The 50,870-nt window shown below is 76.6% G+C and carries 46 protein-coding genes; 23 read left to right on the top strand and 23 right to left on the bottom strand.

Features of this window, described 5'->3' with window-relative positions:
• Positions 1–94 precede the first annotated feature (94 nt).
• Positions 95–562, bottom strand: coding sequence for a hypothetical protein (locus AB6N24_RS08105; RefSeq protein WP_412868898.1), 468 nt, complete (start codon positions 560–562; stop codon positions 95–97).
• A gap of 203 nt (positions 563–765) precedes the next feature.
• On the opposite strand from AB6N24_RS08105, the gene AB6N24_RS08110 reads away from it, so the two are divergent.
• The 3 genes from AB6N24_RS08110 (at position 766) to AB6N24_RS08120 (ending at position 3,460) form a co-directional block, all read left to right on the top strand.
• The gene (locus tag AB6N24_RS08110) at positions 766–1,476 is read left to right on the top strand and encodes a type 1 glutamine amidotransferase domain-containing protein (RefSeq protein ID WP_412868899.1); all 711 of its coding nucleotides are present in this window, start codon (positions 766–768) and stop codon (positions 1,474–1,476) included.
• A gap of 98 nt (positions 1,477–1,574) precedes the next feature.
• Positions 1,575–2,516, top strand: a complete 942-nt coding sequence (locus AB6N24_RS08115) for a MerR family transcriptional regulator (protein ID WP_412868900.1) — start codon at positions 1,575–1,577, stop codon at positions 2,514–2,516.
• Positions 2,513–3,460, top strand: coding sequence for a transglutaminase-like domain-containing protein (locus AB6N24_RS08120; protein WP_412868901.1), 948 nt, complete (start codon positions 2,513–2,515; stop codon positions 3,458–3,460). The genes AB6N24_RS08115 and AB6N24_RS08120 overlap by 4 nt, the downstream gene beginning before the upstream one ends.
• 1 nt (position 3,461) lies before the next feature.
• Here AB6N24_RS08120 and AB6N24_RS08125 read toward each other — a convergent pair whose 3' ends face one another.
• Together AB6N24_RS08125 and AB6N24_RS08130 are read right to left on the bottom strand one after the other, a co-directional pair.
• Positions 3,462–4,025 carry a GrpB family protein gene (locus tag AB6N24_RS08125; RefSeq protein ID WP_412868902.1) on the bottom strand — a complete coding sequence of 188 codons (564 nt, stop codon included), beginning with the start codon at positions 4,023–4,025 and terminating at the stop codon, positions 3,462–3,464.
• Positions 3,953–5,344, bottom strand: coding sequence for a glucose-6-phosphate dehydrogenase (locus tag AB6N24_RS08130; RefSeq protein WP_412868903.1), 1,392 nt, complete (start codon positions 5,342–5,344; stop codon positions 3,953–3,955). Before AB6N24_RS08130 ends, AB6N24_RS08125 begins: the two co-directional genes overlap by 73 nt.
• 172 nt (positions 5,345–5,516) lie before the next feature.
• Here AB6N24_RS08130 and purD point away from each other — a divergent pair, with 172 nt between their 5' ends.
• Together purD and AB6N24_RS08140 are read left to right on the top strand one after the other, a co-directional pair.
• A complete protein-coding gene (gene purD / locus AB6N24_RS08135) occupies positions 5,517–6,821 on the top strand; it encodes a phosphoribosylamine--glycine ligase (RefSeq protein ID WP_412868904.1) in 1,305 nt (434 codons plus the stop codon).
• A 62-nt stretch (positions 6,822–6,883) separates the two neighbouring features.
• Entirely contained in the window at positions 6,884–8,335 is a 1,452-nt protein-coding gene (locus tag AB6N24_RS08140; RefSeq protein ID WP_412868905.1) for an outer membrane protein assembly factor BamB family protein, read from the top strand.
• Positions 8,336–8,374: 39 nt separating this feature from the next.
• On the opposite strand, the gene AB6N24_RS08145 is transcribed toward AB6N24_RS08140, so the two are convergent.
• Together AB6N24_RS08145 and AB6N24_RS08150 are read right to left on the bottom strand one after the other, a co-directional pair.
• Positions 8,375–9,406, bottom strand: a complete 1,032-nt coding sequence (locus AB6N24_RS08145) for an alpha/beta hydrolase (protein ID WP_412868906.1) — start codon at positions 9,404–9,406, stop codon at positions 8,375–8,377.
• A 29-nt stretch (positions 9,407–9,435) separates the two neighbouring features.
• A complete protein-coding gene (locus tag AB6N24_RS08150) occupies positions 9,436–10,110 on the bottom strand; it encodes a hypothetical protein (protein ID WP_412868907.1) in 675 nt (224 codons plus the stop codon).
• A gap of 196 nt (positions 10,111–10,306) precedes the next feature.
• Between AB6N24_RS08150 and AB6N24_RS08155 the strand changes: the two genes are divergently transcribed.
• From AB6N24_RS08155 to AB6N24_RS08200, 10 genes are all read left to right on the top strand, one after another.
• Complete coding sequence (locus AB6N24_RS08155) at positions 10,307–11,509, top strand: serine hydrolase domain-containing protein (RefSeq protein ID WP_412868908.1); 1,203 nt, start codon at positions 10,307–10,309, stop codon at positions 11,507–11,509.
• A gap of 54 nt (positions 11,510–11,563) precedes the next feature.
• Positions 11,564–12,505 carry a phosphoribosylaminoimidazolesuccinocarboxamide synthase gene (locus tag AB6N24_RS08160; protein ID WP_412868941.1) on the top strand — a complete coding sequence of 314 codons (942 nt, stop codon included), beginning with the start codon at positions 11,564–11,566 and terminating at the stop codon, positions 12,503–12,505.
• A 101-nt stretch (positions 12,506–12,606) separates the two neighbouring features.
• Entirely contained in the window at positions 12,607–13,350 is a 744-nt protein-coding gene (locus tag AB6N24_RS08165; RefSeq protein ID WP_412868909.1) for a GAF and ANTAR domain-containing protein, read from the top strand.
• Between the two features lie 44 nt (positions 13,351–13,394).
• Positions 13,395–14,078 (top strand): ANTAR domain-containing protein, encoded by a 684-nt coding sequence (locus AB6N24_RS08170; protein ID WP_412868910.1) that lies wholly within the window; start codon positions 13,395–13,397, stop codon positions 14,076–14,078.
• An 89-nt stretch (positions 14,079–14,167) separates the two neighbouring features.
• On the top strand, positions 14,168–14,941 hold the full coding sequence (locus AB6N24_RS08175; protein WP_412868911.1) for an ANTAR domain-containing protein: 774 nt from the start codon (positions 14,168–14,170) through the stop codon (positions 14,939–14,941).
• A 169-nt stretch (positions 14,942–15,110) separates the two neighbouring features.
• Positions 15,111–15,905: an ANTAR domain-containing protein gene (locus tag AB6N24_RS08180; RefSeq protein WP_412868912.1), complete on the top strand. Its 795-nt coding sequence runs from the start codon at positions 15,111–15,113 to the stop codon at positions 15,903–15,905.
• A gap of 140 nt (positions 15,906–16,045) precedes the next feature.
• Entirely contained in the window at positions 16,046–17,086 is a 1,041-nt protein-coding gene (locus AB6N24_RS08185; RefSeq protein ID WP_412868913.1) for an iron-siderophore ABC transporter substrate-binding protein, read from the top strand.
• A 97-nt stretch (positions 17,087–17,183) separates the two neighbouring features.
• A complete protein-coding gene (locus AB6N24_RS08190) occupies positions 17,184–18,236 on the top strand; it encodes a FecCD family ABC transporter permease (protein WP_412868914.1) in 1,053 nt (350 codons plus the stop codon).
• Complete coding sequence (locus tag AB6N24_RS08195; protein WP_412868915.1) at positions 18,233–19,294, top strand: FecCD family ABC transporter permease; 1,062 nt, start codon at positions 18,233–18,235, stop codon at positions 19,292–19,294. The genes AB6N24_RS08190 and AB6N24_RS08195 overlap by 4 nt, the downstream gene beginning before the upstream one ends.
• Positions 19,291–20,133 carry an ABC transporter ATP-binding protein gene (locus AB6N24_RS08200; protein ID WP_412868916.1) on the top strand — a complete coding sequence of 281 codons (843 nt, stop codon included), beginning with the start codon at positions 19,291–19,293 and terminating at the stop codon, positions 20,131–20,133. The genes AB6N24_RS08195 and AB6N24_RS08200 overlap by 4 nt, the downstream gene beginning before the upstream one ends.
• 9 nt (positions 20,134–20,142) lie before the next feature.
• Here AB6N24_RS08200 and AB6N24_RS08205 read toward each other — a convergent pair whose 3' ends face one another.
• On the bottom strand, positions 20,143–21,591 hold the full coding sequence (locus AB6N24_RS08205) for an MFS transporter (RefSeq protein ID WP_412868917.1): 1,449 nt from the start codon (positions 21,589–21,591) through the stop codon (positions 20,143–20,145).
• Between the two features lie 56 nt (positions 21,592–21,647).
• On the opposite strand from AB6N24_RS08205, the gene AB6N24_RS08210 reads away from it, so the two are divergent.
• A complete protein-coding gene (locus tag AB6N24_RS08210) occupies positions 21,648–22,220 on the top strand; it encodes a TetR/AcrR family transcriptional regulator (RefSeq protein ID WP_412868918.1) in 573 nt (190 codons plus the stop codon).
• Positions 22,221–22,232: 12 nt separating this feature from the next.
• On the opposite strand, the gene AB6N24_RS08215 is transcribed toward AB6N24_RS08210, so the two are convergent.
• From AB6N24_RS08215 to AB6N24_RS08225, 3 genes are all read right to left on the bottom strand, one after another.
• Positions 22,233–22,661 carry a VOC family protein gene (locus tag AB6N24_RS08215; RefSeq protein ID WP_412868919.1) on the bottom strand — a complete coding sequence of 143 codons (429 nt, stop codon included), beginning with the start codon at positions 22,659–22,661 and terminating at the stop codon, positions 22,233–22,235.
• A gap of 124 nt (positions 22,662–22,785) precedes the next feature.
• Positions 22,786–23,379 (bottom strand): response regulator, encoded by a 594-nt coding sequence (locus AB6N24_RS08220; RefSeq protein WP_412868942.1) that lies wholly within the window; start codon positions 23,377–23,379, stop codon positions 22,786–22,788.
• Between the two features lie 68 nt (positions 23,380–23,447).
• Positions 23,448–24,815: a sensor histidine kinase gene (locus AB6N24_RS08225; protein ID WP_412868920.1), complete on the bottom strand. Its 1,368-nt coding sequence runs from the start codon at positions 24,813–24,815 to the stop codon at positions 23,448–23,450.
• Between the two features lie 117 nt (positions 24,816–24,932).
• Here AB6N24_RS08225 and AB6N24_RS08230 point away from each other — a divergent pair, with 117 nt between their 5' ends.
• Complete coding sequence (locus AB6N24_RS08230; RefSeq protein ID WP_412868921.1) at positions 24,933–25,823, top strand: GAP family protein; 891 nt, start codon at positions 24,933–24,935, stop codon at positions 25,821–25,823.
• Positions 25,824–25,854: 31 nt separating this feature from the next.
• Here AB6N24_RS08230 and AB6N24_RS08235 read toward each other — a convergent pair whose 3' ends face one another.
• Complete coding sequence (locus AB6N24_RS08235) at positions 25,855–26,895, bottom strand: GGDEF domain-containing protein (RefSeq protein WP_412868922.1); 1,041 nt, start codon at positions 26,893–26,895, stop codon at positions 25,855–25,857.
• A 177-nt stretch (positions 26,896–27,072) separates the two neighbouring features.
• Between AB6N24_RS08235 and AB6N24_RS08240 the strand changes: the two genes are divergently transcribed.
• Entirely contained in the window at positions 27,073–27,855 is a 783-nt protein-coding gene (locus AB6N24_RS08240; protein ID WP_412868923.1) for a DUF899 family protein, read from the top strand.
• Positions 27,856–27,951: 96 nt separating this feature from the next.
• Here AB6N24_RS08240 and AB6N24_RS08245 read toward each other — a convergent pair whose 3' ends face one another.
• From AB6N24_RS08245 to AB6N24_RS08265, 5 genes are all read right to left on the bottom strand, one after another.
• On the bottom strand, positions 27,952–29,850 hold the full coding sequence (locus AB6N24_RS08245; RefSeq protein WP_412868924.1) for an FtsX-like permease family protein: 1,899 nt from the start codon (positions 29,848–29,850) through the stop codon (positions 27,952–27,954).
• Positions 29,847–30,596, bottom strand: a complete 750-nt coding sequence (locus AB6N24_RS08250; protein WP_412868925.1) for an ABC transporter ATP-binding protein — start codon at positions 30,594–30,596, stop codon at positions 29,847–29,849. Before AB6N24_RS08250 ends, AB6N24_RS08245 begins: the two co-directional genes overlap by 4 nt.
• A gap of 166 nt (positions 30,597–30,762) precedes the next feature.
• The gene (locus tag AB6N24_RS08255) at positions 30,763–31,215 is read right to left on the bottom strand and encodes an arsenate reductase ArsC (protein WP_412868926.1); all 453 of its coding nucleotides are present in this window, start codon (positions 31,213–31,215) and stop codon (positions 30,763–30,765) included.
• Positions 31,216–31,254: 39 nt separating this feature from the next.
• Positions 31,255–32,016 (bottom strand): aquaporin, encoded by a 762-nt coding sequence (locus tag AB6N24_RS08260; RefSeq protein ID WP_412868927.1) that lies wholly within the window; start codon positions 32,014–32,016, stop codon positions 31,255–31,257.
• Complete coding sequence (locus AB6N24_RS08265) at positions 32,013–33,002, bottom strand: metalloregulator ArsR/SmtB family transcription factor (RefSeq protein ID WP_412868943.1); 990 nt, start codon at positions 33,000–33,002, stop codon at positions 32,013–32,015. The genes AB6N24_RS08260 and AB6N24_RS08265 overlap by 4 nt, the downstream gene beginning before the upstream one ends.
• 231 nt (positions 33,003–33,233) lie before the next feature.
• Here AB6N24_RS08265 and AB6N24_RS08270 point away from each other — a divergent pair, with 231 nt between their 5' ends.
• Both AB6N24_RS08270 and AB6N24_RS08275 read left to right on the top strand, forming a co-directional pair.
• The gene (locus tag AB6N24_RS08270) at positions 33,234–34,757 is read left to right on the top strand and encodes an amidohydrolase (protein ID WP_412868928.1); all 1,524 of its coding nucleotides are present in this window, start codon (positions 33,234–33,236) and stop codon (positions 34,755–34,757) included.
• A gap of 456 nt (positions 34,758–35,213) precedes the next feature.
• Entirely contained in the window at positions 35,214–35,987 is a 774-nt protein-coding gene (locus tag AB6N24_RS08275; RefSeq protein WP_412868929.1) for an SDR family oxidoreductase, read from the top strand.
• 158 nt (positions 35,988–36,145) lie between these two features.
• Here AB6N24_RS08275 and AB6N24_RS08280 read toward each other — a convergent pair whose 3' ends face one another.
• Positions 36,146–36,511: a cupin domain-containing protein gene (locus AB6N24_RS08280; protein WP_412868930.1), complete on the bottom strand. Its 366-nt coding sequence runs from the start codon at positions 36,509–36,511 to the stop codon at positions 36,146–36,148.
• A 135-nt stretch (positions 36,512–36,646) separates the two neighbouring features.
• The gene (locus AB6N24_RS08285; protein ID WP_412868931.1) at positions 36,647–37,228 is read right to left on the bottom strand and encodes a TetR/AcrR family transcriptional regulator; all 582 of its coding nucleotides are present in this window, start codon (positions 37,226–37,228) and stop codon (positions 36,647–36,649) included.
• Positions 37,229–37,366: 138 nt separating this feature from the next.
• On the opposite strand from AB6N24_RS08285, the gene AB6N24_RS08290 reads away from it, so the two are divergent.
• Entirely contained in the window at positions 37,367–38,881 is a 1,515-nt protein-coding gene (locus AB6N24_RS08290) for an MFS transporter (protein WP_412868932.1), read from the top strand.
• Positions 38,882–38,909: 28 nt separating this feature from the next.
• On the opposite strand, the gene AB6N24_RS08295 is transcribed toward AB6N24_RS08290, so the two are convergent.
• From AB6N24_RS08295 to AB6N24_RS08310, 4 genes are all read right to left on the bottom strand, one after another.
• A complete protein-coding gene (locus AB6N24_RS08295; RefSeq protein WP_412868933.1) occupies positions 38,910–39,296 on the bottom strand; it encodes a DUF2249 domain-containing protein in 387 nt (128 codons plus the stop codon).
• A gap of 64 nt (positions 39,297–39,360) precedes the next feature.
• Positions 39,361–42,039, bottom strand: a complete 2,679-nt coding sequence (locus AB6N24_RS08300; RefSeq protein ID WP_412868934.1) for a multicopper oxidase domain-containing protein — start codon at positions 42,037–42,039, stop codon at positions 39,361–39,363.
• Complete coding sequence (locus AB6N24_RS08305; protein ID WP_412868935.1) at positions 42,036–43,187, bottom strand: DUF8744 domain-containing protein; 1,152 nt, start codon at positions 43,185–43,187, stop codon at positions 42,036–42,038. The genes AB6N24_RS08300 and AB6N24_RS08305 overlap by 4 nt, the downstream gene beginning before the upstream one ends.
• Positions 43,188–43,358: 171 nt before the next feature.
• Complete coding sequence (locus tag AB6N24_RS08310; RefSeq protein WP_412868936.1) at positions 43,359–44,012, bottom strand: DUF6518 family protein; 654 nt, start codon at positions 44,010–44,012, stop codon at positions 43,359–43,361.
• Between the two features lie 169 nt (positions 44,013–44,181).
• Between AB6N24_RS08310 and AB6N24_RS08315 the strand changes: the two genes are divergently transcribed.
• Positions 44,182–46,659, top strand: a complete 2,478-nt coding sequence (locus AB6N24_RS08315; RefSeq protein WP_412868937.1) for a glycoside hydrolase family 43 protein — start codon at positions 44,182–44,184, stop codon at positions 46,657–46,659.
• Positions 46,660–46,678: 19 nt separating this feature from the next.
• Here AB6N24_RS08315 and AB6N24_RS08320 read toward each other — a convergent pair whose 3' ends face one another.
• Positions 46,679–47,677, bottom strand: a complete 999-nt coding sequence (locus AB6N24_RS08320) for a ketopantoate reductase family protein (protein WP_412868938.1) — start codon at positions 47,675–47,677, stop codon at positions 46,679–46,681.
• A 124-nt stretch (positions 47,678–47,801) separates the two neighbouring features.
• Between AB6N24_RS08320 and AB6N24_RS08325 the strand changes: the two genes are divergently transcribed.
• The gene (locus AB6N24_RS08325; protein ID WP_412868939.1) at positions 47,802–49,016 is read left to right on the top strand and encodes a M20 metallopeptidase family protein; all 1,215 of its coding nucleotides are present in this window, start codon (positions 47,802–47,804) and stop codon (positions 49,014–49,016) included.
• A gap of 120 nt (positions 49,017–49,136) precedes the next feature.
• Here AB6N24_RS08325 and AB6N24_RS08330 read toward each other — a convergent pair whose 3' ends face one another.
• Entirely contained in the window at positions 49,137–50,699 is a 1,563-nt protein-coding gene (locus AB6N24_RS08330; RefSeq protein ID WP_412868940.1) for a TolB-like translocation protein, read from the bottom strand.
• Positions 50,700–50,870 lie beyond the last annotated feature (171 nt).

The following is a 50,870-nucleotide window of genomic DNA, read 5'->3' on the forward strand; positions in this document are numbered from 1 at the left end:
CGCCCGGTTCGGCACGCACCTGCCCGAGCGGCTCACCGAGGAGCTCGCGACGCTGCGCGCGCGGCTCGGCACGGTCTGAGCGGACGCGCGTCGCTCACGCGTACGCGTAGCTCGACGACGAGTACTCGGAGTAGCCCTCGCGGGGGCGCAGCGTCGTCCCGCACCCGAGGCAGTCGACGGGCCGGCCGCCGTCGCGCCCGCGGATCGTCAGCCACGCACCCGCGCGGCCGGTGAGCACCCCGCGGAGCTGCACGAGCTCGTGCGCGCCGTGCTTCTCGGCGGTCGCCACGAAGTCGAGGAACGTCGTGTGCCGGTCGCACCCGGGGCAGCGCAGCTCGACGACGCGGAACGGTCCGTCGAGGTCGTCGGTGCGCACCCCGAGGTGCTCGGCGAGCTCGGCGACCTCGGCGTCGTCCATGGTGCGCATCTCGGGCGGGTCGTCCGACGGGAGCGCCCGGAGGGTCTCCCGGTCGACGCGGTAGGTGCGGGTCCTCGCGGGCCGCTCGTACAGCAGCTCGCGCACGTCGTCGGCCGTCCGGAGCGCCGCCATCTCGCTGGGCATCTCGGTCTCTCCTCGCGTCGTCGGGAGCCTCGCCCCACCCGGTGGGCAGGTCACACGGGCCTCTCGTCCGACGGTCGACGGCGACGCGTGCACCCGCAAGGCCCGTCCGGGCAGCCGGAGGGGCGAGGGCGGCGTCGGGAAGCGCAGCGCCCGCGGGTCGCGCAGACTCGTGCTGTCCCGCACCCGTCCGACAGGAGCCTCCCGTGTCCCGCGTCCTCATGGTGGTCTCGGCCGCCGACACCCTCGTGCTCACCGACGGCACCGCGCACCCGACCGGGTTCTGGGCCGAGGAGCTCGTCGTCGCGCACCGGACGCTGAGCCGGGCCGGGCACGGGGTCGTCGTCGCGACGCCCGGCGGCGCACGCCCCACGGTGGACCCGGTGTCGCTCGACGAGAAGACCGTCGGCAGCGCCGAGAAGGTCGACGAGCTGCACGCCTACCTCCGCGAGATCGGCACCGCGCTCGACGCCCCGGTCGCGCTCGAGGACGTCGACGTGAGCGGCTTCGACGCCGTGGTGCTCCCGGGCGGGCACGGCCCGATGGTCGACCTCGCCGTCGACCCCGCGCTGGGCCGCCTGCTCACGCGGGCCGACGAGGACGGACTCGTGATCGCCCCGTTCTGCCACGGACCGGCCGCACTGCTGTCCGCGACCACCGACGACGGCGCGTTCCGCTTCGCCGGGCGGCGGCTCGCGGTGTTCACCGACGAGGAGGAGCGCACGGGCGGCACCGGCGAGACGACGCCCTGGTTCGTCGCGACCCGGCTGCGCGAGCGCGGTGCGGTCGTCGAGGAGGGCCCGGCGTGGTCGAGCTTCGTGGTCCGCGACGGCAACCTGGTCTCGGGTCAGAACCCGCAGTCGAGCGAGGCGGTCGCGGAGGCCGTGCTCGAGGCGCTGGGGGAGAGCCGGCGCTGAGCCGGCGCCCGCGCCGCCGCGGCTCCCGTGCCGTCGCGTCGGCCGCGTCGCCCGGCAGCCCTTGACCCTCCCCCTGGGGCAGGGTCGACAGTGACGGGGTGACGACGACGCACCAGCCACCCGCGCTCCTGACGATCGGCCAGCTCGCCGACCGGTCCGGGCTCAGCCTCAAGGCGCTGCGCCTGTACGACGAGCTCGGGCTGCTGCCGCCCGCGCGCGTCGACCCGGCCTCCGGGTACCGCTACTACGACGCCGGGCAGCTCGACGGCGCGCGGCTCATCGGCCTGCTGCGGCAGGTCCGCATGCCGCTCGCGGAGATCGGGGCGCTGCTCGCCGACCGGGACCCGGAACGGCTGCGGGCCTGGTGGCGCGGCGAGGCCGACGACCACCGGCAGCGCGAGGGCGTCGTGCGCTACCTGCTGACGGAGCTCGACGGCGCCGAGCGGCCGGTGATCCCGGTGCGGACGCGGCACGTGCCCGACGAGAAGGTCGCCACGACGTCGGCGCACGTGCTGCAGCCCGACCTCCCGCGGTACATCCCGGAGGCGATCGGCCGGCTGCGTGCGCACCTGGCGGCGTGCGGGGCGACGGCCCGGGACATCGACTGGACCGTGTACCACTCGTCGTCCACCACGGACTCCGCGGGGCTCGTCGAGGTGTGCGTCCCCTTCAGAGGCACGGTCCAGCCGACGACCGAGGTCACCGTGCGCGTCGAGCCCGCGCACCACGAGGCGTACGCGCGGATCACCAAGGGCGAGGTCCGGGCGCCGCACATCATGTTCGCGTTCGACGCGGTCGCCGCGTGGGTCGCCGAGCACGGCCACACCCGCACGCTCGACCCGCGCGAGGTGTACTTCGCGGACTGGGTCGCGGTCGACGAGTCGACTCCCGCGGTCGACATCGCGTACCCGTTCGAGCCGGGGTCGGGGCCGGGGCCGGGGTCAGCCGCGGGTCCGGCGGCGGTCGACGACGGTGCGGACGCCTCGAGCGCCGGGTCGCCCGCACCGGGCGCCGAGGCGGCTGCAGAGGTCGCCCCGTGACCCGCGCCGGGGTGCCGAGCGCCCTCGACCGCTACCGCGCGCACACCCCGTTCACCGACCCCGGCGCGCACGCCGCGCTGCTGCGCACGCTCCCGGCGGACCCCGGGGCGCTCGCCGACGCGGTCCGCGGACTGGTCGTGCACTACGTGGCGTCCGGCCTGACGTTCCCGCCCGACCGGCTCGCCGAGATCGACAGCCGCTGGGTCGAGGTGATGCTCGCGCGCCTCGCCGAGCGCGACGCGGCGCCGCTGACCGGGCCGCGCGACGTCGACTCGTGCCTCGTCGGCTGCTGCCGCGACTTCACGCTCCTGCACGTCGCCGCGCTGCGCGAGCACGGCGTCCCGGCCCGCAGCCGCGTCGGGTTCGCGCCGTACCTGCGGCCCGACTTCGCGCACGACCACGTCGTCGCCGAGCGCTGGGACGCCGCACGGGCGGAGTGGGTGCGGGTCGACGCGCAGCTGGACCCCGCGGACTGGCGTGACGTGGACGTGTCGGACCTCGGCACCGGGCCGGGCAGCCCGTTCCGGCCGGCGTCGCGGCTCTGGCTCGACCACCGAGCGGGCCGCCTGACCGCCGCGGACCTCGACGGCTACGGCGTGAGCCCCGACCTGCCGCTGCACGGGCGCTGGTTCGTGCGGAACTACGTGGTCGTCGAGCTCGCGCACCTGACCGGGCACGAGCTGCTGCTGTGGGACCTGTGGGGCGCGATGACCCCACCCGCCGTCGGGCCCGACGGGGAGCTCACCGAGGTCGCCGTGCCCGACGACCCCGACCTCGACGCGCTTGTCGACCGGGCCGCCCGGCTGCTGCTCGACCCGGACGCCCACCTCGCGGAGCTCGACGCGCTCGCGGCCGACCCGCGGCTCGACCCGCGGACCGGCGTGGTGTGCGACTCCCCGCGCGGGGTGCGGGAGGCGGTCGGCCTGACCGCGCGCGCCCGGTGACTCAGAGCAGGCCGTGCGCCCGGAGCACGCGGTCGAGGATCTCCCGGACGACGGGCGCCTTGAGCTCGTTGTAGTCCATCACCAGACCGTCGCCGTCCGCGCGCAGCCGGTCCGCGGCCGCGTGCTTGGCCGCCGCGTACGCCGCGCGGTCCTCGGGGTGCTCGCGCAGCCAGTCCCGCAGGAGCCGGTGCCGCACCGCCTCGGGGGAGTCGGGGCTCCAGACGTGCAGGTTCGCGCGGGGCTCCGTGTGCACGAGGAGACGGTGCTCGTGCCAGGCCCGCTCACGCAGGACGAGAGCGAAGCCCTCGGCCTCGAGTGCCGGCACGTACGCGGCCTCGTCCGTGGAGTCGGCGACGGTGAGGTCGAGGTCGATGATCGGCTTCGCGGCGAGGCCGGGGACCGAGGTCGACCCGACGTGGTCGAGCGCGTGCGGGCGCGCCGGCCGCCGTTCCGGCCGCTGACGTCGGCAGCCGTCCGCCGCCTCGGCCGAGGTCAGCCCTGCGGCCGCTCCGGCCCCGCGCTGCCCGCGGGGTAGTCCACGAGCGGCGTCGCCCCGCCGGCCCACGCGTCGAGGATCGGCTGCACGATGCGCCAGCCCTCCTCCGCCTCCTCGGCGTGCGCGGACAGCCGGGTGTCCCCGGCGATCACCGCGAGCAGCAGCTGCCCGTACGGCGTCGGGTCCTGGCGGGCGAGCTCGGTGTCGAGCTGCACCGTCTCGAGGTCGAACGGGTCGCCCATGCCGTTGATGTTGAGCCGCAACGACATCCGGTCGGGGTCGAGCTGCAGGCGCAGCTCGTTGGCGGCGGCGTGCTGCCCGGTGAAGACGTCGTGCGGCACGGGCCGGAAGCGGACGACGACCTCGCGCCGGTCCGCGTCGAGCGCCTTGCCGGTGCGCAGCCGGAACGGCACGCCGCCCCACCGCCAGTTGTCGATGGACAGCGTCACGTCCGCGTACGTCTCGGTCTCGCGCGCCGGGTCGACGCCCTTCGCGTCCACGTACGCGTCGACGTGCCGCGTGGCGCCGTCCTTGCCGGTGACCTCCCCGGCCGTGTACCGCCCACGCACGGTCGCGCGCGCCACCTCCTCGGGCGACAGCTCGCGCACCGCGCGCAGCACGTCGACCTTGCGCTTGGACAGGTCCGCGGGCCCGACGGACAGCGGCGGCTCCATCGCGACGTACGTGAGGAGCTGCAGCAGGTGGTTCTGCACCATGTCGCGCAGCGCGCCCGACCGGTCGTAGTAGCTGCCGCGCGACTGGGAGTCGACGGTCTCGTCGAACACGATCTCGACGCTCTCGACGTACCGGCTGTTCCACAGCGGCTCGAGCACGGCGTTCGCGAACCGCAGGCCCAGCAGGTTGATCACGGTCTGCTTCGCGAGGAAGTGGTCGACGCGGAACGTGCGGTCCTCGGGGACGACCGCCGCGAGCTCCGCGTTGAGCGTCCGGGCGCCCTCGAGGTCCTCCCCGAACGGCTTCTCGACGACGACGCGCAGCCCGGCCGGCCGCTCGCACCGCCCGAGCGCCGCGATGACGTCCCGGAACAGCACGTGCGGCAGCGCGAGGTACAGCACGACGGGCTCGTCGCCCTCGGCCCCGGCCTCCGTGAACGCCTGCTGCAGCGTCGCGGGGTCGGTCACGTCGCCGCGCACGAAGCCCGCCTCGTCGGCGAGCGCCCGCACCTGCTCGGCGGGTCCGTGGCCGGGGTGGTCCGCGACGACGCCGCGCACGTGCTCGCGGAACGCGTCGGGCGTGAGGTCGTCCTGCGCGACGCCGACGAGCCGCAGCCCGCCCTCGACGAGGTGCAGCACCTGCGTCAGCCCGGGGAGGAGGTAGCGGCGCGTGAGGTCGCCCGTGGCACCCAGCACGATCATGTGTGCGGTCATCGTCGTCCGTCCCCGAGTGCGGCGGCCCCGCGTCGGCGCGAGCGAGGGCGTCCCCACTCCACCCGAGCGGCACCGGCGCCGCAACCGGGGCCTCGACCGGTGGCCCGCCGGCCTCTGCCGGCACTGCGGACACCCCGGGCCCGGTGCTGCCGCGCTCGGTAGGCTCCCCGCCGTGGAGATCCTCGTCATCGGCACCGGCGCGCGCGAGCACGCCCTCGTCCGCGCGCTCGCCCGCGACCCCCAGGTCACCGGCCTGCACGCCGCCCCGGGCAACCCGGGCATCGCGCAGCACGCCCGGATCCACGGCGTCGACCCGCTCGACGGCGCCGCGGTCACCGCGCTCGCCCGGTCGCTCGGCGTCGACCTCGTGGTCGTCGGCCCCGAGGCCCCGCTGGTCGCGGGCGTCGCCGACGCGGTGCGCGAGGCCGGGATCGCCGTCTTCGGCCCGAGCCGCGAGGCCGCGCAGCTCGAGGGCTCCAAGGCGTTCGCCAAGGACGTGATGGCCGCCGCCGGTGTCCCCACGGCGGAGCCGCGCGTCGCGTCGACCCCCGAGGAGGCCGCCGCGGCGCTCGACGAGCTCGGCGCGCCGCACGTCGTCAAGGACGACGGGCTCGCCGCCGGCAAGGGCGTCGTCGTGACGACCGACTACGCCGAGGCGCTGGCCCACGCGCACGCGTGCCTCGCCAAGCCCGGCGCGCGAGTCGTCATCGAGGAGTACCTCGACGGCCCCGAGGTCTCGCTGTTCTGCCTCTCCGACGGCGCGACCATCGTGCCGCTGGTCCCCGCGCAGGACTTCAAGCGCGCGCACGACGACGACCGCGGCCCGAACACCGGCGGCATGGGCGCCTACTCGCCGCTGCCGTGGGCGCCGCGCGGCCTCGTCGAGGAGGTCGTCACGCGCGTCGCGCAGCCGACGATCGACGAGATGGCCCGCCGCGGCACGCCGTTCGCGGGGGTGCTGTACGTCGGCCTCGCGCTCACCACGCGCGGCACCAAGGTCGTCGAGTTCAACGCGCGCTTCGGCGACCCCGAGACCCAGGTCGTGCTGGCCCGCCTCGCGACGCCGCTCGCGGGCGTGCTGCACGCCGCGGCGACCGGCACGCTCGCGGACCTGCCCCCGCTCGAGTGGAGCAACCAGGCGGCCGTGACGGTCGTCGTCGCGTCCGAGGGCTACCCCGGCGCGGTCCGCGGCGGCGACGAGATCACCGGCATCGAGGACGCGGAGCAGGTCCCGGGGGTGCACGTGCTGCACGCCGGCACGGCGCTCCAGCAGAACCCCGCCGGGGACGACGACGACGCGCTCGCGGGCGCCCGGCTCGTCTCGGCCGGCGGGCGCGTGCTCTCGGTCGTCGGGGTCGGTGCCGACCTCGCGGACGCCCGCGCGGCGGCCTACGCGGGCGTCGAGCAGATCGAGCTCGCGGGCTCGCACCACCGCACCGACATCGCGCGCGCGGTCTCGCTGGGACCGTCGGCCTGACGCCGCGCGGCGACGCGTGGTCGGCGCCACCGCCGGCGCGCGCGCCGCGCTAGCGTCGGCGCGTGCGCGCGCCGCGGCAGGGACAGGTCGACGTCGAGCTGGTCGAGACCGTCGGTGACGACGTCGTGCCCGCGGCCGAGCCCGGCGCCGACTGGCGTGAGCTCCTGCGGCGCGTGCCCGCACGGGCCTGGGCGGTCACCGCCGTGGTCGTGGCGCTCTCCGTCGGCACCGTCGGGGCCGTCGAGTGGCGTGCCGACCGGGCGCAGGCGGCGCGGCTCGCGGAGACCGAGGGACTGACGGTGTCCCTCGCCGAGCCGCTCGCCGAGGTGTGGCGCGCGCCGCGGGAGGGCGTCGTCGGGGTCGTCGGTGACGTCGCGGTCCTGCACGGCGGAACGAGCGAGGGGGTGCTCGGCGTCGGCGTGCGCGGCGGCGAGACCCGCTGGGAGCAGCCTGCCGGCGGGTCGGGCTGGTGCTGGCTCGAGCGCGTCGGCCGGGACGAGCGAGGCACCGGCCGGTGGGGGGCGGCGCCCGCACGGATCGAGCCCGGCGAGGCCGTGCTCGCGTGCGCCGACTCCCGGTACTCCGGCTCGGGCGAGCAGGGCAGCGACGTCACCGTGGTCGACCCCGTGACGGGCAGCGTCCTGCGCGAGTTCGCGATGTCGGGACCGGGGACCGGCTCGACGTCCGAGGTCGACGACGGCGTCGCGTCGCTCGGCCTCGACGAGGAGGGCCGGGTGGTCGGGAGCAGGTGGGACCTGTTCACGGGGGAGCGGACCTGGGAGTACGTGGGCCCCCGCGTCGAGCAGGGCTCCCAGGGCGTCCGCACGTCGTCTGACGGCGACACGATGACGCTGGCGTCCGGGCAGGTGTCCGTGACGCTCGACGCGTGGACCGGGGAGGTCGTGGGCACCGAGGGGAGCACGCGCCCGGTGGTGCAGGAGCTCGACCGGCTGCAGCTGGCGGACGGCGGGGTCGCGGTCTCGTCGGTGATCGGCGAGGAGCGCCTCGAGCTCGTGGTGCAGGACGAGGACGGCCAGCAGCGCTTCCTCACCGGCGGCTACGCGCTCCGCCCGCTCGTCGACGACGGCAGCGCCCCGCAGACCCTGCTCCTGTCGTCGCCGAAGCGGCCCGGGATCATGGCGGTGGACGCCCGGACCGGCGACGAGCTGTGGCGCTCGCGCGTGTCCTCCTGGCAGGTCGCCGTGCTCGCCGGCCTCGTGGTGGCGCGCGACGAGCAGCGGATCACCGCGCTCGACGCGCGCACCGGCGTGACCGTCTGGACCCGCGAGGACCCGGCGCCCGCGACCGGCACGAGGGTCCTGACGGACGGCCGGGTGCTCCTCACCCTCGTCCGCGGCAGCGACGGCGGGACCGATCTCCTGGCGCGGGTGGCCGAGACCGGCAAGGAGCTCTGGCGTGCGCCGGCGCCGGTCGCCGAGGGCTACCTGGAGGTGCTGCCCGACGGTCGCGTGCTCGTCCTGGGCGCGGGCGAGACGGTCGCGCTGGCTCCGTAGCGGACGACTGCGCGGGGACGTCGTGCCTGCGTCGCCCCGTCAGACAGCCCGGCTCGCGAGGTGCGTGCCGAGGAACGCGACGACCCGCTCGAGCGCCTCGCGTCCCGCCGCGGTGTCGAGGCGGAACTGGTACTCGTGGCCGAGCGCGGGCTCGTGGTCGTCGGCGAAGAACAGCGCGTCGACCGGCACCCCGTGCTCCCGCAGCCGGTCCACGAGGTCGCGTGAGTGCGGCAGCAGCGGGTCGGCGTTGCCCGCCGAGACGAACGCCGGGGGGAAGCGCGCCGTGACGTGGTCCCGGACCGAGGCGAGCGCCACGACCGGGTCCGTCGCGAAGTCCCGGGTCCCGGAGTACGACCACAGGACGGTGCGCAGGAACCACCCGCGCAGGCCGGAGCCGCCGATCCGCGCCACGTCGTACGCGCCGCACAGCAGGACGGCGCCACGCAGGCCGTCGGGCGGCAGCGGCGGCTCGACGCCGACCCGGCGCGCGTACGAGGGGTCGGTCACGAGCGCCGCGACCTGCGCCGCGATCTGTGCGCCCGCCGAGTCGCCCGCGACCGCGAGCCGGGCCGGGTCCACGTGGTACCGCTCCGCGTGCGTCACGACGTGCCGCAGCGCCGCGCTCACCTGGTGCACCGGCACGGGGTACCGGTGCGCCGGTGCGACCGCGTACCCGACGGTCACGACCGTGAAGCCCCGCGCCGCGAGGATCCGGGCGTACTCGACGACGTCGCGCGTGCTGCCCGAGACCCAGGCGCCGCCGTGGACCCACACGACGGTCGGGAGCCGCTCCCCGTCGGCGAGAGCCGTGGGGTGGACCACGTCGACGTGCGCCGCGGGGATCCCGGGTGCGCCGTCGACCACCTCGCCGAGCCGCGCCGTCACCCCGTCCGGGACGAGCGGGGCGAGCACGGCGGACGTCCGGCGTGCCCCGCGCTCGAACACCCACCGGACGGCGAGCGCCGACGGCCACGCGCTCGCGCGCAGCAGGACGGTGACGGCCGCGAGCGCCGCCGCGGCCCCGACCAGCACCGGCACGACCGCGGTGCGCCACCCTGCTCCGTCCGCCATGGGCCCACGCTAGGGGCCGCGGGCGGGCCTCAGGGGCTCAGCTCGCCGACCACCCGCGCCGCCTCCGCGCGCAGCGTGACCCCGCGCGCGAGCGCGTCCCGCGGTCCGCCGCCCTCGTGCACCATGACGATGCCGACCGCCTGGTCGATCGTCGCGCGGGCGGCGATCGCCGCCCGCAGCTCGCGCGCGAGGCGTGGGGCGTCGCCGGACCCGAGGAACACGTCGAACGTGCGCGCGAGGACCTCGGTGTACACGTCGGCCCGGGCGAGGGCCTCGCGGTCCCACGCGTCCGGCCAGCTCGCGTAGAGGTTGAGGGCGACGTCGAAGCCGTGCCCGACGCGTCGCGGGACGGCGGCGGACGACGCGAACCCGGCGAGGGTCGCCGCCTCGCGCCACGCGGGCCACCGGGTCTCCACCTCGATCCGGGGGACGACCAGCACGGCACCCGCGTCCATCGAGGCGAGGCAGGGGCCCTCACCGGCCAGGTACTCGACCTCGTCGCACAGCTCGGCGGCGACGTCGCTGCTCGCGACCGACGTCGCCTCGCCGGCGCGGCGCACGGTGATCGACGCCGAGGTCCCCGGGGCGATGTGCGTGGCGGCCACCGGGGCGACGGCGCGCACGTACTCGTCGAGCCCCGGCGCCGCTCCCGCGAGGGACTCCAGCGCGCTGCGGGCGAGCGCGCGCTCGTGCTCCAGGTCCACGACCGGCTCCTTCCTCCGTGCTGCTCCTAGGTTGCGGCGCGCGGCGGCGGAGCGCCATCGCGCGGCGGCGACGGCGTGCGTCCGCGCCGGACTCCGCGCCGTCCGCGCGGACGGTGACCGGGCCGCGGCGATGACTTCCGTCGCGAGCGGGAGTCGTCCCCCGGGACGAGGTGCGGGTGAGGACGAGGAGCGGGACGTGGACGGTCTGGACCCGGACGGGGTCGAGCGGCTCCGGGAGGCGATGGAGTCCCACGTGGCGTCGGGAGCGGTGCCGGGGCTGGTGTGGCTCGTGCGGCACGGCGACGACGTCGCGGTCGGCAGCGCCGGCGTCCTCGACACCGCGACCGGGACGCCGGTGACCCGGGACTCGCTGTTCCGGATCTCCTCGATGACGAAGCCGGTCACCGCCGTGGCGGCGCTCCGCCTCGTCGACGAGGGCGTGCTCGGCCTCGACGAGCCCGTCGACCGGCTGCTCCCCGAGCTGGCCGACCGCCAGGTCCTCGCCGAGCCGGGCGGCCCGCTCGACCGGTGCGTCCCCGCGCGGCGCCCGGTGACGACGCGTGACCTGCTGACGTCCCGCCTGGGTCTCGGCACGGACTTCACCGGTGCCCACGACCAGCCCGCGATGCGGCGGCTCGCCGAGCTCGGGCTGCCCGTCGGGCCCCCTGCGCCGGCCCGGATGCCGACGCCCGACGAGTACCTCCGGCTGCTCGGGAGCGTCCCGCTCGAGCACCAGCCCGGCACGCGGTGGCTGTACCACGTGAGCCTCGACGTGCTCGGGGTGCTCGTCGCGCGCGCCGCCGGTGCCCCGCTCGCGGACGTGCTCGCCGACCGCGTGCTCGCGCCGCTCGGCATGCGCGGCACGGGCTTCTGGGTGGCCCCGGCCGACCTCGCCCGGTTCGGCCCCTGCTACACGGCCGACCCGGCGACGGGGAAGCCGGTGGTCCACGACCCCGCGGACGGGCAGTGGAGCGCGCCGCCGCCGTTCGCGAGCGGCGCCGACGGGCTCGTCTCGACGGTCGACGACCTGCACGCGTTCACGGCGGTGCTCCGCGCCGGCGGCTCCGTCGAGGGACGTCCGTTCCTGAGGCCCGGGACCGTCGCCGCGATGCTGACGAACCACCTGACGCCCGAGCAGCGCGCGACCTCCTCGCCGGAGCCCGGCGGGGCGCTCGGCTGGGGGTTCGGCCTCGGCGTGCAGGTCGCCCGCGACCCGGCGTCCGGCACGGCCGCCGGCGGCTACGGCTGGGCCGGGGGACTGGGCTCCACGTGGACCACGGACCCCGAGCTCGACCTGGTCGCGGTCCTCCTCACGAACCAGATGTGGACGTCGCCCGAGCCGCCCCCGGTGGCGCGCGACCTCCTGACGCTCGGACGCGCGGCCGTCCGGCCGGACTGAGGACGGGCGGCGGCACGAACCCGTCGCCCTGCCCCGCGGCGCGTGCGGCAGGATGTGCGCGTGAGCGCGACGACCGCACCGGCCGGCTGGACCCACACCTACTCGGGGAAGGTCCGCGACCTCTACGTCCCCGACGCCGCGAGCGAGGCGGGACGCGCGGTGCAGGCGCGGCACGGCGACGTCGTGCTCGTCGTGGCGAGCGACCGGATCAGCGCGTACGACCACGTGCTCGCCTCCGAGATCCCCGACAAGGGCATCGTGCTCACGCAGCTGAGCCTGTGGTGGTTCGCGCAGCTCGAGGACCTCGTGCCGAACCACGTCGTGACGGCCGAGCCCGGCGACGTGCCCGGTGACGTCCCGCCCCTGTTCGCGGGGCGCGCGATGGTGTGCCGCCGGCTCGAGATGTTCCCGGTCGAGTGCGTCGCGCGCGGCTACCTCACCGGCTCGGGCCTCGCCGAGTACCGGGCGGGCGGCGAGGTCACCGGGATCCCGCTGCCGGCCGGGCTCGTGGACGGCTCGCGCCTCCCGGAGCCGATCTTCACGCCCGCGACCAAGGCCGAGCTCGGCGACCACGACGAGAACGTGAGCTTCGACGTCGTCGCGGGGACCGTCGGCGTGGAGGCGGCCGAGCGGCTCCGGGAGCTCACGCTCGCGGTCTACGCCCGCGCCGAGGGGATCGCGCGCGAGCGCGGCGTGATCCTCGCGGACACCAAGCTCGAGTTCGGCACCGACCCCGTCACCGGTGCCGTCACGCTCGGCGACGAGGTGCTCACGCCGGACTCGTCGCGGTTCTGGCCCGCGGACGCGTGGGAGCCGGGCCGCGCGCAGCCGAGCTTCGACAAGCAGTTCGTGCGCGACTGGCTCACGTCCCCCGCGTCCGGCTGGGACCGCGCCGGGGACGCCGCGCCGCCCGCACTGCCGGCCGAGGTCGTCGAGCGCACGCGGGCCCGGTACGTCGAGGCGTTCGAGCGGCTCACGGGGCACGGTCTCGGCTGAGCCGGGGCTCGCACGCGGCGCCTCCGTGGGACCGGCAGAACCGGAGCCACCCGGGTGGGTCCACGGCCCCCGCGGTGTGCCAAGGTGGAGGGGTCGATGGCATGTCGCCCGCCCGGACGGGGCCGGCGTCACCGGTGCACGGGCGGGACCCCCGCCGGACGGGCCGGCAGATCGTGGCCGAGATCACCTACCTCGACGAGCTCGCCGTCGAGGTCGCGACGTCGTTCGGGGATGCGGCCGGCTCGAGCATCACGTTCCGGCACCACGGCGCGATGCTGCGCGTCGCGAGCAGCGACGACGCGTCCGCGCGCTGCGACCAGGTCGAGTCGCGCCTGCACCACGGGCCGTGCCTCGAGGCGATGGAGACCCAGGAGGCGGTCCTCCTGCCGCGCATCGCCGACGTCACCCAGTGGCCGCAGTGGCGCGAGCAGGCGCTGCACGAGGGGTACGTGTCGGCGGTCGCCGTGCCCGCGCCGGTCGCGCCGGAGGTCGCCGTCGCGCTGAATGTCTACTTCCGCAGCCCCGAGCCGTGGGACGACGAGCTGCTCGCCGTCGCGCAGGGGCACGCGCGCACGATCGCCCGCGCCGTGCAGAGCCGGCTCGCGGTCCTGACGGCCGCCCACGCGGCGACCGAGGTGCGCACCGCGATGGAGGCCCGGGTCACGGTCGAGCACGCGGTCGGCGCGATCATGCACTGCAACGCGTGCTCGCCCGACGAGGCGCTCGGCGTGCTGAGGCGGACGTCCGCGGACGTCGACGTGAGCCTCGAGGTCGCCGCACGCATCGTCGTCGGCGTCCTCTCGGGCGCGCCGGCCGGGTCGCGCGCCCGGCTCGACGAGCGCTGAGCCCGGCGCGGGGCCACGATCGAGGGACCGACGGAAGGGGCGCCGTGGAACCGGTTCCTGGGACGACCGAGCTCCTGCGCTCGCTGCGCGAGTCGGGCGCGGGGGACGTCGAGGGCGCGCTGCGCGAGCTGGCCGGGCGCGTCGCGGACGTCGTCCCGTCCTGCGTCGGCGTGAGCCTGAGCGTCGCGCACGGCGGCCTGACGTTCACCCTCGCGTCGACGAGCGACGACACCGCGGGGCTCGACGCCGTGCAGTACCTGGCGGGCGGCCCCTGCGTCGAGACCGCGCTCGAGGACGTCGAGATCGAGCTCGGGGACCTCCTGGACGAGGAGCGGTGGCAGCGCTTCGCGGTCGCCGCTGCCGCGTCGGGCGTGCGCAGCACCCTGTCGCTGCCGCTCTCGGTCCCCGGGATGGGGCCCGGGTCGGTCAACGTCTACGCCGCGGACGAGCACGCGTTCGTGGGGACCCGGGACGCGCTGCGCGAGATCGTCGGCGAGGGGGTCGACGTGGCGGTGACCAACGCCGACCTGCCGTTCCGCACGCGGACCGCCGCCGCGGCCGGCCCGCAGAACCTGCGCGCTCTCGACGTGGTCGAGCAGGCCGTCGGCTACCTCATGGCGAGCGAGCAGCTGGACGCGGACCGGGCGCGCGCGCGGCTGACCGAGGCGGCCGAGCGCGCCGGGACCGACCTGGTCACCGTCGCGCGCACGTTGGTCGGAGGCGGCTGATCGCCCGGGCGCGCGACGCCACGGTGGCGCTCGCCGCGGTGACGCGCGATGCTGGCGGGGAAGTGGATGCCGGTGGGGGAGTGGTCACGATGCAGCTGTCGCTCGAGCAGGCGGAGGCGGTCGGGGCGCTGCAGGACGCGCTCGCGGAGTCGAGCGAGGTGCGCGACCTCCTCGACGCGGTGGTCCACCACGCGGACGCCTACGTGCCGGCCGGCGTGGACGTCGCGGTCACCGTGCACCGCAGCGGGCGCGACCCGCAGAGCGCGAGCAGCGGCCCCGCGGCGGCGGCGTGCGTCGCGACGGAGCTCGCGTCGTACGCCGGCCCGTCGGTGGCCTCGGTCGAGGCGGGTCACCGCGTCGTGGTCGTCGACGTCGCCGCGGAGCGCCGGTGGCCGGACTGGCGTGCGGCCGCCGCCGCCGCGGGCTACCGGACGGCGGCGGTCGTGACGCGCACCGTGCGGGATGGCTGCGCCGTCACGTTCACGGTGCTCAGCACGCTGCACGAGTCCTGGGACGCGGACGCGCTCGTGCGCACCGAGCTCTACGTGCAGGAGGTCGCCCGCACGGTCGGCATCTGCCTGCTCTGGGCCGACCGGGCGGAGCTCGCGGCGGACCTGCGCTCGGCGCTCGCGGGGCGGGCCGTGATCGACCAGGCGGTGGGGGTCATCATGGCCGAGAACCGGTGCTCGGCCGAGGACGCGCTCGCGGTGCTGGAGAGCGCCTCGCACCACCGGAACGTCGACGCGCGGGAGGTCGCCGCGGCGCTCATCGAGAACGTGACCGGCGTGGCTCCGGCAGCCCCCGCGGGGTTCGTCGCGCGCGCGGCCGCGCCCCCGCCCGGACGTCGCCGCCCGCGCGGATGACGAGCCGGCGTCGACCTGCCGACGGGTGACTTTCGGCGGTCGCGTCGCAGGTGAGGGCTCCCGGGGGGGCTTCGAGCGTCCCACGCCGCGCGCGCTCCGCCCGATCCGGGCGGATGATGGTGACAGGTGCGCCGATCCGCGACTCGCCTTCTGGCGTCTGGAGCGCACGGTGGACCCGATCCCCGAGACCGCACGGCTGCTCGCGTCCCTGGACGCCGGCAGGCAGGACCACCTCGCCGCGACGCTGCGGCGCATGGCGCAGGACGCGGCGCGGGTCGTGCCCTCGCTCGTCGGGCTGAGCCTGACCCTCGGGGAGCACGGCCTGACCCTGACGCTCGTCGCCTCCGAGGACGTCGCGCACGCGCTCGACGGGGTGCGGGACCTGTTCGGGGGGCCGTACGGCGCGTCGGTGCTCGACGGCCGGGAGGACGCCGTGCCGGACCCTCTGAGCGAGGAGCGCTGGGCGGAGCACGCGCAGGCCGCGTCCAGCAACGGCGTGCGGAGCACCCTGTCGTTCGCGCTGGACGGGGAGCTCGGGCTCACCGGCGCGCTCACGCTGTACGCCGCAGACCCTGGCGCGTTCGCCGAGCGGCAGGACGCGGTGCGCCGCGTGCTCGGCCTGCCGGGCGGGCCCGGCGTGACGAACGGCGACGTGCCGTTCCGGAGCCTCGCCGACGCGCGCGACGCCGTCGAACGGCTCGCCGACCACGACCTCGTGGAGCGTGCCGTCGGCTTCGTCGCCGCCTCGCGGCGGGTCGGCATCGACGAGGCGCGCATGCTGCTGCGGGCCGCCGCGCTCCGGGCGGGCGTCGAGGTCGTGCTGCTCGCCCGCACGATCCTGCACGGCCCCGAGGGCTGGCCGACCGACCTCGACCCCGGGGTCGCCCGCCGCGGGGGCGCCGCGCACGACGGCGGCGACGACGGCGAGCGCGATCGCGACACGGGCCCGTACGGCACCTCCTGACCGGGGCCGGCGTCGGTGCTGCGGTGTGACGTGATCGCGGTCCTCGGGCCGCCCGGCGAAGGTTAGGCTTACCTTCACGCGGCGGGCCTGGGGGGCAGGCCGAGCGCGCGCCTCCTCGTCGAACCTGAACGGAGCCACCCGTGCCTGCACGCACGTCCCGCCGTCGGCCGCTCGCCGTCGTCGCCGCGACCGCCGCGGCCCTCGCCCTGACCCTCACCGCCTGCGCGTCCGACGACACCGCGGCCGAGCCCGAGGAGACCGCCGGCGGCGCCTTCCCGGTGACGATCGAGTCCGCGCTCGGCGAGGCCGTGATCGAGGAGGCCCCCGAGCGGGTCGTCACGCTCGGCTGGGGCTCGGGCGACATCGCGTACTCGCTCGGCGTCACGCCCGTGGGCGTCGAGGAGGACGCGTGGGGCGGCGACGAGGACGGCTACCAGCCGTGGCTGCGCGCCGCGATCGAGGAGGACGGCGGCGAGCTGCCGACGACCGTCCAGATGTACCCCGAGCTCGACGTCGAGGCGATCATCGGCCTCGAGCCCGACCTGATCCTCGCCCCGCAGTCCGGCCTGGAGCAGGACGTGTTCGACCAGCTCTCCGAGTTCGCGCCCGTCGTCGCCTACCCGGGCGAGCCGTGGCAGACGACGATCGAGGACCAGGTGCGGATCTCCGCGGAGGCGCTCGGCGTCCCCGAGAAGGCCGACGCCGTGCTCGAGGCCCGCGAGGCCGCGCTCACCGACGCGGCCGAGGCGCACCCCGAGTTCGAGGGGACGACGTTCGCGTACGTGTACGGCGGGACGCCCGGCACGCTCAGCGTCTACCTGCCGGGCGACACGCGCGTCTCGCTGCTCACGGGCCTCGGGCTCGAGCTCGCGCCGTCCGTCGCGGGCCTGACGGCGAGCGAGGGCACGTTCGCCGCGACGCTCGGGCTGGAGAACGCCGACCAGCTCGCCGACGCCGACGTGCTGTTCACCTGGTTCAACGACGAGACCGAGCAGCAGGCCACCGAGGCGCAGCCGCTGTGGCAGCAGATCCCCGCGTTCCAGCGCGGCTCGTACCTGCCGATGGTCGACACGACGCTCGGCATGGCCGTGTCCGTCGCGTCGCCGCTGAGCATCCCGTGGGCGCTCGACGCGTACGTCCCGCAGATCGCCGAGGCCGTCGCGGCCGTCCCCGCGTCCTGACGGCAGCCGCTGCCGTGCCGGCCCCGGAGCGCCCTGGCGTCCGGCGGACCGGCGCGGCCGCGGGACGCCCGGACACGCACCCCCAGGTGACCCACCGATGAGCACCCTCGACGCACCGCCGTCGGCCCGAGCCCCGCACGTCACCGGCGTGCGGGGCTCGCGCGCGCGCTCGTGGTGGCTCGCGGCGGGGCTGATCGGCGCCGCCGCGCTCGTCGTGGTCGCGTGCGCCCTCAGCGTCACGGTCGGCTCGAAGGCCGTGCCGCTCGGCGACGTGTGGGGTGCGCTCGTCGCGCCCGACGACTCGTACGCGTCCGTCGTCGTGGACTCGCGGCTCCCGCGGACGGTGCTCGGGATCCTCGTCGGTGCCGCGCTCGCCGTCGCCGGGGCCGTGATCCAGGGCATCACGCGCAACCCGCTAGGCGACCCCGGGCTGCTCGGCGTCAACGCCGGGGCGGCCGCGTCGGTCGTGATCGTGACCGCCGTCGCGGGGGCCGGCGCCGGGCGGTCGGTGTGGGCGGCGGTGCCCGGCGCGCTGCTCGCCGCGGGCGCCGTGTACGCGATCGGGGCGGGCGGGCGCGGGCCGACGCCCGTGCGGCTCGTGCTTGCCGGCGCCGCGGTCACCGCCGCGCTCGTCGCGCTCGTCGAGGCGATCTCGCTCGCCAACCCCACCGTCTTCGACAGCTACCGGGCGTGGGCCGTCGGGTCGCTCGCCGGACGGGACGCCGGGGCGACCGCGCGCATCCTGCCGTTCGTCGTCGCGGGACTCCTCGTCGCGCTCACGCTCTCCCGCGCGCTCAACGCCCTTGCGCTCGGCGACGAGGCCGCGACGTCGCTCGGGCTGCGGGCGGGCCGCACGCGGCTCGTCGGCGGGTTCGCCGCGGCGCTGCTCACCGCGGCCTCGGTCGCCGCGGTCGGGCCGGTCGCGTTCGTCGGGCTCGCGGTGCCGCACGTCGTGCGGTCGTTCACCGGATCGGACCACCGCTGGCTCCTGCCGTACTGCGCGCTGCTCGGCCCGGTGCTCGTGCTCGGGTCGGACGTCGTCGGGCGCGTGGTCGCCCGGCCCGGCGAGCTCATGGTCGGCGCGGTGACGGCGTTCGTCGGGGCGCCGTTCCTGATCGCGGCCGTGCGCCGGGGGAGGGCCGGCCTGTGAGCACCGCGCCGGACCGCGCGGACGAGGTCGCACCGACGCTGCTCCGCCTCGGCGACCGCGTCGCGCTCCTGACGAACCGGCGCGCGATCACGGTCTGCCTCGTGCTCGTCGTCGTCGCGCTCGTGGCGGTGCTCGTGACGCTCACGATCGGCGACCTCGGCGTCCCGCTCACCGAGCTGCCGACCGTGCTCGCGGGCGGGGGGAGCCGCGCGCAGGAGTGGGTCGTGTTCACCAACCGGCTCCCTCGGCTCGCGGTCGGGCTCGGCGCCGGGGCGGCGTTCGGCGTCGCGGGTGCCATCTTCCAGAGCGTCACGCGGAACCCGCTCGGCAGCCCGGACGTCATCGGGCTCGGTGCCGGTGCGGCGGCGGGTGCGGCGGCGGCCGGGCTCGTGTGGCCCGGCGTCGTGCCGGTGCCCGTCGGTGCGCTCGTGGGCGCGTTCGTCGCGATCCTCGCGGTGTGGCTCGGCTCGGGGCGGGGGTTCGCGGCGCCGTACCGGATGGTCGTCACCGGGATCGCCGTCGGCGCGATGGCGCTCGCGTTCGTGCAGCTCGCGATCCTGCGGGCGACGCGGGAGGACGCGCAGGTCGTCGCCGCGTGGCTCAACGGGAGCCTCGGGTCGCGCGGCTGGTCGGACGCCGCGACCGTCGCCGTCGCGCTCGTCGCGCTCCTCCCGCCCGCGCTCGCGCTGAGCCGCCGCCTCCAGCTCGTCGAGATGGGGGACGACGCCGCGACCGGCCTCGGCGTCGACGCCGGGCGCACGCGCACGCTCGCGGTCGTCGTGGCGGTGCTGCTCACCGGCGCGGCCGTCGCGGTCAGCGGGCCGGTGGCGTTCGTCGCGCTGACCGCCCCGCAGATCGCCCGGCGGCTCACGCGCTCGTCGGGCCCCGGCATGGTCGCCGCCGCGGTCACGGGGGCGACGCTGCTCGTGCTCGCCGACCTGCTCGCGCAGCGGCTGCCGTTCGGCGTGCAGTACCCGGTCGGGATCGTGACCGCCGGCCTCGGCGGGGTGTACCTGGCGTTCCTGCTGGTCCGTGAGTGGAGAAGGGGTGCGGTGTGACGCCGACGACGACAGCGACCACGGCCGGGTCCGGGGCGGCGGGCTCCGCGGCGGCGCCGCTGCGCGCCGAGCGTGTGACGCTCGCCTACGACCGGACCGACGTGGTGCACGACCTGTCCGTGACGATCCCGCGCGCGTCGTTCACCGTGATCATCGGGCCGAACGGCTGCGGCAAGTCGACGCTCCTGCGGGCCCTCGCCCGCACGCTCCGGCCGCGCACCGGGGAGGTCCTGCTCGACGGCGAGCCGCTCGCCCGGCTCCGCTCGCGCGACGTCGCCCGCCGGCTCGCGCTCCTGCCGCAGAGCCCGCTGGCCCCCGAGGCCATCACGGTCGGCGACCTCGTCGCGCGCGGCCGCTACCCGCACCAGGGGCTGCTGCGGCAGTGGTCGACGGCCGACGCCGTGGCCGTCGCCGACGCGATGCACGCGACGGAGGTGACCGAGCTGCGCGACCGGCTGGTCAGCACGCTCTCGGGCGGCCAGCGCCAGCGCGTCTGGCTCGCGATGGCCCTCGCGCAGCAGACCGACCTGCTGCTGCTCGACGAGCCGACGACGTTCCTCGACATCGCCCACCAGTTCGAGGTCATGGACCTGTGCGCGCGCCTGCACGAGGACGGGCGCACGCTCGTCGCGGTGCTGCACGACCTGAACCAGGCCGCCCGGTACGCCACCCACCTCGTCGCGATGAAGGACGGGCGGGTCGTCGCCGAGGGCACCCCTGCCGAGGTCGTCACGCCCGAGCGGATCGCCGAGATCTTCGACCTCGCGTGCCGCGTCGTCGAGGACCCCGAGACGGGGACGCCGATGGTCATCCCCGCGCGGCGACCCGTGCGGGGATGACCCGCCGGGTCAGCCCAGGTGCACGACGCCCTCGCCCGAGGGCATGAGCTCCTCCTTGGTCCCGCGGATGCACACGGCGGCGATGACCGCGGCGACGACGAGGGCGACGGCGGTCGCGACGAAGGCCGCGGAGTACCCGTCGACGAGGTCGTCCGGGCTCGTGCCGCCGGCGCTGGCCGACGCGTAGACCGCCGTGAAGACCGCGAGGCCGATGGACCCGCCGATCTGCATCGCGGCGTTCGTCGCGGCGCTCGCGACGCCGGCGTCGTGCGGCTCGACGCCGACGAGCGCGAGGTTCTGCATCGGGACGAACATCATCGCCATGCCGGCGCCGAGGACGACCAGCGCGGGCAGCACCTGGACGGCGTAGGACCCGTCGGCCGAGAGGCGGCTGAGGTAGACCATCGCGGCCGCCCCCACGAGCGGCCCGGTGATCATGAGGACGCGCGGACCCGTCACCGGGAGGATCCGTGCGAGCAGCGGGGCGACGACGCCGATGGCCACGGTCAGCGGGAGCGAGGCGAGCCCGGCCTGCAGCGGGCTGAGGGCCAGGACGATCTGCAGGTGCAGCGTCACGTACAGCATCGCGCCGATCATCACGGTCCCGGCGACGGCCTGGAGGAGCAGGGCGCCGGCCCGGACGCGGTGCCGGACGACACGCAGTGGGAGCAGCGGGTGCGCGACCTTCGTCTGGCTGAGCACGAACAGCGCGAGCAGGACGACCCCGGCGCCGATGAAGCCGGCGACGTCCGCGTGCCCCCAGCCGTGCTCGGCGCGGGTGAAGCCGTAGACGAGCGACCCGAGCCCGAGGACGACGAGCGCGGCCCCGACCCAGTCGTACGTCTTGTCCCCGTCGGCGCGGGACTCCGTGAGCAGCAGGACGCCGGCGACGACGGCCACGGCGACGACCGGGACGTTCACCAGCAGGCACCAGCGCCAGCTCGCGAACTCGGTGAGCACCCCGCCGAGCACGAGGCCGATGCCGGCACCCGCGCCGGCGATGCTGCCGAACACCGCGAACGCGGTGATGCGGTCCTTCCCGCCGGGGAACGTCGTGGTGAGGATGGCGAGCGCGGCGGGGGCCATGAGCGCGGCGAAGACGCCCTGGAGGCCGCGGGCGACGATCAGCTCGGTGCCGCTGTCGATCAGCCCGCCGTAGCCCGACGCGAGGCCGAAGCCGACCATCCCGACCAGGAAGGTGCGCTTGCGCCCCCAGTAGTCGGCGATGCGCCCGCCGAGCAGCAGGAGCGCCCCGAAGCAGAGCGCGTAGGCCGTGACGACCCACTGGCGCTCGACGTCGGAGAGGCCGATCGCCTGCTGCGCCTGCGGCAGGGCGATGTTCACGATGGTGCCGTCGAGGACGACGACGAGCTGGGTGAGCGAGACGACGACGAGGATCCACCAGCGGGTCCTGGTGCTCGTCGTCTCCGGGGCGTGCGGGGACAGCGTGGCGGTCACGAAGGTTCCTTCTCAAAGACAAGTAGATGCTTGGCTTATGACGGTAACCTACGGGCATGCGTGAGGACGGGGTCCAGACCCGAGCGAAGATCCGTGACGCTGCCCACACCGAGTTCGCCGCACACGGGCTCGCCGGTGCTCGCGTGGACCGCATCGCGAAGGCTGCGGGCGCGAACGTGCAGCGGATCTACGCCTACCACTCCGACAAGGCCGGCCTCTTCCGGGCCTGCGTGCTCGACGCGGTCGCCGACCTCGACCGGGCCGTCGGCGACCCCACGGACGTCGTGACGCTCGCGGGACGGCTGTTCGACCACGTCGGGCGCGACGGGCACACCCTGCGCATCCTCACCTGGGCCCGCCTCGAGATGGCGGAGGACCTGCGCGAGATCATCGCGGCCTCGGGGGCCGACCCGCTGCGGCACGTCCGCGCGCTCGCCGACGCGGGCCGCCTCCACCCGCGCTGGGCGCCCGAGGACGTGCTCGCGGTCCTCATCGGGTTCTGCGAGGCGTGGAACACGATCTCCGCACGACCCCCGACGACCGAGGCTGCCGCCGCACGCCGCCGCGAGCTGGTGCTCCACCTCGCGACCCAGCTCATGCCCGACGCCGCGCCCGCCGGCCGGGCGTGACGCCGCCCGCCGTCAGTCCTCCGCGGGGTGGTGGCACACGGCCTCGAGGTTGATCCCGTACGGGTCGCGCACGAAGCCGCCGTAGTAGTCGTCGTGGTACTCCGGGTGCACCGCGGGCGGGATCAGCGGCTCGGCGCCCGCAGCGAGCGCCGCGGCGTAGAACGTCCTGACGTCCTCGCGGGTGTCGACCGTGAAGGCGAGGTGCATGTTCGAGCCGACCGTGCCCTCGTCGACGAGCCAGAAGTACGGCTTGACGTCGGCGAGGCCGAACCCGGTCATGGCCGGGAAGGCGGTCGCAGGGTCGCCGGGGATCACGAGCATCTTCGCGATGCCGATCGAGGCCAGCGTCGGTTCGTAGAAGGCGACGGCGGCGGCCAGGTCGGGGACGGCGACGTTGAGGTGGTCGATGCGGGAGCCGGAACGGTCGGGTCGGGTCGTCATGCGCCGACCGTCGCAGGGGAAGCGGACACCGGGTGTCCGCTACGTCGCCGGGCGGGCTCGGGCGGGTCGCCCCCGGTCCTGGACCCGGCCGTCCGTGCCGCCCGGGCGCCCGGGTGGGCGGCGGTCAGCCGAGCCCGGCGGCGCGGGCCTTGATCGCCGCCTGCATGCGCGACGAGCAGCCGAGCTTCGCGAGGACGCGCGACACGTGCGTCTTCGCGGTCGCCTCGGTGATGACCAGCTCGGCCGCGAGGTCGGCGTTCGACAGGCCGCGCGCGAGGCAGCCGAGCACGTCGCGCTCGCGCGCGGTCAGGTCCGCGTAGCCGTCGATCTGCTCGGGCGTCGCAGCGGCGACCGGCGGGGGTGCGACGAACGCCGCGAGCAGCCGGCGGGTCACCTCGGGCGCGACGACGCCCTCCCCGGCGGCGACCCGGCGCACCGCGTCGAGCAGCGCCGTGGCCTCGGTGGACTTGAGCAGGAACCCTGCGGCCCCGGCGCGCAGCGCGCCGAACACGTACTCGTCGAGGTCGAACGTCGTGAGCACCAGCACGTCCGCGAGGCCCTCGCCGGTGATCGTCCGGGTCGCCTCGATGCCGTCGGTCCCGGGCATGCGGATGTCCATGAGGACGACGTCGGGGCGCAGCGCGCGGGCGTTCGTCACCGCGGCGGCGCCGTCGCCGGCCTCGCCGACGACCGTGATCGCCGGGTCCGTCTCGAGCATGAGCCGCAGCCCGGCACGGATCGCGGCGTGGTCGTCGGCGACGAGGACCCGCACCGGCGGCGCACCCGTCACGAGCCCGCCCCCAGCGGCAGCGTCGCCACCACGGACCAGCGCGCGTCGCCGGCCCAGCCCGCGGCGAACCGCCCCCCGAGCGCCTCGGCGCGCTCGCGCATCGTGAGCAGCCCGAGGCCGGAGCCGTCGGCTCCCGGTCCGGGAGCGGCGGGACGACCGTCGACGGGCAGGGGGACGCCGAGGGCCGGGACGCCGTCGACCGGTGCGCCGGCAGCCCGTGCGCCCGCGACCGGAGCGCCGAGGGCCGCGGGCACCGGGACCGGCGCCCCGACAGCGGCGGCGGAGGGCGGCGCGCTGGACTCGACGGTGAGCTCGAGCGCCCCGTCGTGCACCCCGACGTCGACGCGCACGTGCGCGCCGGGTGCGTGCTTCGCGGCGTTGGTGAGCGACTCCTGCAGGATCCGGTACGCGGCCTGGTCCACGGCCGAGGGCAGCGCCGGGAGGTCGGCGAGCGTCGTGCCGTCCCACGTCAGCCGCAGGCCCGCCGCCTCGGTCGCGGCGACGAGGTCCGCCGCCTCGCGCAGCCGGGGGGCCGCCGACGTCGGGTCGTCCGACGCCGCGCCGTCGGCCCGCAGCAGCAGGATCATCGAGCGCATCTCCTGCAGCGACGTGACGCTCGCGGCGCGGACCGCCTCGAGCGCCGCGCGGTCGCGTGCGGCGGAGCGCGGGTCGGCCGGCGGCACCGCGAGCGCTGCCTCCGCGTGGATCGCGATCGCGGAGAGGTTCCCCGCGATGGCGTCGTGCAGGTCGCGGGCCATCCGCGCCCGCTCCTCCGTGACGAGCTCGGCTGCCCGCAGCGACGCGAGCCGGCGCTGGTCCTCGGCGCGTGCGGTCGCGAGCGCGGTGAGCTCCGACTGCCGCCGGACCGCGGTGCCCCACCACAGCGGCGTGCCGATGAGCGCGAAGTACTGCAGGGCGAGGAAGACCGTGAGCTGCGCGTCGTGCGTGACGCCCCACACCAGCGCGGTCGCGACGGCCCCGAGCGCGACGACCGTCGAGCGGAGCACCGCGGCAGCCCGCGGGCGGGCGTGGATCGCCGCCGAGTAGATGAGGTCGACGAGCGCGACGATGACGCCGATGCTGCCGCCGAGGTACGCGTCGAGGAGGAACAGCGCGACGCCCGCGAGCAGGGCCCCGACGGGCCACCGCCGCTTGACCGCCATGAGGGCGCAGCCCGCCGCGAGGAGGGCGAGCGGCACCGCGGGTCCGGGCGGCCGGTGCTCGGCCAGGTCGGTCCAGACGCCGTCGATGCCGACCGCGATGGTCAGGAGGCCGACGAGGGCCACCGCCCCGGCGTCGAGGAGGTCGCTGGTCTGCTCCGACGCGCGCACGCGCCGGTACCAGCGGGCGCCCGGGATCCTCACCCCGCCATCCCAGCACAGCACGCCGCCCGCGGGATCCGACGAACGATGTACTACCCGGCCGTTCGTGCCACCCTTCGCCCGACGACCGGAGCCCCGGGGACGAGCGAGGCTCGCCGCATGGCTCCTGACCTGCTCGGACAGCTCGTCGTCCTCGCCCTGATCGACAGCACGAGCTTCGGCACGCTGCTCATCCCGGTGTGGTTCCTGCTCCTGCCGGGGCGGGTGCGTGCCCGGCGGGTGCTCGTCTTCCTCGGCACGGTCGCGACGTTCTACCTCGTCGTCGGCCTCGTCCTCATGTCGGGGGCGCACGCGGCGCTCGGCAGCGGCTCGGGGCTGCGCGAGGGGACGGCCGGGTCCGTGGTGCAGCTCGTGCTCGGCGGCGCCCTGCTCCTGTGGGCGCTCGCGTACAGGGCGCCGAAGACCGACGCCGACGCGACGGGCGCGCCGCACGGGGCAGCGGCTGCGGGTGCTGTGGTCGACGCCGGCACGGTGCTCGACGCCCGCCGGACCGGGAGCCCGGACGGCGGTGCCCCGGGCGGCGCGAGCGGCCCGCGCGGACCTGCCACCGCGACCCGGCGGCAGGGACGCGTCACGCGCTGGCGCGACCGGGCGATGAGCGGCGAGGCGGGCGGCGTCGGTGCGCTCGTGGGGCTGGCGGTCGCGGCGGCCGCCGTCGAGCTCGGGTCGATGCTGCCGTACCTCGGGGCGATCGGGCTGCTCACCGGCTCGGGGCTCACGTGGCCCGAGCGGGCGACGGTGCTCGTCGGCTACTGCCTCGTCATGATCCTGCCCGCGCTCGTGCTGCTCGGGGGTCGCCTCGTCGCCGCGCGGGCCGTCGAGCCGCTCCTCGCGCGGGTCGCGCGCTGGATGGAGCGCTCGGCGGGCGAGACGACGGCGTGGATCCTCGGGATCGTCGGCTTCCTGCTCGCGCGCGACGCGCTCACGCGCCTGCCGTGGGTGCTCGACGCGCTCCGCACGGCCGGCTCGGTCGCGGGGATCGGCGACTGACCCGCCCGGCGGCGCGCGCGCGGCGCCCGGCTCACCGGGAGCGGGTCCCGGAGGTCGAGCCGGTGATCGCGACGCGGTCCCGGCCCTCGGCCTTGGCCTCGTACAGCGCGGCGTCCGCGGCGGCGTAGAGCTCGCGCAGCGTCGTCTCGCCCGAGGCGTGCGCCACGCCGATGCTCACGGTCAGCGGCACCGGGCCGTCCGCGGTGCGCAGCGGGCTGTCCCGCACGAGCCGCACGAGCTCCTCGGCGACCGCGATCGTCCCCGCGCGGTCCCACCCCGGCAGGAGCAGGGCCATCTCGTCGCCCCCGAGGCGGGAGGCGATCGAGTCGCGCTCGGCGCGGCGGCGCAGCAGGTCACCGACGTGCGCCAGGGCGTCGTCACCGACGGGGTGCCCGCGCTCGTCGTTGATGACCTTGAACCGGTCGAGGTCGAGGACCAGCAGGCCCGTGCCGTCGCCCGTGCTCGCCAGGGCGCACGCGGCCGCGTCGTCGAGCACCCGCCGGGTCGCGAGCCCCGTGAGCGCGTCGACGGCAGCCTGCTCGGTCAGCAGGGTCACGAGCCGGTCCTGGCGTTCGCCCGCCTGGACCAGCACCGCGGCCACGACCGTGAGCATCGCCCCGATGTACGCGAGGTCGGTCGCCGCGCGCCCGGACGGCAGCAGCGAGAACACGACCCAGGCGTTGCCGAGCACGGCCAGCAGGGTCACGAGCGCGACCGGCCGGCGGCCGAGCTGCGAGGCGGCGAAGACGACGGGGAACGCGAAGAACGCCTGGGCCGCCGCGCTCGCGTCGTGGGTCACGACGTCGAGGCCGGCGATGATGGCGACCCCCACGATCGGCGTGAGCAGCCAGGTGACGGGCGGCGCGCGGTGCCCGTGCCGGTAGAGCGCCAGGGCCAGCGGCAGGACCGCGACGCTGATCGCGGTCACGACGACCTGCGCGACGAGCGAGGACGTCCCCTGGCCGAGCGCCGTGAAGACCAGCGTGACGACCGCGGCGACGGCGACGAGGACCGCCGCGGCGCGTGCTGCACCGCGCGGGTCCCTCGGCCGGCACTCCTGCTCCCACGACACGTCCGCCCCATCGGCCGCCGCAGTCCCGCGCTGAGCGCCTCGGCGGCTGAAGGGGACGACGCCGGACCGCCGGGACCACCGTCGGCGCCGATGAGTTCCGGGGCCGCGGTCCGTCTGCCCCTCATCACCGCCGGACGGCGGGCGCCGCCGTCCGCCCGCGACACCTCGGAGGACGCGATGACCACCGCACAGGACCGACCGACCACCCTCGCGCCCGGCCGCCCGCCGGTCGTCGACGCGGCGACGTGGCAGGCCGCGCGCGACGAGCTCCTGGTCCGCGAGAAGGCCCACACGCACGAGGGCGACGCGATCGCCGCGGCGCGGCGGCGGCTGCCGATGGTCGAGCTCGACCCGACCGTCGAGGTCGTCGGACCCGACGGCCCGGTCCCGTTCCTCGACCTGTTCCAGGGGCGCGACGAGCTGCTGGTCTACAAGCACATGTGGCACGACGGGGCGCCGCACCAGGGCCAGTGCGAGGGCTGCACCGTCTCGGCGTGGCACCTGCGCGACACGTCCTACCTGCAGGCCCGCGGGGTCTCGTTCGCGGTCCTGACCACGGGCGCCTGGGACGAGGTGGCGCCCTTCGTCGAGTTCATGGGCTACACCCAGCCCTGGTACTCGGTGCGGGGTGTGCCCGAGCCGGTCGGCGGCGAGATGGGGATGTTCGCGGTGTTCCTGCGCGACGGTGACCGGGCGTTCCTCACCTACGACACGACGGGGCGCGGCACCGAGGTGGCCAGCGGCTCCTTCGCGCTCCTCGACCTGACCCCCTACGGGCGCGGCGAGGCGTGGCAGGACACGCCCGAGGGCTGGCCCGAGGGGCACGGCGCCTGCTGGTACTGGCGCACGGACGTCGACGGCAACGGGACCTGGGAAGGCACCGGCCGCCCGACGCCGCAGTGGACCCGCCCCGGCGTGACCCCCGAGACGACGCTCGGCCGACACGGGGACCACCACTGACGGTGCCGGCTGCCGGGGGCACCGACGAGGCGCCCACCCGGGTCCGCCAGGGCCCCGGGTGGGCGTGCGGCTGGGGACCGCCGCGCGTGCCGCGGGTCAGGCGACCGCGGTCGCGAGCCGCGTCGTCCGGCGTGCCGCGAGCGCCGTCGCCGCGACCGCGAAGAGGATCACGGCCGCACTGACCACGCCGTAGGACGGCAGGTCGACCACGGGCGGCCCGTCGAGCGCCCCCGCGCTCACACCGACCACCGCCGGCACGACCGCCACCGTGCCCACGACCCACGCCGTGACCCCCGTGATCGTCGCCTCGACCGTGGTCATCGCCAGGAGCTGGCGGCGGGTCGTGCCGGTGCGGTGCAGCAGCGCGAGCTCGTCGCGGCGCGCGACCGTGGTCATCGCGAGCGTGCTCGCCGCGCCGACCGCCACGACGGCGAGCAGCAGGAGGAGCAGCGCGGTCCCGACGTCGTTCTCCCCGCCGGCCGAGCGCATCGCCGTGGCGGCGTGCGTCGCGGGGTCGGCCGCCGTGGCGCCGAGGGCGGCGATCGCGGCCGCGGCCTGCGCCCGGTCCGCGCCGGCGGTGAGGTCGACGAGCACGGTGTCGGCCTCGGCGGGCACGCCGTGGGCCTCGGCCGTCGCGGGGCCGGTGATCAGGTCGCCCACACCGAGGCCGCGCGAGAACACCGCGACGACGGTCGCGTCGACGACGTCCTCGCCGAGCCTGAGCGTGACGGTCCCGCCCGGGCGGGCGCCGCCGAGGAACGCGGTGTCGCTGCTGACGGCCACGGTGTCGGGGGCGTCGAGGCCGGCGAGCGAGCCGTCGACGACGTCGGGGTCGAGCGCGGTGGTGCCGGCGGGGACGACGCGCAGCGCGGTGGCCTCCCAGGCGAGGGGGCCGCTGAGGTCGTCGTCCGTCCGCAGCTCCGCCGGGATGGTCGCGAGCGGGACGGCCGACGCGACGCCGGGCACCGCGGCAACCTGCGCGGTCACGTCCCGCGCCGCGCCCTCGGGGGGCGTGACGACGAGGTCCGCGGCGACCGAGGCGACGAGCTCCTGCTGGGCGGCGGTCGTGAGCGCCCGGTTCACGCTCGTCTGGACGGTCGCCACGGCGACCACCAGGGCGAGCGGCACGACGACGGTCGTCAGCCGCCGGGAGAAGCCGCGCACGTTGCGGACGGCGAGCAGCGCGGCCGGGCGGCCGCCGGACGGGTGCACCTGCGCGAGCCGGTCGAAGACCCAGCCGACCAGGACCGGGCCGGCGAGCGCGACCGCCCCGACCAGCAGGAACGCGGAGAGCGCCGCGGTCGCGCTCCCCAGGGGGCCCGGGACCCACAGGCTCGAGAACGCCAGGGCCACGCCGGCGAGGGTCATGGCCAGGGCGGTCACCCGCCGGGCCGACCCGACCTCGCGGTCCTCGACGGCGCTCAGCTGGAGCGCCTCGGTCGGTGCGGTCCGGGCGGCCTCCCGGGCGCCGAGCCGGCCGACGGGCACCGCGGTGACCACGATGAGCGCGACGGCGGCGAGGACGGGGAGCGGCGACAGGGCCGACGTGAAGTCCGGGGCGACCATGCCGCTGCGCACGAGCAGGGGGTCGAGGAGGCGCGCGCCGAACAGGCCAGCGAGCGCGCCCAGCGGGGCGGCGACGAGCGAGACCACCGCGACCTCGAGGGTGACCGTGCGGCGCACCTGCGACGGCGTCGCACCGACCGCGCGCAGCAGCGCGAGCTCGCGGCGGCGGCTGCGCAGCGCGAGGGTGACGGTCGCCGCGACGACCATCACGACGACGACGAGCAGCGTCCCGGCGTACGAGGACGCGAGGGACACGAGCAGCCCGCCCGAGGTCAGGTCCCCGGCGGCCACCGTGCGCAGGCCCGACTCGAACAGCACCCCGGTGACGGCGAGGACCGCCGCGGCGACGGCGAGGACGACGGCGGTGCCGGCGAAGGCCCCGCGGTGGGCGCGGACGCCCGAGGACGCGAGCTGCCACACGGTGCTCACCGGCCCTTCGTGAGGAGGCGGGCGGTGACCTGCTCGGCGGTGGGGTGCTCGAGCTGGTCGACGACGAACCCGTCCGCGAGGACGACGACGCGCTCGGCGGCGGCCGCGACGCCCGCGTCGTGCGTCACGACGACCACGGTCTGCCCGAGCTCGCGCGCGGAGTCCCGCAGCACCTGGAGCACCGCGGCCCCCGTCCGGGAGTCCAGCGCGCCCGTGGGCTCGTCGGCGAACACGACGGCGGGCCGCGTGACGAGCGCGCGGGCGATCGCGACCCGCTGGGCCTGCCCGCCGGACAGCTCGCCCGGCAGCCGGTCCACGAGGTCCGGCACGCCGAGGAAGTCGAGCAGGGCCGCCTCCCACGCCGCGTCGACCTGACGGCCCGCGAGCGCGAGCGGCAGACGGACGTTCTCGCGTGCCGTCAGGTGGCCGATGAGGTTGTACGCCTGGAAGACGAAGCCCACGTGCTCCCGGCGGAACCGCGTGAGGTCGTCGGGCCGCAGCGTCGTCAGGTCGTGCCCACCCACGACGACGGAGCCCCGGCTGGGCGTGTCGAGCCCCGCGGCGCAGTTCAGCAGCGTCGACTTGCCCGAGCCGGACTGCCCGACGACGGCCGTCACGGAGCCCGCGAGCAGCTCGAGGGACACCCCGCGCAGCGCGTGGACGGGCTCGCGGCCCGGGTAGGTCTTGTGCAGGTCGACGAGGCGGACGGCGGTGGCCGTCAGCTCCGTCGTGGTGGGCGTGGCCATGGGGTGCTCCCTGGGTCGAGGTCGTGGTGCCGCTCTCGAACCTAGGAACGGGGAGGGGTGCCCATCGAGCCTCGGAGGGACGTGCTGCGCGGGTTGCATCCTTCGATGCAGGGACGTGCCGGGAGGCCGGGGCGCCCCCCGGGCCGTGTCGTGCCGGTGCTGCGGGTCAGGCGTCGACCGGTTCGACGCCGAGCTCGCCGAGCAGGGTCAGGATCCGGGCGCGGATCTCGTCGCGGATCGGGCGCACGGCCGCGACGCCCTGGCCGGCCGGGTCCTCCAGGACCCAGTCCTCGTAGCGCTTGCCGGGGAAGAAGGGGCAGGTGTCCCCGCAGCCCATGGTGACGACGACGTCGGAGGCCCGGACCGCGTCGGTGGTGAGGACCTTGGGCTTCTCGGCGCGGATGTCGATGCCGAGCTCGAGCATCGCCTCGACGGCGGCGGGGTTGATCTGGTCGGCGGGCGCGGAGCCGGCGGAGCGGACCTCGACGGCGCCGCCGGACAGGGCGGTGAGGAACCCGGCGGCCATCTGGGAGCGGCCGGCGTTGTGGACGCAGACGAACAGCACGCTCGGCCTCTCGGTCCCGGTCGGGGTCTGCTGGGTGGTGGTGGTCTCGGTCACGGGGTGCTCCTCAGGGTGTGGTGGGCAGGAGATCAGCGGTCACGTGCGGGCGGGGACCGGGTCCTCGTGCGGGACGACGACGGCGTCGGCACGCGGGTCGGCGGCCGGGTAGAGGACGGTGACGAGCCCGACGCCGAGGGCCGCCCCGACGAGCTGCGCGGCGACGAAGCCCGGTGCGGAGGCGGGGGCGATGCCTGCGAAGGTGTCGGTGAGGATCCGCCCGGCCGTGACGGCGGGGTTGGCGAAGGAGGTCGAGGCGGTGAACCAGTACGCGGCCCCGATGTACGCCCCGACCGCCGGCGCGGCGAGGACGCCGCGTCCGGTGCGGACCAGGGTCAGGATCAGCGCGACCAGCCCGGCGGTCGCCACCACCTCGCTGATCAGCAGACCGCTCCCCGTGCGCTCCGTGGTGGAGACCGCGACCGGGGCGGTGAACATGACCGAGGCCAGGACGCAGCCCGCCACGGCGCCGACGGTCTGCGCGGCGGTGTAGGCCGCGACCTGCCGGCCGGTCAGCCCGGTCCCGGTGCGGCGGCCCACGACCCAGTCGGCCAGCGAGACCACGGGGTTGAGGTGAGCACCGGACGCCGGCCCGAGCAGCAGGATCAGGACCGTCAGCCCGAGGGTCGTGGCCAGGGAGCTCTGCAGCAGCTGGAGGCCGACGTCGTCGGGGGACAGTCGCTGGGCGGCGATCCCGGACCCGACGACCACGGCCACCAGCAGGCCGGTGCCCACCAGCTCGGCCGTCAGCGCACGCACCAGGGGCCGGTCCGCGGCCGGGCGGGCGGTGGGTCCGCTCATCGGGCGCGCCCCTTCGGTGCCGGGGCGGGGGTGGACAGGGGCAGCTCGGGTGCGAGGTCGGCGAGCAGGGCGCGGACGCGGGTGTCGATGGCGTCGCGGATCGCCGCCGCACCCTCGGCGGAAGCGAGGCCCGGGTCGCCGACGACCCAGTCCTCGTACCGCGTGCCGGGCAGGACCGGGCAGGTGTCGCCGCAGCCCATCGTCACGACGACGTCCGCGGCGCGGACCGCGTCGTCGGTCAGCGGCTTGGGGAACACCTCGGCGGGGTCGACGCCGAGCTCGCGCAGCAGCGGGGACACCGTGGCGTGCACGGCGGCGGCGGGCGCGGACCCGGCCGAGCGGGCGACCACCGCGTCCCCGGCGTAGTGGCGCACGAGCGCCGCGGCGAGCTGCGACCGGCCGGCGTTCGCCACGCACACGAACAGCACCTGCGGGGGGCGGGGACCGGTCGTGGTGGCGCGGGCGACGTCGGTGAGGCGCTGCTCGGCGAACCGGCGCACCCGCGCCAGCTGGGCCGCGCCGGCCCCGGAGTGCCGGACCAGCGCCGTGTAGGTCTCGCGGACCGTGTGCAGGACCTCGCCGGCGCCGGCGTCGGGGAGCTGCTCGGCCAGGTCCTCCGCCAGTGCGGTCAGCTCGGCGTCCACGTCCGCGTGCTCGCCCGTGGGCCGGTCGGGGTGGTGGCGGGCCGCGTCGAGCGCGGCGGGGGCGAAGGACTCCAGCAGCGCGGTGACCGCACCGCGCACGGGCGGCGCCACGCGGTACCAGACCCACGTCCCACGCCGCTCGGAGACCAGGACGCCGACGTCCTTGAGGACCCTGAGGTGGTGGGAGACGGTCGGCTGGGACACGTCGGCGACGGTCGCGATGTCGCACACGCACGCCTCGCCGGTCGGGCTCGTGGTGAGGAACGACAGCATCCGCAGCCGCAACGGCTCCGCCAGGGCCTTGAGCACGACCGCGACCTGGGCCGCCGCCTCCGGACCCATCGCGTGCTCCGGGCTACCGACCGTGCCCGTGACCGGGGACGGGATCACGGTGCTCCTGCGACGACGGCGATTCGGTGCTGCTTCGACATGTATCTATATTGACACACGTCAAGATGGAGCGGGACGGGACGGGATCGCCGGCCGGGGTGCACGTCGCCCCCGGGCACCCGGACGAGGACCTCGCGCGTGCGCGATGCTGTCCGGTGCACGGAGCCGAGTGAGGAGCAGCGCGTGGGCGTCGAGGAGTGGGTGCTGACGGGGGCGCGGGCCGCGCGTACCTCGCCGGACGGGCTGCGCGTGAGCCGGCCGGCGGGCGAGCCGGTCGACGTGCACGTGCGCGACGGGCGGGTCGTCGCCGTCGGGCCGGACGCCGCACGGAGCGCCGGGGCGCGGGCCGAGCGGATCGACCTCGGGGGCCGCGTCGTCGTCCCCGGGCTGTGGGACGCGCACACGCACATGGACCAGTGGGCGCTGTTCCGGCGCCGCCTCGACGTCTCGGGTGCGACGTCCGCGGCCGACGCCGCGCGGCTCGTCACCGAGCGGCTCGCGCGCGGCGACGCCGACGAGGTGCTCGTCGGGATGGGCTTCCGCGACGGGCTGTGGCCGGACCTCCCGGACGTGGCGCTGCTCGACGAAGCCGCCGCGCGGGCGGGGCGCCCGGGTGCCGCCGTCGTGCTGGTCTCGGGCGACGTGCACTGCGCGTGGCTCAGCACCGCCGCGCTCGCCCGGTACGAGGTGCCGTGGCGCGCGGACGGGGTGCTGCGCGAGCACGAGTGGTTCGCGGTGAGCGCCCGCGTCAACGTCGTCGCCCCGCAGCTCCTCGACGCGTGGGTCGACGAGTCGGCGCGGGCCGCCGCCGCGCGCGGGGTCGTCGGGGTCGTCGACCTCGAGCTGAGCGACCTGCTGACCGCGTGGCGGCGGCGCATCGCGGGCGGCAGCCGCTCGCTGCGCGTGTCCGCGGGCGTGTGGCCCGACCACCTCGACCGTCCCCTGGCGGAGGAGCTCCGCACCGGGGACGTCGTGCCCGGGCAGGGCGACGCGGCGCTGCTCACGATGGGCCCGCTCAAGGTCATCACCGACGGCTCGCTCAACACGCGCACCGCCTACTGCCACGACCCCTACCCCGGGCTCACCGGCCCGGACGCGCGCGGAGTCCTGTCGGTGCCGCCCGACGAGCTCGTGCCGCTCATGGCGCACGCGCACCGGCACGGCCTGCGCTCCGCGATCCACGCGATCGGCGACGCGGCCAACACCCACGCGCTCGACGCGTTCGCGGCGTCGGGCGCGCGCGGCAGCGTCGAGCACGCCCAGCTCCTGACCGCCGAGGACGTCGCGCGGTTCGCCGCGCTGGGGGTCGTCGCCTCGGTCCAGCCCGAGCATGCGATGGACGACCGCGACGTCGCCGACCACTACTGGGCCGGGCGCACCGGACGGGCGTTCGTGCTGCGTGCGCTCGTCGACGCGGGCGTGCGCCTGACGCTCGGCTCGGACGCGCCCGTCGCGCCGCTCGACCCGTGGCAGGCGGTCGCGTCCGCCGTCGACCGCGCGCGCGACGGCCGCGAGCCGTGGCACCCCGAGCAGGCGATCGACCTCGACGTCGCGCTCGGCGCCTCGGTGCGCTCGCGCGTCGAGCCCGGGCAGGTCGCCGACCTCGCGGTGCTCGACGCGGACCCGTGGGCGCCGGACGCGGACCTGCGCGGGACGCCGGTGGCGGCGACGATGCTCGCGGGCGGCTGGAGCTGGTCGACGCTCTGAGCGTCCCCTTGCCCCGCCGCGTCACCCGGGCCGCGCCGCGAGCACCGCGCGCGCCCGCTCGGTGTCCGCGTCGGTCCAGCCCTCGGGAGCCCCGACGGCCACCCACGCGTCGAGCACGAGGTCGCCGTAGCTTGGAGGTCCGGGTCGAGGCGCGCGAGGGACGCCCACGGTGCGCGGTCGGTGCGGGGTGCCGCGTCAGCCATGCCGCCTCGCCGTCGTCGTCGGGTGCGCGCCGGTGCCGGTGGCCGGGCCCGTGCCTGCGCCGTGCTTGCTGCGCGCCGGCTCGGTGCCCGCTCCGGGCGTGCTCCGTGCGTGCACCGAGGCGTACCACAGGGCCCCCGGTGCGTGCGCGGCGGGCGACCTCCGCAGTGGCGCGTGTCACCGCCCGACGGCCCCCGCCCCCGCGGTACCGGCCCTACGCTCGGACGCGCGGCGGGGCGACCGGGAGGCGGGCGGATGGACGTGTCGGGCACGGCGGGTGCGACGGCGAGGGTCGCGGTCGCGGGTGGGACGGGGCTGCTCGGGCGGCTCGTCGTCGAGGCGCTGACGGCCCGGGGTGACGAGCCGGTCGTCCTGGCGCGCTCCCGCGGTGTGGACCTCACGACCGGGCGGGGTCTCGACGCGGCGCTCGCGGGGGTCGAGGTCGTCGTCGACGTCAGCAACGTGACGACCGCGAGCCGGCGCACCTCGGAGCGGTTCTTCACCGCCGCCACGCAGCACCTGCTCGCCGCGGCGCACCGCGCCGGCGTCCGCCACCTCGTGGCGGTCTCGATCGTCGGGGCCGACACCGTCGACTTCGGGTACTACCTGGGCAAGCGCCGCCAGGAGGAGCTCGTGGCCGCCGGCCCGGTGCCGTGGACGGTCCTGCGCTCGACGCAGTTCCACGAGCTGGCCGGTCAGCTCGTCGACCGCGGGTTCGGCCCGGTCGTGCTCGTGCCCCGCATGGCGAGCCGCCCGGTCGCGGCGCGTGAGGTCGCGGAGCACCTGGTCACGCTCGCGCACGGCGAGCCGCAGGGGTTCGCGGTCCCGGTCGCCGGGCCCGAGGACCACGACACGGTCGACCTCGTGCGGCGCGTGGTCGCGGCCCGCGGCCTGCGCCGCCTCGTCGTCCCGCTGCGGGTGCCGGGCGCGACGGGCGCCGCGATGGCCGGCGGCGCGCTCGTGCCGCGGGGTGACCACGTGCGCGGGACGACCACGTTCGCGGAGCACCTGGCCCGCGAGACGCGCTGAGCGGGGGCCGGCCCTCGGTGTGGAGCGACGGCCTCGAGGTGTGGTGCGGCCCGGCCAGGTGCGGCCCGGCCACGTGCGGCCCGGCCACGTGCGGTCCGGCCACGTGCGGCCGGTGCCGGCGCGAGGTGCGGGTCTGGGCCCTGCGCCCCGGTGCGGCCTCAGCCCGCCCCGGTGACGTCCGCGGCTTCCTCCTGCACCATCACGTCGGACGCGTGGATGCACATCATCCGCAGCGCACCCGTCCCGGTGTTGACGAACCGGTGCCACACGCCGGGCGTGACCACCGCGCAGTCGCCCGGATGCGCGACGACGGTGGTGTCACCGAGCGTGATGGTCGCCTCGCCGTCGAGCACCACCCACGTCTCGCTGTACGGGTGACGGTGCAGCGAGGGGCCCTGCCCCGGGTCGTTGTCGACGAAGAAGTACGAGACGCCCGAGCCGTGCGCGCGCCCCTCGAAGCGGGCGGTGCGCGACCCGGGCAGGCGCAGGTCGGCGACGCGGACGACGGCCGGGACGGTGGTCATGCGGTGCTCCTCTCCGGCGCGCCGGACGGCCTCCGGCGGCTGACCCGAGCGTGCCAGCAGGCACCCATGCGCCGGTAGGTCCCGCCCCGACGGGCCGCGACGAGCCCTGACGAACCCCGGCGAGCCCCGCGCGGCTCACGACGGCGAGGGACCCACCCACCGGTCGGGGTCGCGGGTCAGCGCGACGAGCTGGTCGGCGAGCCGCGCGTGCTCCGCGTCGTCGACCTCGGCTCCCCACAGCGGGGCGACGCTGGCCCCGTCCGCGGCGGCGACGACGAGAGCCGTCACGGCGTCGGGCAGCCCGTCCGCCCCGAGCTCCTCGCGCCACCGGCGGGCGTCCGCGCGCGCGACCTCCGCGACGGCGGGGGCCGTGATGAGCTGCGCGATCAGCGCGTAGGCGTCGCGCGCCGCCACGAGGTCGGTGTCGACGAGGCTCGCGCGGACGTAGGCGCGGGTCAGGCGGCCGGGCTGCTCGTCGGCGGGGTCGAGCTGCGCGTGCACCGCGTCGCGGAAGTCGTCGAGCAGCGCCTCGGCGAGCCCGACGACGAGGTGGTCCTTCGTGGGGAAGTGGTAGATCACCCCGCCCTTGGACAGCCCGGCCTCGCGCGCGACGTCGTCGAGCGTCGCGGCCGGCCCGCGCGTGCGGAAGACCGTGCTCGCGGCCTCGAAGACCGCTCGGCGCGTGTCCGAGGTGCTCCGGCCCGCTGTGCGCCCCATCCGCCTGTCCCCTCTCGTGCCGTGCCGTGCCGTGCCGTGCCATGACCCGGCCCTGCGTCGGCCGACGTGGCCGAGATCACCGGGGCACGATCATCCCGCCTCTTCAAACTGTACCGTCCGGTCAGTACAGTAAAGGCCATGACCACTGACGTCCGGCCCGCCGCCGCCCCCACGACCCCGGCCGCTCACCCGCGCCGGTGGGCGGCGCTCGGCGTCCTCGTCATCGCGGTCCTCCTGCTCGCGATCGACGGGACCGTGCTCTACCTCGCCGTCCCGGCCCTCACCCGCGACCTCGCCCCGAGCGCGACCCAGGTCCTGTGGATCGGCGACGTCTACTCGCTCGCCCTCGCCGGGCTCCTCGTGACCATGGGGACGCTCGCCGACCGGATCGGGCGCAAGCGGCTCCTCCTGACCGGGGCCGCCGGGTTCGGGCTCGCCTCGGTGCTCGCCGCCTACGCGCCGGACGCCGAGACGCTCATCGCCGCACGGCTCCTGCTCGGGGTCGCGGGCGCGACCCTCATGCCGTCGACGCTGTCGATCATCCGGACCCTGTTCACCGACGCGCGCGAGCGCACCCGGGCGATCGCGGTGTGGGCCGCGGCGTTCGGCGGGGGAGCGGCGCTCGGTCCGCTCGTCGGCGGCGCCCTGCTCGAGCACTTCTGGTGGGGCTCGGTCTTCCTCATCAACGTGCCCGTGATGCTCGCGCTGCTCGTGCTCGGCGCGGTCCTGCTCCCGGAGTCGAAGGACCCGGCGCCCGGGCCGTTCGACCTGCCGTCGGCCGTGCTCTCGCTCGCCGCCGTCGCCGCGCTCGTGCACGCCGTCAAGCACCTCGCGGCCGCCGGGCCGGACGCGGTGACGCTCCTGTCGGCCACCGTCGCCGTGACGGCGGGGGTGCTGTTCGTGCGCCGTCAGCGCCGCCTGGAGGCTCCGCTGCTCGACCTCGCGCTGTTCCGCCGGCCGGCGTTCGCGGGCGCCGTTCTGGCCAACTTCGTGTCGATCTTCGCGCTGACCGGCCTGCTGTTCTTCTTCTCCCAGTACCTCCAGCTCGCGCGGGGGTTCGGGCCGCTGCAGGCGGGCCTCGCGGAGCTGCCCGCGACGCTCGCCTCGATCGGGGCGGTCGTGCTGGTGGGGTGGTCGCTGACCCGGCTGGGTCGCGGTCGCGCCGTCGGTGCGGCGCTCGCGCTGACCGCCGTCGGGCTCGCGCTCGTCGCGGTCGCGGAGGGGTCCGAGCAGTACGCCTGGCTCGCGCTGGCGCTGGTCCCGGTGGGGCTCGGCGTCGGCATCGCGGGCACCCTGACCGCGGACGCCGTCGTGTCGTCGGTCGAGCCGCGCCGGGCCGGCGCCGCGTCCGCGATCTCCGAGACGGCGTACGAGCTCGGTGTCGTCCTCGGCATCGCCGTGCTCGGGTCGCTCATGACCGTGCTCTACCGCGCCGGGCTGGACCTGCCGTCGACCCTCGACGCGGCCGACCGCAGCGCCGCCGAGGACTCGCTGGCCGCGGCGCTCGGCGTGCTGGAACCGGGCTCGGAGCTCGCCCACCAGGCCCAGGAGTCGTTCGTGTCCGCGATGCAGGTCACCTCGCTCGTCGCCGCGGTGATCACGCTCGCCGCCGCCGCGGTGGCGTGGCGCGTCATCCCGTCGACCCGGGACTGATGAGCCGCCACCGCCGCGCCGGCGTCCGTCAGCAGCAGTGGCCGTCCGCGCGCGTGAGCCGCACGCGCCACACGTCCGGGCCCTCGGCCAGGTACTCCCACGCGACCTGGCCGGGCTCCTCGGCGTCGAGCTGGTAGCGCAGCGGCTTCGGGTCGTGGTCGTTGGTCAGCACGAACGACTCGCCGGGCAGCAGCGCGGCGACGGCGGCGAAGATCCGCTCGTGGCGCTGCGCGGGTGCCAGCGGGCGGACGTCGAGGTCGCCGGGCCGGGCGTCGGGGACGGCGGTCGACGCCGCCTCGGCCGTCGTCGCGGAGCCCTGGACGCCCCCGGCCCCGCCGCAGCCGCCGTGGCTGCCGCACCCGCAGCCTCCCGACGACGGCGCGGTCCCTGCGTTGACGAGAGGGAGCTGGGTCACGGTGTTCCTCCTGAGGTCGTGCGGGTGCGCGGCGACGGTCGTCGTCGCGAGGTCGTGCGGTCGGTCACGGGGCCGCCTCGACGGCGAGCACCCCGTGCGCGCCGCGCTCGGCGTCGACCATGGCGTGCGAGACGACGGGGTAGTGCCCGGCCTCGGGCGGCACGAGCTCGACGAAGCCGCCCTGCGCGGGCAGCAGGCCGAGCACCTGGGCGCCGCCGGTCGTCGCGGGTGCCCCCGGGCCGCCGAGCGTCCAGGCGCCCTCCAGGTACACGGTGTCGAACTGCCCGCCGACGACGTGGAACGCGCTGGCCCGGCTCGGCCCGGCGTCGAGCACCCACAGCCGTACGCGCTCGCCGACCCGGGCGTGGAGCGGGGCGTGGTCGTACTGGTTCGGGTAGCCGTTGAAGACGACGGCGTCGGGCCGCTCGGCGCGGATCTTGTCGAGGTCCGCGACCGCGCCGTCGGGCCCGTCGGCGCCGAGGTACAGCTCGGACTGCACGAGCAGGTACTCGCGGTCGACGGCGGGCAGGTCGGGCGGGTCGATCACGACCCCGCCGAACATCCCGTTGGCGATGTGCAACGACATCGGCATCGTCGAGCAGTGGTACGTCCAGACGCCCGAGCGCGTCGCGGTGAACGTGTACGTGAGCCGCTCGCCGGGCTCGATGGTCCGCATCGGCCGGTCGGGCGCGAGCGCACCGGCGTGGAAGTCGATCGAGTGGCCGATCGACCCGTCGTTGACGAGCGTGATCTCGAACGTGTCCCCGACGCGCCCCCGCAGCGCCGGCCCGGGGACCGTGCCGCCGAACGTCCACAGCGTCTGCGTGACGCCCGGGGCGACCTCGCGCTCGACGTCCTGCACGCGCAGGGTCAGCCGGTGGTGCGTCTCGGCGGACGCCGGGGCGAGCGTCGCGTCGTACGGCTCGTGGTCGGGTCCGGGGGTGCCGCCGGGGTCGAGGGTCGGCGCGGGTGCGGCGGTGGGGGACGCCTCGTCGTGCCCGGCGCCGTGCCGGGTCACGTCGCCGAGACCGCTGCCCCCTGCGCCGCCCTCGTCGGACGGCGCCGCGCCGCCTCGCGCGTCCCCGCCCGTGACGACGACGCGGAACGTCATCCCCATCTGCCGGTGCCCCGCGACCGAGCACCACCCGTCGACCCCGCGCCCCACGACGCCGAGCTCGATGCGCGCGGTCGCCCCCGCGGCGAGGCGCCCCGAGCTCGCGCCGGAGTCGAGCACGAGGTCGTGCACCGTGTCGTCGACGTTCGTGACCTCGAGCACGAGCTCGTCGCCCGCCGCGACCTCGACCGACGCGGGCACGAACCACATGTCTCGCGCCTCGACCTCGGCGACGACGACGCGTCCGGTCGCCGGGGCGTCCCCGGCTGCGCTGGAGCCGAGCCCCGCGGCGGCGGGGTCGGCGGCGACGGCTCCCGCGACGACGAGCACGAGGGCGCACGTGGCCGCGAGCGCCGGGCCGAGCGGGCGTGCGGGCGTGGTCAGGAGCTCGACGGGCGGCATCGCCGCCGGGCCGGTCGTCGGCAGCGCCCGCAGCCGGCGGCTCACGACGGCCGCGCGGACCAGCAGCACCGGCGAGGTGACGAGCGCGCCGAGCACCAGCAGCGACGCCCCGACCCGCACGAGGCTCGGCGCGGGGAGCACGAACAGGACGAGCCCACCGTTGACCAGCACGAGCCGCGCGCCGCTGCCGCGCTCGACGACCGCCCGCGCGGCCCGGTGCGCCGTCGGGCCGCCGCCGAGGACCATCGGCCCGAGGTGGCACAGCGCGCCCACGAGGACCTGCGCCGCGAAGCCGACGGCCAGCGGCGCGAGCACGGCGCCCGTGCGGACCTGCGCGTCGGCCCAGCCGCCGGCGCCGAGCACCGCGACGGCCCACGCCCCGACGGGCACGACGAACCAGCACCACGCCAGCCCGACGGAGCGGGACGCGAACGTGTCGGGCGTCCGCTGCCGGGCCTCGCGCACGAGCGGCCACGACGTGCGGCCGAGCCCGAGGAGGTACACGACGAGCCCCGCGCCGGCGACGGTCCGCAGCCCGGTCGCCGCGCCGGCCAGCACTCCGAGCAGCCCGAGCCCGAGCACGACGAGCCCGTGGCGGGACGCGACCTCGGCGTCGGGCGCGAGCCGCACGCGCAGCATGGTCGGCCACAGCGTCACGGTCGTCCCGACGACGGTGAGGCCGACCCAGCCGAGCAGCATCACGGTGACGTGCGCGACGTAGAGGCGCGCCGCCACGGACCCCGCGGCGTCCGAGCGCGCGAGCGCCGCTCCGAGCCCGGCGCCGACCGCGAGCGCCGCCGCCGACGCGACGAAGTACCGGGTGGTGCTGCCGAGCCGCACCCCGAGGGCGCCGCCCGCGACCCTGCCCTGCGCGACGATCGTGACGGCGTGCCACAGACCGGCCGAGGCGACGAGCACGGCCCCGCCGACGACGACGGGCCACGCCGCCGTGAGCATCCCGGTGAGGACCGCGAGCGCCCCGGCGGTGTGCAGCACGAGCCGGACCGCCTGGCCCCGGTGCCCGCCCGGCAGCGGCGTCCGCCGGACTGCCTCCGCGAAGTGCGCGCTCCAGACGAGGATCGCGGTGCTCACCGCCCCGAGGAGCAGCAGGTGGACCATGAGCCAGCCCGCGGCGGGCACGGCGCGGTGCGCGGCGGCGACGGTCGCGGCGGCGAGCAGCCACACCACGACGAGGGCGTTGACGCGGACGTGCCAGCGCGACCTCATGCGGTCACCCCGGCGCCGGGCGCGTCGGCGCCGGACGGGACCGTCCCGCGCGCGTGCGCCGAACCGCTGCGCACCCTCGCCCGGCGTCCCGTCGCGACCGACCACCCGGCGAGCCCGACGAAGCCGAGCACCGCGGCGACGTCGAGCGCGCCCCCGGTGACGAGCGCCCACGACACCCCGTACGCGTCGCCGCCGACCACCCGCAGCAGGAGCGAGGCGTGCAGCAGCACGACGGGCGCCGCGAGCACGGGCCGGTAGGGGAACGGCCGGCCGAGCACGGCGGGGAGGATCACGGGGGCGTGCGCCATGACCATCGAGAGCGTGAACCCGAGGAACACGGCGTGCACGACCGCGTCGTACGCGGGTCCCTCGGTGACCGCACCGGCGAGCAGCCACACCCCGCCCGCGACGAGCAGCCACCCGTACCCGGCGAGCAGGCACCACGCCATGTAGCGCGGGAGCCCGGTGGTGCGGACGAGGCGGCGCGCGACGTCGTGCACCAGCAGCACCGCGACGAGCGCGAGCAGCGCGAGGCCGAGCAGCGCGTGCCCGGCGGCGGGCCACAGCGCCGTGGCGGCGACCGCGGCGGCGAGCAGCAGCCCGAGCCGGAGCACCGCGCGCTCGCTCGCCTCGCCGGGCGACCCGACGCGCGCGAGCTCGAGGCGCTCGCCGGCGATCGTCAGGACGAGGAAGCCCGCGAGCCACGGGAGCGAGGTCGCGACGGGGGCGCCGCCGGCCCAGAGCAGCGCGCCACCGAGCGCGAGCGCCGCGCCGACGACCTGCAGCGCGAGCGCGCGCGACTCCTGCCGCCGCCACAGCGCGCGGTACACCGCGAGGAGCAGCGCCGTGCCGGTGACGAGCGCGAGCTGCCCGCCGAGCAGCGGGACGGCGGGGGCGAGCAGCGCGAGACCGCCCAGCCCGAGCGCGGCGGGGGCCGCGTACCCCCAGGGGCGACGCAGGGCGACCGCGCGCTCGAGCGCGATCACGGTCCCCACGAAGCCGAGCACCAGGAGCGGGCCGTGCACCTGGGGCAGCCGCTCGGCGGTCACGGGGGCGGGCAGGCCGAGCAGCAGCAGCCCCGCGTCGAGCCCGGCGAGGAGCGCCACGCCGCCCGGGACGAGGAGCGCGACCCTGCCGGCTTTTCTCACGCTCCCACCGTAGAAATGCGTGCGGCGCGCACCTGGGCCCTAGGTCCGGGGCGCCTTGTCCGGGTGGTGTCGGGGGCGTGCGAGTCCGCGCGGCTCGCGCGGCCAGCCGTGGCGCCCGACCCTCGGGAGTCCCGGGGCACGTGCTGCGCGGGGCCCGGCGGGCGCGCCGCACTACCCGATCGACCCCGCCGCCCGGTACGCGAGGACGAACAGGCTCGCGACGACGCCGGTGCCGACGGTCGCGACGAGCACCGGCACGGCGCCGCGCACCCGCCGCGCGAGCATCCCCGCGAGCAGCGCGATCGCCCCGACGCCGAGGACGACCCAGTACGCGGCACCGGTCGTCGCCACGACGACCGTCAGCCCGTAGACCGCCTCGCCCACGCCGATGCCGGCGAGCGCCGCGGTGCCGAGGGCGGCGCGCAGCCCGTGCTCCCGGAGCCACGCGGCTGCGACGCCCACGGCCGGCCCGACGACGAGCCCCACGGTGCCGAAGAACGTCGGGTCGTAGAACAGCCCGTGGAGGTGCGCGCCCGCGCTGTACCCGAGCACGAGCAGCACGAAGCTCGCCGCGCCGAGCACCGCGGCGGCCCCGGTCCGGGCCCGCGACCACAGCACGAGCAGCGCGGTCAGGACCGTCCAGCCGCTCGCCGAGTTCGCGAAGGGGGCCGCGGCGGCGGGCAGCACGCCCTGGGCGGTGACCGTGAGAGCGCCGAGCGCGGCGCTCGCGAGCGGCACGACGGTCAGGCGTGCCCGTCCGGGCCGCTGCTCGGGCGGCGACGGGGGAGCGAGGGCGACGGCGGCGGGGGCGGTGGTCCGGGGCACGCGTCGACGGTAGGCAGCGCCGTGGGGGGACCGCGTCCGCCTCCCGTCGGGCTGCGCGTCGTGCGCGTCCACCCGTGGGTGCAGGTCCGTGCCGGAGCGGAGGCGGACGGCGCGCGACCGGCGTACAACGGAGTCACCCCGCCACATCGACGACGATCGGCAGGCTCCGATGCGCAGGCTCCCCGTGCCGTCCCGCTCCCTCGCGGCCCCCGTGACCGCTGCCGTCTCCGCGGTGGTCCTCGCCGCCGGGCTCGTGCTCGCCGGTCCGGCGGGCGCGACCACCGACCCCGGGTCCCTCGACTCGCCGCTCGGCGGCTCGGGTGCCGGCTCGGGCGGCCCCGGCGGCGCGCACGGCGCGGTGCGGTCGACGCCGTACACGAACCCGGTGAGCGCCGGCTTCGCGGACACGTACGCCGACCCCGCGGTGATCCGCGGCAAGGACGGCTGGTGGTACGCGTACGGCACGACCGACCCGCTGCGCGAGGGGGAGGGCGTGCGGCACCTGCTGCCGATCTCGCGCTCGTCCGACCTCGTGGGCTGGGAGTACGTCGGCGACGCGTTCACCGAGGACACCCGCCCCGCGTGGGCCGACACCGACCGCGGCGCGGCGCTGTGGGCACCCGACATCCGCTACGTCGACGGCGAGTACCGGCTGTACTACGTCGTCACCGAGACGACGACCGGCCCGGGCGACCCCGACGAGCCGAACGACAACGCGATCGGCGTCGCGACGGCCCCGACGCCGGTGGGCCCGTGGACCGACTCGGGCGACCCCGTCGTGGACCCCCGCCGGGGTGCCGGCGCGACGGGCGACTTCCGGTGGACGTTCGACCCGCACCACGTCGTCGGCCCGGACGGCACCGAGCACCTGTTCTACGGCTCGTACTACGGCGGGATCTGGGTCACGGAGCTCGCCGAGGACGGCACCGAGGCGGTCGGGGAGCCGGTGCAGGTCGCGATCGACAACAAGTACGAGGGCGCGTACGTGCTCCAGCGCGACGGCTGGTGGTACCTGTTCGCGTCCTCGGCCAACTGCTGCGCGGGCCCGACGACGGGCTACAGCGTGCACGTCGGGCGCTCGCGCGACCTGACCGGGCCGTACGTGGACCGCGAGGGCGTGCCGCTGGACCAGTCGCGGGCCGGCGGCACGCCGGTGCTCGCCCCGAACGGGAACCGCTGGGTCGGCACCGGGCACAACGCGGTCGTCACCGACCTCGCGGGCCAGGACTGGATCGTCTACCACGCGATCGACCGCGCGGACCCCTACCTCGACGGGACCGAGGGCATCAACGAGCGGCCCATGCTGCTCGACCGGCTCGACTGGGTCGACGGCTGGCCGACCGCGCGGGCGGGTGCGTGGGCGTCCGAGGACCGGCAGCGCGGCCCGGTCACGGGCCAGGTCACGGGGTTCGACGACGGCATCCCGCGCGCCTGGTCGACGGTGGGCCGCTGGACCACCGGGACGGATGAGGACGCGGGCCCCCACGCGGTGTCCGGCGCTCCGGGCCGGACGGGGGCGAGCGCGCTCGTCACGCACCGGTCCCTCGGTGACGGCGTGCGCGTCGAGGCGGACCTGCGCGCCGACCCCGGCGTGACCGCCCAGCACGGGCTGGTCGCCGGGTACCGCACGCGCGGCGGCGGGGGCCGGCTGGAACGGCTCACCGACAACCCCGACGCCTGGCGCGGCCCGGTCGACCAGGTCAGCGCCGCGATCGACCCCGCGACGCGCGAGCTCGTCGTCGAGGCGACCGTGCGCGGCCGCTCCGTCGCCCGCGCCGCCGCACCCCTGCCCGCGGACCTCGACCTCACGACGTGGCACTCCGCCGTGCTCACCGTGCGCGACGGCGTCGCCCGGGCCGAGCTCACGCACGCGCGCCTCGGCGACCCGCTCGCCGTCGTCACGCTCGACCTGCCGCGCGGCGCGCGCGTGCCCGGCGCCGCCGGGGCCTTCGCCGCCGGTGCCGGGGTCCACGTCGACAACCTCAGCGCGCTCCCGACGGCGCGCCCGGTCACGCGCACCGTGCCGCTCGCGCGGCCGGGGGACCTCGTGCTCGGCGACGAGTTCGACGGCGACGCGCTCGACCCGGCGTGGACGGTGCTGCGCTCGCCCGAGGTCACGGTGGCCGACGGCGTCCTGCGCTGGCCCACCGAGGCGGGCGACCTCGGCGGCACCGCGAACGACGCCGGCGTGCTGCTGCGCGACGCCCCCGACGGGGACTGGGTCGCGGAGACCCGCCTGACGATCGACCTCGGCACCGACGAGATCCGCAACTACCAGCAGGGCGGGATCGTCGCGTACGTGGACGACGACCGCTGGGCGCGCCTCTCGCACGTCGCGATCTGGAACACCCGCCAGACCGAGTTCGGCACCGAGCTGCCCTACGCCGGGCGGCTGCAGTACGGCGGGACGATCGTCGGGCCGCCCGCCGAGACCACGTGGCTGCGCCTCGCGCACCGCACCGACGACGCGGGCGAGCACGAGGTTCAGGCGTTCACCTCGACCGACGGCAGCACGTGGGTCGCGGGCGGCGTGTGGACGTTCCCGGCGGGCTCCGAGCTGTCGATCGGGCTCGTCTCGCACGGCGGCGTCGGGGCGACCGCGGAGTTCGACTACCTCCGGGTCTTCGAGCGCGCGGGCCGGAGCTGACCGCGGCGCGCCGCCCGGGTCAGCGCGCCGCGGCGACCAGCCCGTGCAGCGTCGCGACGTCGTACGGCGCGGCGCCCCGGCCCTGCCGGTGGGCCTCGCGCGCCGCGGCCTGCACCGCGTCGTTCACCGGCGTCGGGACGCCGTGCAGGCGCCCCAGCAGCGCGATCTCGCCGTTGAGCCAGTCGACCTCGATGCCGTCGGTGCCGCGCGCGAGGCTCTGCCACGTCGAGCTGCCGCCGCGCGGGCCGGCGCCGACGGGCCGCACCTGCACCGCGTCGCCCCGGCGCTCCTGCTCCTGCGCGGGCGTCGAGAAGTCGATCCCCGCGGCCGTCAGGACGGCCTCGCCCTCGGTGCGCAGCTCGTCGAGCAGCTCGCGGGTCCCGGACGCCCCGCCGACGAGCGCGTCGAGCCCGTTGCCGAGGTTGCTCAGCAGCTTCCCGTACTTCCAGCGCATGACCGCGGCGTCCTCGACCGCCACGAACCGGCTGCCGGCGAGGTCGGCGACGAGGCGCGCGGTCACGTCGTCGAGCGCCCCGGGCACGCGCCCGACCGTGAGGAAGCCCGAGCTCGGGTACCCCTCGGCCTGCACGGTGCCGGGCGTCAGGTAGGACGCGGGCAGCCACACGCACACGCCGTACACGCGCCGGAAGACGCGCAGCGCGGCGTGCTCGTTCGCGACGCCGTTCTGCGCCGTCACGAAGGGCAGCCGGTGCGCCGCGGGGGCGCCGGAGGAGCCGACGGGGACGTCCGCCCACGTGTCGAGCACGCTCCGGGTGTCCTGCGACTTGACCGCGGAGACCAGCACGTCGTCGTCGGTCAGGGTCAGCTCGTCGGGGCCGCCGACGGCGGGGACGGGCAGCGTCGACGAGCCGTCGGGCGTCTCCAGGACCAGACCCCGGTCGCGGATCGCGTCGAGGTGCGCGCCGCGCGCGACGAGGACGACGTCGTGCCCTGCCTCGAAGAGCCGCCCACCGAGGGTGCCACCGACCGCGCCCGCACCGATCACGACGTATCTCATGCGGGGGATCGTAGGTCGGGACGTGCCGGGGTGCCGTGTCGTAGCGTCGGTGGGACGCGCCGGACCGCGGGCGCCGACCCACGCGCGCCGGCCCGGGCGCGCGCCCACGCAGGGGGAGACCGCCGTGACCGAGCCCGACCGCACCGCCGCACTGCTCGCCGACGCGCAGGCGCTCGCCCCCGAGCTGACGGCGCTGCGCCACGACCTGCACCGGGTCCCCGAGATCGGGCTGCACCTGCCGAAGACGCAGGCGCTCGTGCTCGCCGCGCTCGACGGTCTGGGCCTCGAGGTGACGACCGGCACGGGCCTGTCCTCGGTCGTCGCGGTGCTGCGCGGCGCGCGGCCCGGCCCGGCGGTGCTGCTGCGCGGCGACATGGACGCGCTGCCCGTGACCGAGGAGTCGGGCGAGCCGTTCACGAGCGAGCACCCCGGCGTGATGCACGCGTGCGGCCACGACCAGCACGTGACCGGTCTCGTCGGCGCCGCCCGCCTGCTCGCGGCCCGGCGTGAGGAGCTCGCCGGCTCGGTCGTGCTCATGTTCCAGCCCGGCGAGGAGGGCGACCACGGCGCCCGTCACATGATCGACGAGGGCGTGCTCGACGCCGCGGGCGAGCGCGTCGTCGCGGCCTACGGGCTGCACGTGGTCTCGTCGATGCTCCCGACCGGGCTGGTGACGAGCCGCCCCGGGCCGGCGATGGCCGCCGCGGACCAGATGTTCGTGACCGTGCGCGGGCGCGGCGGCCACGGCTCGTCGCCGCACCGCGCCGCGGACCCGGTCACGGTCGCCGCGGAGATGGTGCTCGCGTTCCAGACGGCGGTGACCCGGCAGTTCGACGCGCACGACCCGGTCGTCGTCACGGTCGGCCGGATCGCCGCGGGCACGACCGACAACGTCATCCCGGAGACCGCCGAGCTCGCGGCGACCATCCGCACGTTCTCCGAGGCGCACCACGCTGAGATCCCGGAGCGCCTCACGCGCGTCGCCGAGCACGTCGCCCTCGCGCACGGCCTGACCGCCGAGGTCGACTACGTGCGCGGCTACCCGGTCACGGTCAACGACGCCCACGAGGTCGAGCGGGCCGCGCGCGTCACCCGGGCGCTGAGCGGGGACGTCGGGTACGTGACCGCGGACCGGCCGGTCTCCGGGGCCGAGGACTTCTCCTACGTCCTGCAGCAGGTCCCGGGCGCCTTCGTGTTCCTGGGCGCGACCCCGGCCGGCGCCGACCCCGCGACCGCCCCGTACAACCACGCGGCCGGCGCCCGGTTCGACGACTCGGTGCTGCCGCTCGCGTCGGCGCTGCTCGCGGGCCTCGCGCTGGACCGGCTCGCGGAGGGCTGAGGGCGCGAGGCTCCCGGCGCCCGGCCCGGCGACGGCGCCGTCCCCGCCGTCGTCGCACCGTGTCCGGCGCCGAGCCCGCGGGCGGCTGTCAGCAGGTGGCGAGCCGTGGCGCGTCGACGTTCATCGGGGGTGGCAGCCGATCAGGTGGGGGGACTCGCGCAGGAGCGTCGTGGCCAGGGTGAGGCCGAGGGTGTTGTCCGGGGCGGCGACGGGGATGTCCAGGACGTGGTGGCGGGTCGCGTCGTGGACGGACTGGTACGCGAGGCGCAGGCGTCGTCCGTGGCGGAGGGTCATGAGCAGTCCGTGGTCGTCGAGCCAGCCGAGGGGGGCCCAGCGCCCGGGACCGGGGTCGTCGGGTCCCAGGCGGTCGACGGGGACGTCCTCCCGGCGGCCGGTCGCCAGGTCCAGGACGACGGGATCGTTGCCGTTCTGGACCAGGAGCCGGGTCTCGTCGGGGCTCCACGCAGGGTTGCCGCGGAGCCAGGCCCGGTCCAGATACTCCTGGCTCTGGCCGGTGGCCAGGTCGGTGCGCACGAGGTAGGCGCGGCTGTCCGTCGGCCGGTGGTGGCTGGTCACGAGCAAGCGCCCCGACGGGGAGAACTGGGCCGCGGGCCCGGCGTCGGTCGGGGCGAGGAGGTCGCGCAACGGCAGGTCGCGGCTCACGCCTGAGCGGTCGACGAGCCGGTACCGGCTGTGCATGTCCTCCGGAGTCACGCCGCGGGGAGGGCGCTCGACCTCGAGGCGGAGGTCACCTGCGGGACTGTCGTACACGTCGGTGGCGATGTCAGTCGCGAGCGTCACGGCCCCGGAGCGGACCTCGAGCCGTCCGCGGGTGAGCGTCCACGTCTCCGACTCGGGCGAGGCGCGGCGTCGGTAGTGCAGGGAGGTGCCGTCAGCGCTGAGGCTCGTGAGCTCCATCACGACGGAGCTCGCATCCGCGTCGGGTTCCGCACGGGGCAACGTGAGCAGTCCGCGGTGCGGGTCCCACGCCCGTGCGTTCCCGTTCGCGAGCAGGACGAACGGCACCGGCCCGTCCGGGCGTCCGGCACGGGCACGGTCGACCTCGTGGAACGCAGGCAGCCAGTCCGGGCGAACCGCCGCGCGACGCTCGACCGGTCGTGGTTCACCAGCGGCGGCGAGCTCGTCGGCCAGGGCCTCGACGTCCACGCCCTCGTCGTCGGGCAGGTGCAGGAGGTTGGTCAGGCGCACAGGCGTGCAGCCGTGGCGGCGCAGCTCCTCGACCAGGATCCGCAGGCACGTCCGCGCCCGGTCGGGGAACGGGTCCTCGTCGTCGCGGGCGTCGAACGCCAGCACCACCGAACCGCCGTCCATGTCGGGGTAGCCGAACGGGTCCAGGGCCTCGTCCTCCGGGTCCAGCCCGACCTCGAACCCGTCGTCGTCGACCCCCGTCCAGCGCCGCCAGGCCACGTCGCACGCGTGACGCGTCCGCGCCAGGTCGTCGGCCTCGACCCGCACCCAGCAGCGCATCGCCACGAACTCGCCCGGCGTCAGCACCGGACCGAACACGTCCCCGCCGCACCGCACGTCCGGGTCCGGCCACTCGGTGCGGACCGCCAGCGCCCACAGGCCCTGCGACCGCCGGATCTCCTCGCCCTCCGGGTCCCCGGCCGCGCACTCGAGCGCAGCACGCCACACGTCGTCCCCGCTCACCGCACCGGTCATGCGGCGGACGCTACGTGGCGTGCTGCGCCGCTGAGCCCGCGAGGGCGGTCGCGGAGCGCTGCGCCACCCGCCTGGCCCAACGGGTCACCAGGGCGATCGGGCGTCCGCGACGATGGACCCCATGCGCGCCGTCGTGGTCGAGGAGTTCGGTCGGGTTCCCGTCGTCCGTGA

It is taken from the genome of Cellulomonas jepli (assembly GCF_047229345.1).
Taxonomy (GTDB): domain Bacteria; phylum Actinomycetota; class Actinomycetes; order Actinomycetales; family Cellulomonadaceae; genus Cellulomonas_A.

Excerpts from the sequence above, each read along its gene's own strand:
- AB6N24_RS08105 (WP_412868898.1), bottom strand. The coding sequence starts at position 562 with ATGCCCAGCGAGATGGCGGCGCTCCGGACGGCCGACGACGTGCGCGAG.
- AB6N24_RS08315 (WP_412868937.1), top strand. The coding sequence starts at position 44,182 with ATGCGCAGGCTCCCCGTGCCGTCCCGCTCCCTCGCGGCCCCCGTGACC.
- AB6N24_RS08220 (WP_412868942.1), bottom strand. The coding sequence starts at position 23,379 with ATGCTCGAGACGGACCCGGCGATCACGGTCGTCGGCGAGGCCGGCGAC.
- AB6N24_RS08250 (WP_412868925.1), bottom strand. The coding sequence starts at position 30,596 with ATGGCCACGCCCACCACGACGGAGCTGACGGCCACCGCCGTCCGCCTC.
- AB6N24_RS08275 (WP_412868929.1), top strand. The coding sequence starts at position 35,214 with ATGGACGTGTCGGGCACGGCGGGTGCGACGGCGAGGGTCGCGGTCGCG.
- AB6N24_RS08165 (WP_412868909.1), top strand. The coding sequence starts at position 12,607 with ATGTCGCCCGCCCGGACGGGGCCGGCGTCACCGGTGCACGGGCGGGAC.
- AB6N24_RS08210 (WP_412868918.1), top strand. The coding sequence starts at position 21,648 with ATGCGTGAGGACGGGGTCCAGACCCGAGCGAAGATCCGTGACGCTGCC.
- AB6N24_RS08215 (WP_412868919.1), bottom strand. The coding sequence starts at position 22,661 with ATGACGACCCGACCCGACCGTTCCGGCTCCCGCATCGACCACCTCAAC.
- AB6N24_RS08300 (WP_412868934.1), bottom strand. The coding sequence starts at position 42,039 with ATGAGGTCGCGCTGGCACGTCCGCGTCAACGCCCTCGTCGTGGTGTGG.
- AB6N24_RS08240 (WP_412868923.1), top strand. The coding sequence starts at position 27,073 with ATGACCACCGCACAGGACCGACCGACCACCCTCGCGCCCGGCCGCCCG.
- AB6N24_RS08190 (WP_412868914.1), top strand. The coding sequence starts at position 17,184 with ATGAGCACCCTCGACGCACCGCCGTCGGCCCGAGCCCCGCACGTCACC.
- AB6N24_RS08130 (WP_412868903.1), bottom strand. The coding sequence starts at position 5,344 with ATGACCGCACACATGATCGTGCTGGGTGCCACGGGCGACCTCACGCGC.
- AB6N24_RS08330 (WP_412868940.1), bottom strand. The coding sequence starts at position 50,699 with ATGACCGGTGCGGTGAGCGGGGACGACGTGTGGCGTGCTGCGCTCGAG.
- AB6N24_RS08230 (WP_412868921.1), top strand. The coding sequence starts at position 24,933 with ATGGCTCCTGACCTGCTCGGACAGCTCGTCGTCCTCGCCCTGATCGAC.
- AB6N24_RS08280 (WP_412868930.1), bottom strand. The coding sequence starts at position 36,511 with ATGACCACCGTCCCGGCCGTCGTCCGCGTCGCCGACCTGCGCCTGCCC.
- AB6N24_RS08260 (WP_412868927.1), bottom strand. The coding sequence starts at position 32,016 with ATGAGCGGACCCACCGCCCGCCCGGCCGCGGACCGGCCCCTGGTGCGT.
- AB6N24_RS08320 (WP_412868938.1), bottom strand. The coding sequence starts at position 47,677 with ATGAGATACGTCGTGATCGGTGCGGGCGCGGTCGGTGGCACCCTCGGT.
- AB6N24_RS08285 (WP_412868931.1), bottom strand. The coding sequence starts at position 37,228 with ATGGGGCGCACAGCGGGCCGGAGCACCTCGGACACGCGCCGAGCGGTC.
- AB6N24_RS08175 (WP_412868911.1), top strand. The coding sequence starts at position 14,168 with ATGCAGCTGTCGCTCGAGCAGGCGGAGGCGGTCGGGGCGCTGCAGGAC.
- AB6N24_RS08265 (WP_412868943.1), bottom strand. The coding sequence starts at position 33,002 with ATGGGTCCGGAGGCGGCGGCCCAGGTCGCGGTCGTGCTCAAGGCCCTG.
- AB6N24_RS08145 (WP_412868906.1), bottom strand. The coding sequence starts at position 9,406 with ATGGCGGACGGAGCAGGGTGGCGCACCGCGGTCGTGCCGGTGCTGGTC.
- AB6N24_RS08290 (WP_412868932.1), top strand. The coding sequence starts at position 37,367 with ATGACCACTGACGTCCGGCCCGCCGCCGCCCCCACGACCCCGGCCGCT.